The following is a 54,558-nucleotide window of genomic DNA, read 5'->3' as shown; positions in this document are numbered from 1 at the left end:
GGAAATGACGTCGAGCCGGTTCTGCCCGGTCGCTGAGGCGAAGACCTCGTCCAGCGAAGGCACCGCGAGCACGCCATGCACCGCCGGAACGCCCTTGATGTTGGTGATGACGCGGTTGGTGCGCAGGTCAAACACCGTCACCACGCCTGAGCCGAGATGGGCGACGAAGAGCAGCCGATGCCGCGGATCGACTGTCTCATAGTCGAAGCGGTTGGGCTTGCCGCCGAGCGGAACATCGGGATGCGCGATTTGCAGCGGCAGCGGCGCCGCCAGAGCCTGGTGGGAGCCCGCCGCAAGACACATGAAGGTGACCAGCAAAACAGTGACCGCAAAAATCCGACATCTTCTCATTTTTGGAAGCGGCTCCTTGTCTGCTCCCACAGTGTCGGAAAGCATGGTTGCCACGAACTGGGCAGTCAGCAGACTCATCAGATTGATCCAACGGACCAACCCCGGGATGCGCTGCCGGTAACGCATCGCACCATCATTAAGGTATTCCCGCTCCAGATAGCTGATGAACATGGCTTCCTCCGATGGATAAAAGCAGATGACCAGATCATAGAGGAAAATCGGGAACCCGCCGTCGAGGTGTTTTGCCTTAATTCAGGCTGGCACATAAATCTTGATGATGAAGATTTCCCCGTGGGAGAAGGTATGTACAAAAACAATGAGGTGATCACAGTTCCATTCGATACGTTGAAGCTTGCTCTTGCCCTGCGCAATAAGGCTGGCTTGCCCCAAACACAGGCCGAAGGAATGACAAACGTCCTCGCCGATGCGGTTCGGTGTTATCGTGCAGCCAACGGCACCAGTAGCGGCCCGTCATTTGATACCTTGAAACTTGCGCTTGGACTGCGCGAAAAAGCTGGTTTTTCCAGAGAACACGCTGAAGCTGCCGCATATGCAATCGCGGATGCATGCCATGCTGCCACTTGAAATCCTTAGCATCATCGCCGACGACATATCTCGGTAGATAGGCATGGCTTCGCCATCGCAGGCCGTTCTTACCGACGGTTCCATCTGACCCGCCTCCTTCAGTCCATCTCGAACCCAAGATCGCGCTCTGGCTCGGCCTCCCGGCCCCGCTCCGCCTCTGGCCCTACGCCAACCGCGCCGATAGCTTCGACGGAAAGCTCCGCCTCCCGTGCCGCAGCCCGATGTACATCGGCCAGATCAACCGCCTGACCCTCCACCAAAGTGCGGGCCAGCGGCATCATATGTTCGCTGATGTCCTGGACCATCATAAGGTAACCCTGCTGCCAGAGGGCGATATCCGCACCACGTAGCCGCATGGTGCCAACAAACTGCGCCTCGCCCGTATCGCTAGGCTCCAGCCCTCGATAAAAACACATATCGCCCGGTTCCGGCCAGGCGTTCCGATGCGCAGTGAACATCATGATGGTGCTGGCCCGCTTTTCCGGCGCCGTCCACCCCTCCGCCTCGTCGATCGCCCGGATCCGCTGGTCCCGCTCGGCCTCCAGCACCGGATCGACGAACCTGATCTCCATCCGGTTCGTGACCGACGCTTCCAGAAGACTTGACCGGAACCGATCATCCCCGCCGATCTCAAGCGGCGCACCATTGGCCCGGCGATGCGCCAGATCGAGCGTCAGACGCGCCGCCTGCGGGGATGGCGTCAACAACGCCACCCCCTCCTTCGTATCCAGAACCGTACCGCCATCCTCCATGCGCCAGGTCCGATCCCCGTTCCGCCCCACTTTGGCTTTCACCCCAAGGGTTGGTCTCGGCTCGACCGAACGCTCAGGCACCCGGATCATCGAGGCGCCAACCCGTTCCTGGCGCCCCTGCCGTTCAGCTGTTTGCCGCAAGGCTTCGAGCGCGGCCCGATCCCCACTCTCCGCTTCACGGCGCAACCAGTCCGGCCAACCTGGTGCCGGGGGATGCTCTGTCCGGATCCGCTCCCGCGCCGTCATGCTCTCCCGCCGATGCCGATCCAGCAACGCGCGCTGCTCACGTTTCAGCGCGTCATAGCGGATCCGTGGATCGATCCCGATGGTGACCTTCAGCCGTTTAATCTCACCGAATTTCGCGGCGTAGTGCGCGGCAATTCTCGCCCGATATGCCCGCTCCGCCGCAATCTGTGCCGCCAGCGCCGCGCCCCGGCCCGCCCGACCGCCATCCCGCTCAACAACATAACGATCCCATAGACCAGGCTCGCCTCGATGCTCTGGCCGCACCGTCCGCTCATAGATGCTCTCCGGCACAACCGCCGCCACCGTTGCGCCTGCCGGCTGATACACGCCAAGCCGGTCGGTCAGCTTCCTGAAACTCATCGATCGGTCGAGATCGCTCGCCCGCATCATCAACGCCGGCTCGCCGCGCTTGCCGATCACCAGCCCCGCCCCGCGCGGGCGGATGTCCAGACCATGCCGGGCGGCCGCCTCATGCAGCACTGCCCAACCGCCCCGATCATTGCGTCCGGCTTCAAGCAGGTCAGGACCGGCAACCCGTTTCACCCAGTCGATGAACGGCTCTTCGCCTGTATGCGCCCGCATCGCCACCGCTGCATCCGGCACCCGCGCCCGCCCAGGCTCCGGCAAGCCGTGATTTGTCCGGGTCAGCCCATGCTCAACCTCCAGCTCGGCCGCCATCGCAGCCAGGCGCTCATGGTCCCGGAATAAATGCGCGGCTTTGAACGTCTCCGGATGGATTAGATTGATCGCCACATGCAGGTGCAGATGCTCCTTGTCCCCATGCAGCGCTGATATCCGCTGATGCGCCGATAATCCCAGACCAGCCACAAGCCGGTCCTCAATCGCCTCGATCTGTTGCCGCTCCGGGCGCTCCCCCGGCGGGAACGCCACCACCAGATGATAATTCGCGTCCGCCTTCACCCGCCTGTTTATCCCCTGGGTGGCATCCATCACCTTGATCGCCACCTCCAGATCATCCGCCAGCGCGCAATTCGTGATTCGGATCCATGCCACCCGGTCGCCATGCCGAACCTGGTCACCGAGATAGGCGCCAAGTCGGCGCACCCCTTGCGAGCCGCGTCGGCCATCGGCACCAATTTCTGCGCCAGCGCCAGCTCGCCCAGCCTCTCCCTGCCCCGGCACCATCGCCGCCGTCACATACCGGGCCAACTGCTGGAACCCGCTCGCCCGCGTCACCTTCGGCGGCACCCGGCGCACAATCATAGCCGCTTCACCGCCTCGCTCAGCCCGGCCAGACCCTGCCGGATTTCCGCAACAACACGCTCCACCGTCAGTGGCGATAGTTCAGAACCACGGGAGAGCTGGGAACGGATCAGCTCCAGCGGCTCCAGTAACCCGCGCAGCACCGCGCCCTGGCGCTCCAGCGCCACGATCGCCGCCTTCTCCACCGTCGAATTGATCAAGGCATGCACCGCCGCCACACGGACGTAATCCGTGACGCCAAGACCGGCCGCCTCCGCCCGCGCCTCGATCTGCTCCCATTCGCTTGGCGTGTAACGCACCGCCAGCTGCACGCTCCGGCTCTCCCGCGACGCCCGCGGGCGTCTCACACGGCGAGGGCGGCGCCCCATGGAATCCGCCGGAGAAGCCGTGCCCGCTTCGGCGGAACTATCGGTCTCGGCCTCGTTGTCGGCTTCCATTGGCGTTTCCTCTCCACTCACAAAAACGCGCCGGGCACTCCCCCTCCGCTTGCGTCGAGCCACAGGCGAGTAAGCACCACCCCGCCCCCTCACGCGGCACTATAACCCTCCGCATTTGCATCGCAAATGAACATCTTGCCTTCTTTATACTAAGTGTATCAACCGCAACAAGACGCATCATGCCTCATTCAACCTCATTTCATGGGATCGTCGGCTTGAACGCGCTTTCGTGCGGCTAAATGTGACTTATTGCGTCCTTGAGCGCCTTAGTCTGATTAAATGAGATAAAATGCGCTTGTTGCGGAACGGTGACGTTGCTACCTTGCGTTCATGGTAGAAAGCAAAGCTAGGCCGCGCGGAACCGCCCGCATGGCGTTCCGCTCCGTCCGGGAAAAAGTGGCCGCGGAAATCGAAGCCGGCGCCACAATCAAAATGATCTGGCAAAATCACTTCGGGGATCAGTCACCCCCCCTTATCGGCTACAGACATTTCGCCGACTTGGTCTCATGCGAAGTCACCAATTCCGGATCTCGCGGCGAGCGCACACTTGGAGGGAAAAGTCTCGCACCCGCTAGTGGTCAGACCGCCAAGCCACCCCCGGCACAGGCACAACCCAGCCCGACACCATCAAGTGGACAAATGATCACGTCCGGATCTCCAACTGAGATTAAAACCAGAAAATTCATCGACTTTGGAAATCTCGAATCCACCCTCGATCGCTGGTACCCCCCAAAGGAACGCAATCAGTTGCCCGAGCCCGCCTCTTCTTCAGCGCCGGGCTTGCAATCGGCCACTGCCTCGTCGAATCATGCCGCGGCATCGCCCGCCACCGATCAATTGAAGGGATCAGATCAGCCGCATGAACCCAAACACCAGCCCGCAGACGGCCTCATCTTCTCCCTCGATCACCCCGACCACGACACCCTCTTTCAACCCGCCTGCAACAAGCCGCCAGAATGAAATCCATCTGATCCTCCAGGGGAAAGGCGGAACTGGAAAATCGCTCATCGCTCTTCTCCTGGCTGATTACCTGAGTGAGCGGTGCTCCAGCCTCAGGTGCATCGATGCCGATCCCGTCAATCGGAGCCTCGGCGGTTATAAGGCGTTGGACCCTATTGGCCTGGGTCTTCGATCCGATGGCACACCGGACTGCGAGGCGTTAACCGCCACCTTGGCCGAACCCCAAATCAGCTGTCTGGTCGATACCGGCTCGACCATCTTCTTGCCCCTGATGAGCTACTTCGTACAATCCCGCGCCATCGAAACGCTGCAAGCCGCCGGCAAGACGGTTTTTGTGCACATCCCCATCGCGGGGGATATGCTGGCGGAAACCCTGAACGGCTTCCGCCAGATCATGAAACATCTACCCGCCGGCGCCCAGGCCGTCGTCTGGCTGAATGAATATCAGGCCCAAGTCCAACCAAACGGCCAGCCATTCACCGATCTGAATATCTACGCCGAGGTGAAAGACCAGATTCGGGGGATCGTCTCACTTCCAAATCGCAGCGAAATATTTATCCTCACGATCCAGGATTTACGCAAAGAACAGATGACCTTCAGCCAGGGCCTGGCTGGATCGCCGCGCCCAAGCACCGGTGAACCACTCAACATCATGGTTCGACAGCGCCTCAAAATCATACAACAAGAAATCTTCGAACAGCTCGGCACCGCCAATCTCTAACAACCAGCCTCTCGGGCACAGGGTTCGTCCCGGCAAAGGTACGTATCGCGACATAGGATTTCCGATAACCCCTTAAATTATTTAGATAATTAAGAAATTCAGAGCCGCGCCGTTCCAAAACTAAACGGCACTAGGTTTGCTAAATTTTGATTTTGAGATGGCTTATGAAGCGCATTTTGGCTTGGAAACAGGCATGAAAGGGCATGTTACTCATTCCCTCGTTTGCGAAACGCCCCTCCGTTGAACCCTATGTCGCGATACGTACCTTTGCCGGGATGGACCCCAGGCGAGGCTAACCCGAAACGGTGAGCTTCCCGAGACCTTCTTCCCCCTGAGCATCTTGAGATGGTGCCACCCCCATACCGGTGAACGCCAGAGCGAGCGCGGAGCGGAAGCCGCGCTACGCGGCCCGCTATGCGGGCAGTCTGGCGTGGCCCGGCTGCTGGTGACGCGCGAAGCGCGCGAGACTACCACTTCACGCCCATAGGGCGTGTCTGCATGAAGTGCTGAAAAGGGAAAGATTTTATCTGGTCATAGGAGAAATATAACTCTGGGGTGGTTTCTTGCTCAGGCTGAGACGCCGGATAAACTGCCGGCTTGCCTTGCGGTCAGCGCTTGGCCCATGCGCGCCAGCGCCGCTGCCAAGGCATCGCCAGGGTATGCTTTTGTCCCGCTCGTTGTGAACACTTATCCACAGCCGCTGATGCGTTAAAAGAATCTGTTAAAATAGTTAAAACGCGCGCGCGTTGTTAGGCTTTTATAGCTGCTTGAAAAATAACAGGAAAATCCGAGTCTGCGTCCCTAGAGTACCGAACCTCTGCGTCCCTAGAGTACCGAACCAACGTCCCTAGAGTACCGAACCAAACGTCCCTAGAGTCCCGAATCCCCTGCGGACTTATCCACAGATTCGCTTTTAAGTCGCCGTTACCGGTAGCGGCGAGATATAAAATGTTTCCGGAAACATTTGTTTTCCTTCAACTCCCCCCGATACCCAGTTACCCACCAACAATCGATCGATTTTGGAGGTCAAACCAGTATGTTGTGCCTACCTACGATAAAAAAATATAAAGTATTTCAATAGCTTAGACAATAAACGTCCCTAGAGTACCGAATCTTGCTACCGTAAAGTTCGTTTAGCCCGTGGCCGACGTTTCCTTTCGCCCACAGCGCCACCTCTTTCCTTTTCCAGGTCGGTAGTGATTGCCCGCGTCCCAGCCTCGTTTTGGCTGTAAAAAACAACAGCGTCCTCAGCCGGTAGGTACTTCATGTGATAGTCGAGGAGCGGCCCCTCCTCTGCGATCACGATTACGGCCGCCCTGAACTTCCGTAACAGGGCTCGACTCCCAACCTTCTTTTGCAGCAAATCAAGGCTGACCTTCCAGCGCCCTTGGTCTCCGCAGTGTTTGCGGGCCAACTCATAAATCCGCTTTGCAATTGGCTTCCTAAGCCGAAAATACTCACGTGGTATCGTTAAGACTTCCAACGAGAGCACAGCGTTATAGGTCCATTCTGAAAGGGTTATTCGTATGGATTCCATTCGGTCACCTGGCCCTTTGGTAACTGTTTCTGCCCCATCAATTAGGCCAAACCATTTACTCCCTCCCTTGCCAGGTCGGCCGGTTTTTAACGTCGTCTTCATGCGAGTGCCGGCAAGCCTGTCCAGTGCTGCCGCGAGCAAGGTGTAGCTTCTGGCATTCGTATCACTGTTGGTGAACAGCAATAGCTCTCTGGCCGTGATTTCAACTGTTCTAGCGGGCGTCATTCCTTTGTTGATCCCGGCGACCAGCTTTGAGACACAAAATAGGATTACATCTTTGTCGTGCTGGGTGGCCCTCCCCCGGACACTGGGAATGATCTCAATTACATCACCGTTATGCTCATATTTGAGTTCCCGCGTATCGCCGTCTTCGACGGCAAAAATCGGATGCTCCATGCTGGCCATCTCGTCCTTTGGGATAGCCGTGATACCTGCCGTCATGAACAGATCGAGCTGGGGATACCGTTCAGGGATCAAGACCGTTTTTTTGGCCTCACTCACCTTAACTCTCTTTTCTAATTTTTTAAGGGCTCGCTCGATCCCAGCCATGAGAATTCCTTGATAATGGGTCTATATTAATATTAAACCAATATTAAAAACAAACTCAAATCACTTAAAGATGTCGCCTTCAAGCGCACGATACAAAGCCATGTTAATGACGGCAGCACGGGCCTGGCCGGTGCGCTTGGCAACATCATCCACTCGACGCAGCATGTCTGGAGCGATCGTTAAAGAAATCTGACGCTTATGGCCCTTGGCTATGCCCTTCTCGTACACGGCTGTAACGGGGGTTTGGCTATGCCCACCATCTGGGGCGGCCGCTATGAAAGCGTCTTGCTGGGCCTCAGTTTGAGACTTCGGTTTACGTTGTATTGACATCTATTTGGCTCCTATTAGGCTATTGTTTTAATATTAAAAAGCAATGAGCATAGATTATCTAGCTCAGCACAGGCTTTAGGATCGCGCGGCAACATTTCCATAACGGCCAAACCGGCCCCGCCGGCATTGCTGAAGGCTTTCCGCCGTCGGATCGGAGCGTTGAGGTACTGAAACTGCGGTACATCCGCGACCGCCGCTGCAGCATCCGCATTATCTGACGAGGTTTCGCCGGGGTCTGCTAGATTCAAAATAGCCATCGCACGGAGATTGTCCCGAACACTCCTGGCCTCGTCCACGAGAGCGGCCATGTCTTCTAAGGCCCAAACATCATAGGAGCGTGGAGCAAAAGGTACGAGAAGAACATCACTGAGAATTAGCGCCGCCCGAAGTGCGGTGCTGTCCCGACCTCCGGCGTCAATAATGATGTCATCCCACTTGTCACGCTGCTGCTGTACCTGCCCACGCAGACCAGGTCCGTCACAATATTGAGCGCAAGCAATGCCGGGCTTTCGTCCGGCCTCCACACGAGCGGCAATAGCTGCTGCGGCTGTGCCTTGCCGGTCGCCGTCAATTAACCACACATCTCGGCCAAGGAGAGAACGGGCTATCGCGATTTGGACGGCTAACGTCGTCTTACCAACCCCGCCCTTAGTGTTGCCTACCGTAAGGATCATAAAAGCCCCTTATTAAAGAATTGGAGGAGCCTTCTTTTAATATTAAAAGAATGTTCTTTCAAGTTTTTTTAATCTTGACGTAAAATACCTTTAAAAACCTATCATGATGGGTTATAAGGTCGCATGGTCACTGTATTTCGCGCTCTCGGCCTACGCGTAATTATCTTTATCGATGATCACCAACCGGCCCATGTGCATGTCTTTGGTGACGGTCATGCCAAGATCAATCTCCTCGGTGTTGATGGCACACCTGAATTGGTCTGGACGGAAGGTATGACCCGCGCTGAGGTCCGCCGCGCCATGCGGATTGTTCTTGAGCAGCAAGCGCTGCTTCTGGCTCGATGGGAGGATATCCATGGTTGAACTGAATGACGCCCAGATCGATGCCGCCACGGAACGCGGCAAGATCGCGCACCTGAATGAGCCGCGGGCAACAGCGGTTCGCTATAATCGAAAGCTTGGCCGCGTCGTCGTTGATCTGCAAAACGGCTGCACTTTTACCTTCCCGCCACATCTTGCCCAGGGACTGGAAGCAGCGACGGACGACCAGCTGGCCCAAGTCGAGATTCTCGGCGCCGGCTACGGCCTGCATTGGGAAGCCCTTGATGCGGATCTGTCGGTTCCCGGCCTACTGGCCGGCCTGCTCGGCACCAAAGCATTCATGGCACGCCAGGCCGGTAAAGCGAAAAGCCCCGCTAAGGCGGCCGCAGCCCGGACTAACGGCGCTAAAGGCGGGCGCCCCAGAAAGGTTTTTGGGTAGTCGCCAGCGCCCTACAGCCTGATTCGCTCAACCTCATCAAAGCTGATTTCGTCATAAAGCGATCATATGGCGGGGGAGGGGAGGGGGCGTGAAACCAAAACAATTTCTTGTCGCGCAACTCCTAAGTTATGCGACATCCGCAATCGGCCCGATACGGGCGCTTGGCTGCTAATCACGGGATCCCCGAACCGGACATTCAACGCCTTCTGTTGGAAATCGGCGCCGGTCAATTTCGTATTTTCATAGCTCCGTCCCAAGTCTGACGACGGGCAGCCTCTCTGCACCCAGAAGATGTTTGCAGGCGCCCGTCGTCAGACTTGGGCGCTCAAGAGCGGAGCCTTGAAAGCCTAACGTGTAGCGCAGAATTCGCCTGAAAAACCGGACGGAAACTGCCGTGCAAAGCTGACAAATCGTCCTGACTGGCTAATTCGATGGACTTTTCGCGAATATTATGCATAAACGCCATATAAAATAGGAGCATGGCTGTGCTGGTTGAGTTTCGAGTCAAGAATTTCCGGTCCTTTCGAGACGAGGCGATTCTCAATCTCGTGGCCTCACGCGACAAGACCAACGAAGAAACCGCTGTCATGGCTACGGGGAACAAGTCGGTGCCCCGGCTGGTGCGCACGGCCGGTATCTACGGACCCAATGCTGGCGGCAAATCCAACCTCGTGCGCGCAATGCAACTCCTACGCGGCATAGTGAAAGATTCAGCGACTTTGCAGGCAGGCCAGCCGATTAACGTCCAACCCTTCCGCCTCGATCCTGTCGCCACGGAGCAACCTATTGAGTACGAAATCACGTTCCTACTGGACGATGTTCGCTACCAGTTTGGCTTCAGGCTCACGCCGCACAAGATTCTGAGCGAATGGCTTATCGTCTACAAATCGACGCAACCCGCGACGTGGTATGATCGCAATTTCGATCAGCACACTCAGAAGTACGATTACAAGTTCAGCGCTCAGCTGCTTGGCGCCAAGGGTGTATGGTGCGAAGCCACGCGCGAGAACGCGCTGTTCCTGTCGACCGCCGTGCAACTGAACAGCGAGCAGTTGCGCCCCGTATTCGCCTTCTTGACTAACGGACTGGTGATCTTCGAGAACGGAAGCGGCCCCGTCCCGGACTATACGATTTCCCACATTGCGCGAAACAAGGCCGATAGCGTGCGTGAATTTCTGTCGGCAGCAGACACCGGCATCGCTGATATCCGGCTCATAAAGCGGCAAGGCTTCATGGGCACCATGAAAGTCGACTTAGCAACGGGTCAGTTTGAGCCCCTTCCGGCGGAGCCACGAGAGATTACTGTACCAACTTTCGAACACAAAGCGAATTCCGGTTCAGCAGAGTTTGATTTTCACGATGAGTCCGAGGGTACGCAAAAGCTTTTTGCTCTCGCTGGCCCAGTCTTTGAAATCCTCGAACGCGGCCAAGTACTAATCGTCGATGAACTCGACCGAAGCCTTCACGCACTGCTGGTGCGTCAACTGATCGGAATGTTTCAAAACCCAGACCTGAATCAAAAAGGCGCGCAGCTGATCTTCACGACGCACGACACCTCTTTGCTCGACGGCGAGCTGTTGCGCCGTGATCAAATCTGGTTTGCTGAAAAGGACGAGGATCAGGCATCGCATCTGTATCCGCTGTCCGATTTCTCCCCGCGGAAGGGCGAGGCGCTCGAGCGCGGTTATCTAGCGGGACGATATGGTGGGGTGCCGATCCTTCGCACGCTAAGGCTCAACTAATGGTGAAGCATCCTCGTGCAAGAAGCAGCCGAGATCTAAGACGCAAGCCCCCGAAACGTCCTCCCTACCCTCGGGTACTGATCGTCTGCGAGGGTGCCAAGACCGAGGTAAACTATTTCGAAGAGATCCGACAGGAAGCGCGGCTCCCGATGGTGAACCTGCGCGTGATCCATAGTTGATTGAGCAACCTGATGTCTGGAAAATAGGGCGAGCGGGGGTCAGGCATCCTGGTAGTCCCACTTGATGTAGCCCTTGGTGTCGGCGGCCCATTTTTCATCGATTTCGACGAGGACGGCGCTGACGAGGCGTTCGAGGGAGGCTTCGTTGGGGAAGACCCTGATTTTGGTGGTGCGGCGTTTGAGTTCCTGCTGGATGCCGCGTTCCATGGGGTTGGAAGTGCGAAGCCGGCGCTGGTGGGGTTCTGGCAGTGTGAAGACGGTGAGGCCTTCGGGGATATTTCGTTCGAGCCAATCGGCGAGCTTTGGTGCGGTGTCGCGATAGGCATTGACGAGGGTTGTGAGAGCGATCTGGGCAGCGGCGAGGGAATTTGCGTTCCAGACGGTCCGGAGTTCTGCGCCGATGCGTTTGCGGATGGCGTGGTTGGGGGCGTGGTGGATGGCGTTTTGGGCGAGGTGGAACTGGCATCGTTGCCAGTGTGCGGCGCCGAAGACGGCGCGGCGTGCGGCGTGCAATCCGGCATGGTCATCGGAGACGATGAATTCGACGCCTCGCAGGCCACGCTGATGGAGGCTTTCGAGGAAGGCACGCCAATGGACTTCGGCCTCGGAAAGGGCGACCGAGACGCCGAGGACACGGCGGCGTTCATCGGGTCCGATGCCGATGGCCGAGAGCACGGCGGCATCGCGGACGACGCCATTATCGCGCATTTTTTCATATCTGGCGTCGAGGATGAGGTAGCGGATCTCGGCGAGGGGTCGGGTGCGCCAGGCGGCGAGTTCGTCATCGAGCAGCTTGCTGGCGCGGCTGACCTGAGCGGAGGAGAGGCTTTCGATGCCGAATTCGCGCATGACGGCCTCGACGTCGCGGGTGGAGACGCCTTTGATGTACATTTCGGCGACGGCGACCATGACGGCGCGGACCGAGCGTCGGCCGCGTTCGAGGGACTGTGGGTAGAAGGGTTCGCCCACGTGACCGGCGGTTTTGGGGACATCGACGGTGATCGACCCGGCCGGGGTATCGATCCGCTTGGGCTTGTAGCCATTGGCGTAACCCTGACGATCGGGGTTGCGCTCGTAGTGACTGGCGTGGAGGAAGCGTTCGCGCTCGATCTGCATGGCGAGTTCGAAGGTCCTGGCAAATACCGTGGCGATATCGCCTGCGCCGTTTTCGATCAGATGTTCCAAAAGTGCCTCGATAATCGTATCCTTTTTGGCGTCCATTCATCGGTCTCCATGTTGGTGTGAACAACTGCATGGAATACCAGAATGAACAGCCCTTGCCGGGGCATGCCCCGGCAAGGGCACCAACTCCCAACCCAAAATGAATTTCCAGACGTCAGGTTACACCACCCCATAGTTCCTTGGGAACAGAGCCGCAGCAGATAGTGCAAAGCGCGGAGGAGGAGTTTCTTAAGTCAAAAGGCTTTGAGATGGTCTATGCCGTGTTCGACCGCGATGAGCATCGAACCTACGCCACGGCGATTGCAATGGCGGCGGCGCGCGACCGCAAGCTGACGAATGATGAGAAGGTACCCGTGTCCTTCGAAGCTATCGTTAGCGTTCCCTGTTTTGAGCTGTGGCTTTTGCTCCACTTTGTGAACATCATGGCACCGATGCACCGGCACGAAGCATTGGCACAGCTGCAACGGCACCTAGAAGGATACCAAAAGGGCAACAATGGGATTTACGCCGTAACGTTGCCAAACCTCGCGATCGCTACGCAGCGCGCGACTACTCTCAAGGAGGAGTATAGCCGTTTGCCGGGGGAGGACCCTTATACGGATGTCCATGAGCTTGTGAAGGTCCTGCGAAAGCTGAAGAACAGCAAGTCGTGAGATGGGAACTTATCGCGAGCCCGATTGCGTCGTCCATATCGACAGGCATCTGAAAGATGCCCCCCTTGCCCTGAGCAAGTTCGAGCGGAATCGCCATCCCGCTTCTGGCCAGTCTCGGTGCGGGCCGAATGCCCGGTATCTGCCTTTCCTTCGTAACCGGACCGCACGCTCTCAACCCAACCGCGACATGCGGTGTCGCATAACTTGTAAAACCTGCGACATTAGGCAGCATCCCGATCTGTGACCTTCAGAATTAAATGGCGGCGTTTCTTCGGCGTTATTTGGCATCAAATCCCCACCACGAGCGTGCTTCGCGCGGCCTCTACCACGTCGTCGGTGATGACCGACAGCCCGTTGATCTTGAGGATGCGATCGATCTGCACGAACAGCCGGTGAAGGAGCCGAAAATTGCCGCCAGTGATTCGGGCAATCGAGGCAATCGCCTGGGAATCGGTGAAGTCCGCGCCGTCGAGGGAGAGGCCGAGCCTGCGCCAGTGGCGGGTGAGGACGAAGGTGAGTTCATCGCTATGCAACGGGCGATAATGGTGGGCGAAGCCGACCCTGCTATAGAGCTGGGGGTAGCGGGACAGGCGCTTCTCCATTCCTGGCATGCCGATCAGGATGACCCCGATTCCGGTGCGGTCGAATATGTCCCGAACGAATTCGAGGGCCGCCATCGAGAGGCGCTCTGCTTCGTCCAGGATCAGCATTTCGATCCGGCGCTCGTTTTTGCCGCCCAGGCAGTCTTCGTCGTCACCCCACAGATGATTTTCGATGCATATCTCGACCCGCACCATAAGGTCGCCCAACGTCCGGCGCATGTCACGTAGGGCACCGAGCACAGTTGGCGTGTAGAAGACGGCGCGCGAGCCTGCCAATGCGGCGTCGATTTTCTCTTGGTCGGGCCGACGATCCCAATTTTCTATCGCTTCGCCAGCCAAATTCCAGTGAGTGTACCGGCGCGCGGACAGCGTTTTGCCGACTCCCGCCGGCCCATAGCAAAGACCGATATAGCGATGCCGGCGAACGGCTTCGGCAAATTCTGTGAACCGGCGATGCTCCTTGGTCGCGATGAACTGCCCAGCTCGTTCTCCGCATTCCTTTGTGGTCATCAATCGCCCTCCTGGTAGAGCCGGAGCTTGATTCGGGGTTGCGCTCGGGGAGGTTGCGGATCTCCGGATTGAGATTTGCCCCCGGCCGGCAAAAAGTCCGAGACCCGTGCAACCCGCTCGTTGATGGTCTTGCGCAAGGACTGCCGATGCGCCCGCCGGGCAGCTTGGATGTCCTTCAAGGTCAGGACCTCACCGGCGTGTTCCTCGCTAATCGCGCGGCAGAGGAACTGATTGTGATGGAAAACCCTGATTTCGGAGAGGTCGCGCGGGTCATAGCGGATGGTGACCGCCTCGCGGACATAGGCCGCCAGCGTTGCATGGCTGTAGCGGAACCCCTGGAAACGAATGCCATCACGCCGGACAGTGCGTGGCTCGGCATGCATGACGAGCAGCAAATCGAGATCTTCGAGGCTTTCCGGCAAGCGCGGCAAGAATCCCCTGCCGCGCCAGGCGTCCAGCGGCGTTTGTCTGATTTCCTTGTGGATGCGGACATTGTACGTACCGACAATGTAGTCGGTGACCGCCTGGTCCAGATCGGACAGGGATAGGCTTGGCGGCGTTGCCGGTTTGCCGTTGATCAAATGCCCCGGCAATTCCGGCAGCAGCTCCGAATTCAGTGTTCCGAAAAGGCGCTCCACCTTACCGCGCCCCTGCGGTCGGGCGACGGTGGAATAGATGATGCGGAAGCGTAGATCGGCCGCGACCTGATCAAGATGGTTGCTGGTAAAATCACTCCCGTGATCAACGTACAGCACGTCAGGAATTCCGCACACCGGCCAAGCTGGATCGGCCTTGCGCCAAATCGCCTGACGCAGGGCGAGGCTGGTATTGAGGATTGACGGCGCACCGATAAACGCCATGACGCCGGCGAGCGCGCGGGAATGATCATCAATCACGGTCGTCAGCCACGGCCGCGTCGGCCTGCCCGCTTGGTCGAGGATGAGAAGGTCAAGAATCGTGTGATCGGCCTGCCAGACCGCGTTGGGCACGCTTGCCCGGTGCCGGTGGATCATTTCGAACCTGTCGCGGAAGGCGGCTGCGCCTTCGTGCGCCAGTGTCATGGTGGCCGGATCGATCGCGGCAAGGATCGCGTAAATCGTGCTGTACGAGGGAACAGGCCAGCCTTGTTCCGCCGCGATCTTGCCAATGCGGCGGTGAACCGCAGCGGCGGAACTGCGTGGCTTTTTCAGCGCCATGCCTTCGATGAGGGAAACCAACTCGATGGGTGCCCGGCGGACTCCGGCGTCGCCGCGAATTGTGCGGGCCAGGCCGGCAAGCCCACAGTCTCGATACCGGGTCAGCCAGCGCTGCGCCGTCCGAAGCGCAACGCCGGCGTTGTGAGCGGCCCGCGCGAGTGGGATGTCCTCCTCCAAATGGGGTCGCAAGACACCAAAGCGCTGCATCGCCATCTGGCGATGCTCTTCTTTAAGGGTTGCCGCCCTGGGGACTGGGGTCTCCACGCGCGTTATTTCAGCCTCCCTCTTCATATCATCCGCATGCGAAGGTGTCCGATAGAGGATCGTTCAACGGACGCCTGACCGACGCCAGGCCAAACAAGCAAAATCACTATAAGACGAGTCTCATTTGACTGGTACTATTTATTTTGCGGTGAAGGCCCCTCTTACGTTACAGTGTGCGACATGACGAACACGCTGATTGGCTACGCCCGCTGCTCGACCGATAAACAGGATCTCGCCGGCCAGCAGGATGCCCTGCGCAAGCTCGGCGTCCCGCAGGATCGCATCTACACGGACCGGGGATTTACCGGCACGAACCGGACCAGGCCCGGCCTCGATCAAGCACTCGCGGCGGTGCGCCGTGGCGACACACTGGTGGTGCCGAAGCTCGACCGGCTCGCGCGCTCTGTCCCGGATGCCCGAGCCATCGGCGACAACCTTGCCGAACGCGGGGTGAAGCTTCAGCTCGGCCCCAGCCTCCATGATCCATCCGACCCGATGGGCAAGCTGTTCTTCAACATTCTAGCCACTTTCGCGGAATTCGAGGCGGACCTGATCCGAATGCGCACTCGTGAGGGGATGGCGGTCGCTCGTGCCAAAGGAAAGCTACGCGGCAAGAAGCCCAAGCTATCCGATCGGCAGCAAAGTGAGCTGCGGCGGATGCACGAGACCGGCAACTACTCGATCAGCGATCTGGCCGAGCTATTCTCCATCTCACGGCCGACTGTCTATCGCACCCTGGGCCGCACAATGCCTCAACCCGCCAAATAGCGCCGAAGATACGCCGCCATTTACCTCTGAAGGTCACACCGATCCGCATAGTATTTTCTTGTCGCATATCTTTGTCGCGCGTTGTATTTATTGCGCGACATAACTTGCAACAGGAAGCTCATGCCCAAGCCCGCTGCTGGTTCCTTGATCGGCTATGCCCGCGTCTCCACTCAGGGCCAGGACCTCACCCAGCAGCGCGCCGGGCTGCGTGAGGTCGGCTGCACACGGATTTTCGAGGAAAAGATCAGCGGTACAAAGCGCGACCGGCCCGAACTGGGGCGGCTGCTCGACCATCTGCGCACCGGCGACGTGGTGACGGTCACACGCCTGGACCGGCTCGCCCGCTCCACCCGCGATCTGTTAGAAATCTCCGAACGGATCAAGGAGGCGGGCGCTGGTTTACGCTCGCTCGCCGAGCCGTGGGCCGATACCACGACGCCAGCCGGGCGGATGGTGCTGACCGTGTTCGCCGGCATGGCCGACTTCGAGAGGTCCCTGATCGTGGAGCGCACCAGCGCCGGCCGGATCGCGGCTAAGGCCCGTGGTGTTCGCTTTGGGCCGCGCCCCACCCTCGCCGCCGAACAGATTGCGCACGCCCGCCAACTCATCGAGGGGGATGGCAAGCCTGTGGCTGAGGTTGCCCGCTTGCTGGGGGTCCATCGCGCCACGCTCTACCGGGCCTTGGAGGCCAGGCAATAGCATCACTGGTGAGATATCATCCGATTCGCAGAAATCTTCGCTTTGAGAAATAAGTTTTACCGCGACTGCGCCACGTCGGTTTCCAGCAGCATCCGTACATAACGCGTATACGGGATGCCCTTGGCCTTGGCTTTAGCTTTCAGTGCGGCCAGCAGAGATGCTGGCAGGCGCATATTCAGCGCCGCAGCCTTTGCTTCGATCTCGAAGCGCATAGGCTTGAAGCCGGAAAGGTCATATTGCGACAGGTCGGCGTTGGCGACAAACTCTTCAGCTTCTTCGTCGCTGTGTAACGAGGGCAGCGGCCTAGATTTGGTTTTCATAGTGATCGACCTCCTTCTGGTGCATGTAACGAGCACTGATGGGGCGAAGCTTGGTCTGGCTGTCGATCTCCCGGCGCATGAACACCAAAAAGACGTAGCGCCCGGCCGCCGTCTTCCCGATGGCACGCAGGCGCGGCTCATCGGGGTTGGGATCGACCATAACCGCTGGCTCGCCCAGCAACACCTGCTCGATCTCTTCCTGGGATACGCCATGCTTGCCGCATTTCGGCCAGTTGCCGCTATCCCAGTCGAAACCCGCAATCTTCATAAAGAAGCGTATACTCGTTTGTAGATACAAATGCAATGTAAATTAACAGGGCTAGGCATATACCCCAAAACTAGCCGTTTTACCGAAAGTCTTGACTTCTGCATATGGCTTATGTCCGTTATTGGTAACAACCCGATTTTAGAATGCCCCGCACGGGGAGAGAACATATGCCTGGCGACGAGAACAGGCTGACCAACTGTTTGGATTTGAGGTACGGTAAGACTAGCGTAGATGCAGTTCCACTGACAGCAAGCTTCCAACTCATTCGGAGGTCTTCTATCTCATGCCCGCCTTCTGGCTGACCTACGTACCCAAAGAAGAATCAGCCAAACGAGGTTGGCCATTGTCTGACCTACGTGCCCTGATCGATCATGTGGAAGCAGACCCCAATGCGGATGGGTCCATCGAACCGTGGCGCATCGCGGACAGCAGCGCTCAACCCGGTGATCGAGTTTACATTTTCAAACAAAACTCGCGAAGCAACCGGGGAATAATCGGTGTCGGTGAAATCTTCATGGGTGTGGCGCGAAAAGTCTCAGCTAATCTGCGTCAGAAACTGCCCTTGATTGCGCGTCGGGCCGTTCATCATTGCGCGTCGCTACAACTACGTGGTAGCTGCCCAGCGACCGCCAGCTGTTTTCCATAATGGGGGCCGATTCTAGAATCGAGTGCGGCGCAAAAAAGGGATGGCGCCTTTCTGGAAGTCAGGGACGGCACTGTCCCGACAGCTTGAAGGTCAGTGAATATCTCGATAGCGCTGTCGATGAGTAGGCCGACGGCTTCCAAAAATAGATAAACATCGGCAACAAATACATCCTCTCAGGGAGGTCCAATGCCCAGCGAATCCGTAGGCGACGCCCGTTTTTACGCTCGAAGCGGCCCTTATAGCCTCGCTCAAATTGCCGCCGCCGCTGGGAGCGCCGTGTCCAGAGGCGATTGTATGATGACAGGCGTTGCGCCCCTACAAGTAGCCGGTCCAACCGACGTTAGCTTTCTGGACAATAGACGATATGTCTCAGCGCTCGCGGCAACTAACGCCGGCGCTGTCATCGTGCATCCAGACATGGCGAACCGGGTGCCCGCTTCGGCAATCCCAATCGTGACCAAGGCAACGTATGAGGGCTGGGCGCGCGTAATGGCGTTGTTCCACCCGGAAATCCCACCTAATCCGGGCATTCACCCCACGGCGTTCGTAGCACCCGATGCCATCGTGGATTCGACAGCAGAGATCGGGGCCTTCTCTCAGATTGAAGAAGGTGCGCAGATCGGGCCGCGATGCCGTATTGGGGCCTACGCCAGTATTGGCAAAGCAGTCATACTCGGTGCGGACTGCCGGATTGGCACTCATGCCAGCATAAGCCACGCACTGCTGGGCATGCGGGTGTGCCTCCACCCAGGTGCTCGTGTTGGACAGGAAGGGTTCAGTTTCGCGAGGACAAAGGCCGGCTACCTAACAATCCCGCAGCTCGGCAGGGTGGTTATCGAGGATGATGTTGAGATTGGCGCGAACTCGACCATTGACCGAGGGTCTGTCCAGGATACGGTAATTGGCGCAGGTTCGCGTCTCGATAACCTTGTGCAGATTGGTCACAATGTACGGCTCGGCCGCTGTTGTGTAATCGTCGCTCAGGTGGGCATCTCTGGATCAACGATCCTGGAAGATTTTGTTCAGGTCGGTGGTCAGGCAGCGATGGCCGGTCATCTGCACATTGGGCAAGGCGCACAGATTGGTGCTCAGGCTGGCGTGATCTCCGATGTTCCACCAAAAGCCATTCTACTCGGTAGTCCAGCTCAGTCGCGGCACGAATTTTTTCGCCAAGTGGCAACTCTCAAGCGCTTGGTTCGCCGACCCGGTAATCCCCCTGCGATTAAGGGGATTGATACGTAGAATTTTCTCAGCACATTGCACGAGGAGATTTGCATGAAAACCTCGAGATATAGCGAGCCCCAGATCCTTGCGATCTTGCGCCAGGCTGAGGGGTTCGGCGCCTTTGACGCGCTCATCCACTTGTTTGATCTCTGGCCTGCGCTCGCTCGCCGAGCCTTGGGCCGACACCACAACGCCGGCCGGGCGCATGGTTCTGACCGTGTTCGCCGGCATAGCTGACTTCGAGCGGTCCCTGATCGTGGAGCGCACTAGCGCCGGCCGGATCGCGGCCAAGGCGCGCGGTGTGCGCTTTGGGCCGCGACCCACCCTCGCAGCCGAGCAGATCGCTCATGCCCGGCACCTCATCGAGCGGGAGGGCAAGCCCGTGGCCGAAGTTGCTCGCTTGTTGAGGGTCCATCGTGCCACGCTCTACCGAGCCTTGGAGGCACGCTCATAGCCTCATCCAGGATGATGCCGCCCTGATGTGCAGAAGTCTTAATTTTTGCACCGCATGGCGTTGCCAGGCGAGAAGGATATCGGTGTATGGTGGTACTGCATGACATCTTTAGCCACTGACCATCATTTGCGGCGAGTAGTTCGGCTCGTCGCCGTTTTAAACCTGGCCTATTTCGGGATCGAGTTCACCGTTGCCCGGGCTATCGGCTCGGTTTCTCTGTTTGCGGACAGCATCGATTTTCTCGAAGATGCGTCGGTGAACGTCCTCATTCTCGTGGCGCTCGGCTGGACGGCAGGCAATCGCTCCCGCGTCGGTATGATGCTCGCGGGGATCCTGCTCGTGCCGGGCCTGGCCACGTTGTGGATGGCATGGGAAAAATTCAACCTGCCGCTGGCACCGAATCCGGCTCTGCTTTCACTGACCGGCCTGGGGGCGCTGGCTGTTAACCTCTCCTGCGCTTTTATGCTGGCACGGTATCGTCAACACAGCGGCAGCCTGACCAAAGCCGCCTTTCTATCAGCCCGCAACGACGCCATGGCGAACGTTGCCATCATCGCAGCGGGATCGATGACTGCCTTCCTGTGGGTGTCGGCATGGCCGGATTTAATCGTCGGGCTGGGCATCGCCGCTCTGAATGCCGACGCGGCACGGGAGGTCTGGCTGGCCGCACGCAGCGAACACAAGACGGCAGAAGCCTAGCAGTCGTTCCATAAGTCTTGATAGACGCCTGATGGAGGAAAAGTCTGGGCGAATTGGCTATCATGCACCATGCAATCTTGATAGCGCCATTGAGATTTTCGCTTCGGTTGTCGTGGTTTGGCAGCTTAAGGGCGTCGATCAAGGGCGGGAAAGCGTGTCGCTTAAACTCGTCGGCGCTGATTGATCATATCTCGGAAGAGATATGATCAATCTTTAATTGTTCGCCGGTGACCGACCAAGACATGGCTTGCCTCTCGCTGCGATGGCAGTAGTGGCACTGTCTGGCGTGGAAATAGTACCGCGGGAAGATGGCAAAAGCAGACCGCCCACTCATATAGCTCGACGCAGAAAGGTCCAAGCCACCGCTGAACTAACTGATGAAGTACTTTGGTAAAGCGGGTCACTCCTAAAGCGACGATCATGGAGCCGGCCATGTCAAAGGGGTCGTTTGCGGGAGGGGGCGAAATCCTACGCTAAGGTTTTGGCCAGCGATATTCTCCGGTGAGATTGATGTGTTCCCATCCGAGCGGCGAGACATGGGCCAGCAGATCGGGCGACAGCCATTTTCCATCGCGCTTCTGGTCGGCGACGACTTCGCCCAACTTCATGGTGTTCCAGAAGATGATGATGGCGGCGAGCAAGTTCATGCCAGCGATCCGGTAGTGCTGGCCTTCGGCGGAACGGTCGCGGATTTCGCCTCGCCGGTGGAAGCTGATGGCACGTTTAAGCGCGTGATGTGCCTCGCCCTTGTTGAGCCCAATCTGGGCACGGCGTTGCAGATCGGCATCCAGAATCCAGTCGATCATGAACAGGGTCCGCTCGACGCGACCGACCTCGCGCAAGGCTGTGGCCAGTTCGTTCTGCCGTGGATAGGAGGCGAGCTTGCGCAGAATCTGGCTGGGCGCGATGCTCCCGGCCGCGATGGTGGCGGCGATGCGCAGGATATCGGGCCAGTTGCGCTCGATCATGGCCTGATTGATTTTTCCGCCGATCATGGCCCGCAAGTGGGCCGGGGCGGCCGATGGATTGAACGCATAGAGCCGCTTGGACGGCAGATCGCGGATGCGGGGCGCGAACCGGTAGCCGAGAATGGCGCATGCGGCAAAGACGTGATCGGTGAAGCCGCCCGTGTCGGCGAACTGCTCGCGGATATGGCGGCCGGCGTCGTTCATGAGCAGGCCGTCGAGGATGTAAGGGGCTTCGCTCGCCGTCGCGGGGATCACCTGGGTTGCAAACGGCGCGTACTGGTCCGAGACGTGACTGTAGGCTTTCAAGCCGGGGGTATTGCCATATTTTGCGTTGACCAGGTTCATGGCCTCGCCTTGCTCTGTCGCGGCGAAGAACTGGCCGTCGCTCGAAGCCGAGGTGCCCATGCCCCAGAGCTGGGCCATGGGTAACGCCGCCTGCGCCTCGACCACCATGGCCAGTGCCCGGTCGTAGGCTTCGCCTTCGACATGCCACCGTCCAATGCGGATCAACTCCCAGAAGGTGTGGGTGTTTGTGGCGTCAGCCATCTTGCGCAGGCCGAGGTTGATCCCTTCCGCAAGGATGACGTTCATCAGCCCGATCCGGTCGGCGCAGGGCGCTCCCGTGCGCAGATGCGTGAAGGCCTCGCAGAAGCCGATCGCCGCATCCACCTCCAGCAGGAGGTCGGTGATCCGCGTGGGAGGAATCTGCTTGTAGAGATCGAGCACCAGGTCCTCGGAGCCGTCAGGCGCAGCAGCTTCGAGCTTCTCGATATGCAGAACGCCGTTTTCGATCGACCCGCCGGGAATTGTGCCGGTGCGCGCGGCGCGGCCCAGTTCGCGCAACCGGATATCGAGGCGAGCTTGCCGGTCCGTTAGCCATTCTTCCGGCCGCAATGGCACGGCGAGACGACCACCTTCCGCGATAGCCTGTGCAGGAACGAGAGCCTGTTTCAGATCACCATAGCGTCGGGATCTGGCCAGCCAGACATCCCCGGAACGGAACGCATCGCGCAGATGGAACAGCACCGCGATCTCCCAGAGGCGGGCGTCACCAGCCACCTGAGCCCGAAGATGGCGATGCCATTTCGAGCTCGGCCTCAGGAAGCCGGTCAGGGCCGCGTCGTTCAAACCGGTACGCAAAGCCATCACCGCTTCGAGAAGCGGCAGCGCGACAGGCGCAGCCCGTAGATCGAGCAGGCGCAACATGCGCGGAGCGTACCGGCGGAAACGGTGATAACCGTCGAGCACATGATTGAGAGGGTCGTCCGCCATGGTGGCGGTCAGCCTGGTTGCCATTGCAACAAGGGTTTTGAAGCCGTCCCACCCTGATCCGCTCGCGATGACGTCGCCCAGCGGCTGGCCATCATCCTGTGCATCGACCAGGGCACCGCCGATTTCGGCGAAGGATTTCAGGGCGTTGCGCACCGCGTTCGCTTCGTCGGCGACCTTGGCCTGGCAAATCCTTTCCGACGCCCGGTAGAGCCTGCCCACGATCCGGTCGTGGGTTTCCACCACGGCATCGGCAAGCACCGCCCGCCATTCCGACGCACAAACGGCCAGAATCGCAAGCCGCCTGTCTTCCGGGAGATCGCGCATGCCGTCGGCATAATACCGCTCGCCCTGCCTACGTAGACGTGTCACCCGATGGGCGGGAACTCCGGCCAGCAGATCATCGGGAAGATCGACACGTTGCAGGTATTCCAACCGGTCGAGCAGACGGTTGGCCGACGAAGAGTTCGAGCCTGGCTCGAACTGACGCAGCCACACGAAGCGGGTCACCCGATCGTCAGCCGTTTCCTCGAGCAAGGCCAGTAACTGTTCCCGGATCGGCTTGGACAACCGGCCGGCAATCCGCGTCTCGATTTGCCGCTCGGCATCGACCAGAGCCGTGGCGCAAAGCCGCTCGATCGTCGATGTTGCAGGAAGAACCGTGCAGGTGCGTCGACACTCCGCCACGAAGCGACGGGCGACGTCTTCGTTTGATACCGCCATCTCGGCTTCCCGAAGCAACCAGTCCTTCAGCTCGCGCGCTCCGCGTCCGGAGAAGGTGCGGAATCCATAGAGCGCCCGCAACTCGGCAAGATGCTCGTGCCGCGTTTCCTCGCGGGCGGCGTAGTCAACGAGATCATCGGCATGCAGGCCAAGCTGCGCTCCGATAAATTCGACGACCTCCGCCGGGATCAATTCGCCAGGCGCCAGTACGCGGCCGGGATAGCGCAGGACGCACAGTTGCAAGGCGAACCCGAACCTGTTGTGAGCGCGCCGGCGCTGCCTGATATGCCCGAGGTCCTCATCACTCAGTGTATAGTGCTTCAGCAAATCCGTCTGGGAGGTCGGCAGGCGCAGCAGTGCATCCTTCTGCCGATCGGTGAGAGTGACGCGACGCGGCATCCATGTTCCTTTTTCAAAATCCGGTAATGTTCAAGACGCTTTGTTTATGAAGCTGGTTGAGATACATTTCCAGCGAGCAAATCATTCGTGGCCAGCACGCCGCCTCAAACCAACGTTTAAGAAACATGCTGATCGGATACGCCCGCGTCTCCAAAGCCGACGGCTCCCAGTCCCTCGACCTGCAGCACGACGCCCTGCGTGCCGCCGGCGTTGAGCTGAACAACATCTATGAGGATCGCGCTTCCGGCAGCCATGATGATCGGCCTGGTCTGGCCGCCTGCCTGAAATCCTTGCGCTCCGACGATGTGCTGGTGATCTGGAAGCTCGATCGCCTCGGGCGCTCGCTCGCCCACCTGGTCAACACCGTGAAGGATCTGTCAGACCGCAAGATCGGCCTGCGTGTGCTGACCGGAAAGGGCGCTCAGATCGACACCACGACCGCATCCGGGCGCATGGTGTTCGGTATCTTCGCCACCCTGGCCGAGTTCGAGCGTGACCTGATCCGCGAACGGACCATGGCCGGTCTCGCCGCTGCCAGAGCGCGCGGACGAAAGGGCGGACGAAAATTCGCCCTGACCAGAGCACAGGTGCGCCTCGCCCAAGCCGCCATGGCCCAGCGCGACACTTCCGTTTCCGATCTGTGCAAGGAACTCGGGATCGAGCGCGTCACTCTCTACCGATATGTCGGACCGAAGGGCGAACTCAGGGACTATGGGAAGCGCGTTCTCGGCTTAGCGTAGGATTTCGCCCCCTCCCGCAAACAACCCCGACCAGTATCGTCATCCAGCGCCATAAGATTTCCGAGCACCTGACCGAAAGCCCCAGCCTCAGATCGAGGCTGGTTGAGGCAATCAGCCGCGCTTACCACCTGGCACGCAGTGAAGCCGCTATGGAAACTGGCTTGGCAGATCAGACGTTTCGCCCGGTCTGCCCATGGTCTTTCGAGCAGATGATGACCGAGGATTTCTGGCCGGGGGAGGCCTCGTGAATGCCGGTAGTTTTCCGGCATGAGGGATATCGGTTCTATTTCTACAGCCATGAGCCGAACGAACCGCCGCACGTGCATATTGATCGGGCCGAAGCAACGGCGAAGCTTTGGCTCGAACCTGTTGCTCTGGCTTCGAATGCTGGTTTTTCACCACGTGAACTCGGTTTGCTCCTACGAATGACACGCGACCATCAGCAGACACTTTTGGAGAGTTGGTATGGCTTCTTTGGCCGAGACTGAAACTCCGGACATTCGGGTTCGTACTGTTTCTGTGACCGACTATGAGCTGATCGTCGGCTTGATGGATGGTCGGACGATTGCCGTGCCTCTGGCCTGGTTTCCGCGCCTTCTCAATGCATCTCCGGAGCAAAGAAGCCACTGGGAGCTGGCAGGAGCCGGCTACGGCATTCACTGGCCTGACCTGGACGAGGATTTGAACACTGAGGGCTTGCTGCGAGGTGCCCGTGCCCCCCGTGGTTCTGCAACCTGGCGTCCCGGGATGGCATGACGTTTTGGAAGCGGTTTCGTGATCAATAGCCCGCGTTCCGGGTTAATGGCGGCAAAAACACGCCATAATTTATCTGCAAACTGCCATCAGCAGTGCGGGGAATGAAAATCATGAAAGCCAAGCAACTTGGACTCATTGTCGGCCTCTTCACCCTAGCCATCGCTGGTTCTACATGCATCGCGATAGCAGGACCGCCACCATGGGCCGGCGGTCCTCATGGTCCTCCACCTCCAGGCTGGGGCCACCCACCCGGACCACCACCCTGGGCGCACGGCGCACACAGGCCTTGGGGATGGTGGTCTCCAGGGCCACGACCGCCCCCTCCACCGCCTGTTGTGTATTATGCTCCCCCGCCAGTCGTATATGTGCCGCCGCCACCGCCTCCTCCTCCGCCGCCGGTGGTATATGCGCCACCACCTGTATACTTCGGGCCGCCTTCACTATCCTTTGGTGTAACCTTCCCTCTCCATTAGGCTACGGGATTCACGGATTTGATTGAGCTGCGATGATGAAGCCTGTGGCCATGGAAGCGAAGGTTGCCCACCCTGCGCGCATGGTCTTTGGTCCTGGCGGCTTGTAGTAGCAATTCCACCCGCCGAGGCGGGCGATGATCCAGGCGAGCCATGCGAGGGATCGCGGTGGATGGGGGTTTTTTTGCCGCGGTGTCTTGCCTTCGAGAGTGGGGGCAATGGCATCGGCGGCCGGGAGTAATCCGGGATCGATGACGTCGGTTGCCGGCCGGTCGCTGCCGTCGCGGGCATCGACGAGTTGTACGGTGCGGGTCGCTGCGGCGAGGCCGATCAAGGCCAGCTTGAACAGCCGTCCGGCATCTTGCATCTGGGTTTCTTCAAGCCTGAGACCGTCACTTTTCAAAGACCGGAAAACCTCTTCAATCCTCCATCTCAGCCGGTAGAGGCGTACGATTTCGGCGGCACCGTCAGCGTCGATGGTCTCGATCGTGGTGAGCAGGCGCCACAAGAGCGGGGTGCCTTCGCCATTCCAGTCGACCTCGCGCGCCTCCACCATGGTCAGGGTCAGATGCGCTGGTCCGCCCACGTCACCGCCATGGCGCGGACGGCAGATCGTCACCGTTCCAGCACGCAGCGCCACGGTCGCAACCCGTGCGGCAATGCCGGTGCGCGATGGCGCGACGCGCACCTCGCTGCGGACCAGTTCAGGCCACGCTTCGGGGGCGGCAAACAGGCGTCTACCGTCATCCAGAACACGATCCTGAGCAGCACGGACGATCATCTCGATCGACGCCGGACGCCTGGCAAAGCCCGCATAGATGTCACCCTCGCGGTCGGCCACAACCACGACCGAGGCGGCATCGGTCAGGCGGTCAGCGGCGTGTGAAGCGCCCTCCAACCATCGCACACTCTCCTTGTCCTCCAACGCCCGCTCACGCGCAGGTGTCGGATCGAACCCATCAGAACGGGTCCATATTTTCGCGTCGATCAGGCCGAGCACCGCCTCCGTCTCGCTGTCGATCGCAATCACCGGGTGCAGGAAAAACCCCGCCGATACGCCATCTCCGGCCGGACCAAGGCCCCGACGACGCTCCTCGCGGCCGGCAAAATTGATCTCTGTCGTGTCCTGCGCCGCCACAATCCGACGCCCCTTGCAGGCCACTGCCGTGCAATGCGCCAGCGTCTCAACCATCTCGCCACACGTCACCGAGGGGGCCGAAAGGAACCGATGGATCGCAATCTCCCGCGCCCGCGTGCCCCCGAGTTTGCGTATGACCAGAGAGCCAGTTTCCACTACCCGCTCAACCAGTGTGTTGCCGATCGCCGCGCGCCGCGCATCACCAAAATGTCCCAAAGCTCCGCCTCGAACCGCCATCTCGTTCCCCATCACTGCAGAGATCATCGAGAATCAGAGCCCAACTCAAACAGCAAGAAAAATGTGTGAATGCCGTAGCTCCATTAGGAAAGTGGTGGTGTAACCTGACGTCTGGAAATTCATTTTGGGTTGGGAGTTGGTGCCCTTGCCGGGGCATGCCCCGGCAAGGGCTGTTCATTCTGGTATTCCATGCAGTTGTTCACACCAACATGGAGACCGATGAATGGACGCCAAAAAGGATACGATTATCGAGGCACTTTTGGAACATCTGATCGAAAACGGCGCAGGCGATATCGCCACGGTATTTGCCAGGACCTTCGAACTCGCCATGCAGATCGAGCGCGAACGCTTCCTCCACGCCAGTCACTACGAGCGCAACCCCGATCGTCAGGGTTACGCCAATGGCTACAAGCCCAAGCGGATCGATACCCCGGCCGGGTCGATCACCGTCGATGTCCCCAAAACCGCCGGTCACGTGGGCGAACCCTTCTACCCACAGTCCCTCGAACGCGGCCGACGCTCGGTCCGCGCCGTCATGGTCGCCGTCGCCGAAATGTACATCAAAGGCGTCTCCACCCGCGACGTCGAGGCCGTCATGCGCGAATTCGGCATCGAAAGCCTCTCCTCCGCTCAGGTCAGCCGCGCCAGCAAGCTGCTCGATGACGAACTCGCCGCCTGGCGCACCCGACCCCTCGCCGAGATCCGCTACCTCATCCTCGACGCCAGATATGAAAAAATGCGCGATAATGGCGTCGTCCGCGATGCCGCCGTGCTCTCGGCCATCGGCATCGGACCCGATGAACGCCGCCGTGTCCTCGGCGTCTCGGTCGCCCTTTCCGAGGCCGAAGTCCATTGGCGTGCCTTCCTCGAAAGCCTCCATCAGCGTGGCCTGCGAGGCGTCGAATTCATCGTCTCCGATGACCATGCCGGATTGCACGCCGCACGCCGCGCCGTCTTCGGCGCCGCACACTGGCAACGATGCCAGTTCCACCTCGCCCAAAACGCCATCCACCACGCCCCCAACCACGCCATCCGCAAACGCATCGGCGCAGAACTCCGGACCGTCTGGAACGCAAATTCCCTCGCCGCTGCCCAGATCGCTCTCACAACCCTCGTCAATGCCTATCGCGACACCGCACCAAAGCTCGCCGATTGGCTCGAACGAAATATCCCCGAAGGCCTCACCGTCTTCACACTGCCAGAACCCCACCAGCGCCGGCTTCGCACTTCCAACCCCATGGAACGCGGCATCCAGCAGGAACTCAAACGCCGCACCACCAAAATCAGGGTCTTCCCCAACGAAGCCTCCCTCGAACGCCTCGTCAGCGCCGTCCTCGTCGAAATCGATGAAAAATGGGCCGCCGACACCAAGGGCTACATCAAGTGGGACTACCAGGATGCCTGACCCCCGCTCGCCCTATTTTCCAGACATCAGGTTGCTCAATCAGGAAAGTATCGACACAGACAAGATCAGAACATAAAACGAACAAAGGAGTTGCCCCTGAAGTTCCAGGATAGGTGATCACACTATCGTTATGAACCGGACCGTTCCCCAGATCGATCTTGAACTCGAGGCCGAGCGGCGGCTCCTCGAAGCTGCCGTCGCTGAAGCCCGGACCGATCTCCGCCCGGCTGTGCCGCATGAGCAGGTGCGCGCCGATCTCCTGCGCGAGATCAAGCGGCTGAACCTGGCGATCGCCGGTCACTGAGCATGCAGGTCAAATGGCATCAGCTTGCCCTGGAAGATCGTGATGTCATTGTTGCTTATCTCGAACTGCTCAACCCGAATGCAGCCTCAAGCGTTCTGCGTGGACTGGTTCTCGCCGGCGACAGCCTGGCGCTGTTTCCCACCCGGGGCCGCGTGGGCTTGGCCACCGGCACCCGGGAACTGGTGGCAGTGTGGCCGTATCTGATCGTGTATGAGGTCGATATGTCATCCGATACGGTGCGGATTCTCCGTATCTGGCACGAAGCCCAGGACCGACCGTGACGAATGCCAAAAAGAAAATGGCGGCCTTAAAGGCCGCCAAGTTTTAAGATTGGGAGCGAACCTCAGCGGAGATCGGATCCGCTTCACGGCCCGATATGGCCCGGTTCGGCGGGGCCGCAATATGCGTGTTTTGAGATGTGATGTGGCAAGGCAAGGCGGCCATTCTGCCGCCATGACACAAGGGCGTAATCTCGCCTTGAAACCAGGGCTGGAAAACGCACCTCCACGCTCGGACAAGGCTTTCGGGTTGCCTTTCCAATCGTCTCAGCGGTTAGCGATCTTCCACTCGGCGACCCTGGCCCATGGGGTCGCCTTTTTCTTGTCTGCACCACACCAGACGCGACACTCCCCGCGGCGAAAGGCGATCAGGGGCAGCTATCACGCGGCTGGTGAAAGAGCCGTGAGGAAGTATTCGTGTTCGCCTGGCGAGCCCGTGGTGGGATGCTTTGACAGTCCCTGTTACGGGGCTACTATGGGGTTCATCGGCGGCCTGTGCGGCGACTGAGTGACGACTTTGCGGGGACTTGCCGGGAAGTTCTATAATGTGGATTTCTGGAACATCTTCCATCGAGAAATATGAAAATCTATGAAACGGCGTAATATAACTTTTCTGTTCGGCAGCATGTTTTCTGGCTTTCTTGCTCTTTTTGGGCTCAGTTCGAAGCAAGCCGTTGGACAAACGCCGAGTGATGCTCGCTCATCTGGCGATATGATGGGTGGAATGATGGGATCAAATATGTCCAACATGGACATGCAGGGAATGATGTCCCACAGCAATATGATGGGTCCCATGCGGCTCGGCATGGAGTTGTTCGAGCGACATACAGAAATCACCCGCGCGACTGATTACCTGTCCAACGGCATCATCGACACTACGGTTTCGAGTAATCCAGAGACTGCCAAGGCGATTCAGGCACACGTGATCGAGATGTACGCCCGTCTCGCAGACAATCGTCCATTTCCCTACCCGATGAGTAACAGTGTGCCGACCATGTTCGCCAAGAGTACGAAATATAAAAGATCCTATGAGCTCCTACCAACTGGAATTCAGGTCACCGAAACCTCGGACGATCCAGAAATGGTAAAGGTGATTTATGCCCATGCCCGCGAACTCGATCGATTCGTGAAAGAAGGTATGCCGGCGATGATGCGCGGGATGATGAGCAAGGCCGGTTGATCGGAGAAAAAGGCGATGATGCACGGCATGATGAACGGCTGGATGATGGGGGGAATGGCAGTGTTCGGTATCGCCACCCTGCTGCTGATTGTCCTGTCAATCGCCGCATTGCTCAAATATCTGCTCAAATGACGGGCAGAGCGTAGATTTTCCAAAAATCAAGAATTTCGGAAAAGACGGATTGTCATTTCAAAAAGGCGCTCACTCCAAGCGCCCGATAGAATGTAGCTCGTTGGACGCCGAATAACTTGGCGACCTCCGCGACCGACCTAGAGTGTCCTGTTCGACGAGCTGGCGGGCATGGCCCCCACTCCATAAATTGAAAGCAGGCGACGCGCAGTCGTCTGCCCTGGCCGAGCCTATCGCTGCCCAGCAAGGGCCGCGATTGCCGCTTCATCCTGCCTGATCTTCCGGCCATCGACATGGCTGACCGGGCGCAAGCCGAGCGCATTGCCGAGACAGAGCGCGTCCGCCTCGAAAAGCCAATCCGGCTCCAGGGTGGCCTCGCGCACGAGCCCGGCTTCGAGAAGCACCGCGCGGCGAATGCCGGGCAGCGCCCCGTCAGCGACATATGGCGTGAGCCAGCCGCCGTTTCGGCACAGAAACACCGTGGCGGCACTGGATTCCGTCACCATGCCCGCATGGTTGAGCAGGATCGCATCCACAGCACCGCGCTCGTCGGCCTCGATCCGAGCGAGGATGCTCGGGAGATAATTAAGCGATTTGATCCGGCAGAGCGGCGATGCCGCATCGCGGGCGATGCTGCGCGCGATCACCACCCGAATCGGACCTTGAGCGGGCGGCAGGGACGCGGCCGTCACCATCACCGTCGGGCACTGTTCCCCGCTGGGCATGATGCCGCGCGGTCCCGGTCCGCGCGTAACCGTCAGGCGCAGCACGCCATCGACCATCCGGTGCGCGGTAATGACCGCATCGAGCGCATCGCACAGGGTGCCTTCGGCGGGCACGACGAGACGCAGCAGAGCAGCGCCAGCGCGCAGCCGGGCGATATGCCGATCGGCATGGCACGGCACGCCCGCGGCAACACAGATCGTCTCGAACAGCCCGTCGCCGAGCAGCAGGCCGCGATCGGCTGGATCAATCCGCGCCGCGTTCGCGCGCACGAGCGCGCCGTTCAGCCAGACCGGCGCATCAGCCTCCATCGTGCGCCGCCAGCAAGGGGCCCACTTTCAGCAGCATTTCCGCATATTCCGCTCCGGGATCGCTGTCCCAGACAATGCCGCCGCCCGCCTGGGCGAACAGTGTCTCGGTGGTGGCGACGATGGTGCGGATGATGATCGCGCTGCCCATTGCGCCGTCGAAGCCGAGCCAGGCGAGCGTGCCGCAATAGGCGCCGCGCCGGGCGGTTTCGATTTCATCGATGATCTGCATCGCCCGATGTTTTGGCGCGCCGGTTATCGAGCCGCCAGGAAAGCTCGCGCGCAGAAGATCGATCGCGCCGAGGCCGGGGCGCAGCCTGCCCCGGACCACCGAAACGAGGTGATGCGCGCGGGCAAACCTTTCGAGCGCGCAGAGGGCGGTCACGTGCACGCTGCCGATCTCGCAGACGCGGCCGAGATCGTTACGCATCAAATCGGCGATCATCAGGTTTTCGGCCCGGTCCTTCGCCGAGGCGCAGAGTGCGCGACCCAGCCGATCGTCGTCCTCCACCGTCGTGCCACGCGGCGCAGTGCCCTTGATCGGCCGGGTTTCCACCCAACCGTCGGGGTCGAGGCGCAGAAACGATTCCGGTGACGCGCCGATGATCGCCATGCCATCGCCACAAGCCAGATGGGCGGAGAAAGGTGCCGGGCTCTGCCGCCGCAGCGCGCCATATAGCGCTTCCGTGGAGAACCCAGCCGGCCGTGGCGCGCGGAAACGATGGGTCAGATTGACCTGAAAAATATCGCCCGCCGCGATATAGGCGCGCACCTGCTCGACCCGGTCGCAATAGGCCGCTTCGCTCCATTCTGGCTGCCAATCGAGCCGGGGAACGGCGCCAAGGCGCACGAGGCCGTCGAGCCGCCGGCGCAGCGCCTCAAGCCGGACGATGGCGGACGCCCCAGGACGATCGTACGCAATATACCACAGCCGTCTTGTGCGGTGCTCGAAACCGAGCACCGTATCGTAGAGCCCGAACCAGCCATCAGGAAGGCCGGGAATCGGGTCGTGCCGGGTCGGCACGCCGGCAGCCGCGACACCGAGGTCGTAACCGAGAAACCCAACCGCACCACCCGCAAATGGCAAAGGCGGTTTTGCACCCGTGCCGCGCGATGTGCGGTGCCTGTCGAGCCAGGTGGCGAGAGCGGCGAAGGGGTCTCCAACCGTCCCAGAATCGAAGCGCAGGACCGCCAGCGGATCGGGGCAAAGATAGGAGATTTCGGCACGCGGATCGCCCGGAGCGGCACTGTCGAGAAAAGCCAGATGCGGATCGCCGGCGAGAGCCGCGAAACTGTCGAACGGATCGCGCCAAGGCAGTTCAGTGACTAGCATCGGCGTCGTTTCTCACAAGCCAGCATGGTGCGCCACCGCCTCAGCAAATAGCCGCAACAAAAATATCCGCTTTCAGGATCGGCGGCTTTTTCATGCATTTTTCAGCAATGGGTCGTTTTTACTCGGGACGGGCGTTGTCGCCTAACTTAGGAATCACGCGACAAGAGCGCATTAAGACTTTCGGAATTTCCGTAGCCTTGATCGAAACGCTATCGCTGATTTTTAACCTTCTGGAATTTGACGAGATCGAGTGCGAGGGTGGGAGCGTCTGTAGGCAACCGTGTAAAGCCGTGATGAAAGTAGAACGCTTCGGCGGCCGGGGAGATGGCATGGACGATGACGAGGCGCGCGGAGACTTCGGCGGACGCGCGGAGCGAGCGGCTGAGCACATCGGCAAGCATGGCCCGGCCCAACCCCTTCCCCTGCCAGGCGAGGTCAATCGCCAATCTCCCGAGAACAACCGCCGGGATGGCATTTGGCATGTTCCGGCGCATGGAGCCGATGACCTCTTGGGCCAGAATCTGCCCCATGCTGAGGGCATAGTAGCCGATGATTTGCCGTGAGCCAGCCGGACACACGACATAGGTTCGGCTGGCCGCCGCTTGCAGGTTGTTCCAGGCGCGCTGGTGCAGCCAATCATCCAGCGCGGGTTCACCGGAGTTGAACGACGAGCCGTCATGCGCTTCGGTTAAAAGAGCAGGTGGATCGGCTGGCGGCCGCGCATCACTCACTTTGCCACGGTGTTTTGGCTTGCAGGATGCGCTTCATCCCGGCCGTTTCAGAGCGGTTTGCCGGCGAGTCCATCCAATTCATGACCTTCTGAAAGGTCTTGGCGTCGGCATAGATGGTGGATTGATCGAGGAGGATGTTCTTTGCTTCCTTGATGGCGGACGCCAGCATGAATTGCGAGCGGTTCGCGCCAACGAGTTCCGCCGCCTGGTCAATCAGCGTCCTGTCCTGCGTGCGGGCGCGCAGGTGGATGTTGACCTCGGCGATGGCGAGCTGCGTCTTCATATCCGAACAATTGACAAATGTGGTGTCATTGTCAACACAAACATAAAGCATGAATTTTGCACCAGATCCGGCCCATAGGCCACAAGCGGGGTTTTCCGTTGCAGAAGTCCGGTGCATAGTCCTGCCATGATCTACGGCTATGCACGGGTCTCCACCGACGGCCAGAGCGTGGCCGCCCAGCTCACCCAGCTGAAGGCCGCAGGCTGCGGAAAGGTCTTCCAGGAAACCGCCAGCGGTGCCCGCACCGACCGCGTCCAGCTCCGCAAGGCAATCGACAGGCTCGAGGCCGGCGATACCCTGATGGTCACAAGGCTCGACCGTCTCGCCCGCTCAACCCGGGATCTGCTGAACACCCTCGCGACCATCGCCGAGAAAGGTGCCGGGTTCCGATCCCTCGGGGACAGCTGGGCCGACACCACCACCCCGCACGGCCGGCTGATGCTCACCGTCCTCGGCGGCCTGGCGGAATTCGAGCGGGAGCTGATCAGGGCCCGGACCGGAGAAGGAAGAGAACGGGCGAAGGCCCGCGGCGTTCGCATGGGCCGCAAGCCGAAGCTGACCCTGCACCAGCGCCAGGAGGCCCTGCGCCGGCGCGACGCCGGCGAGGCCGTCCGCGAGATCGCCCGCTCCTACAACGTCAGCCACAGCACGATTTCCAGACTCGTGGCCTGACGGCCAGGGCTGTTCAACGCTTTGGGATAGTGAGTGCGAGGAGGTGTTTGAGTCCGGCGAGAGCGGCGCGGTAGCGGTCCTGGCTGAGGGTGCTGGCGCTGGCTTGGCATTGTCAGGTTGACGCGTCGGCCGCAGGATCATAGCGATGTTGGATGCTTCCCGTGTGCTCATACGAAGCCTGAGTTCCTTTTCCGCATGACCCAGCCACATCGCGGTGCAGTCGTCGTCGAACTACTCCTGCGGCTGTTTCAGGAGCAGTCACGCTTTTGGCGGCACCACCACCCGGCGTAGCCAGGCGACCAGCGGCTCAAAGCTGAAGCCGTCCGCTTCATATAGACTGACGATAAAATCGTAAGTCTCATCTGGATCGGCCTGCATCCCAGCGCCATTGATGACCAGGAAGGTATAGGTGGCAGCAAATGCCGTGCGCTTGTTGCCATCAATGAACGGATGATTCTGCGCCAGACTCTCCCACAATGCGGCGGCCTCGTCGATCAGATCGGCATAATATCCCGTCCGCGGGCGATACAGGGCCGCCTCCAGTTGGCCAGGATCACGCACGCCATGGGCGCCACCGTAGCGCTCGATTTGGTCTGCATGGATAGCCAGAACCTCGATGACGGTCAGATAGTCCGTCATTCAGCCAGCTTTTTATAGAGTGTCCCGAATTTTTCGTGGCTCGCCTGATACGCGGCCATCACATTGGCGCGGGGTCGGCCATGCTTGCGCTTTTCAATCAGGTCGGCGAGCGCCTCATCCACCAGCACTTGCAACTGCCGCCCCTCGCTTTGGGCGAGTTGGCGGACGGCGGAGAGAATCTCGGAATTCACCTGGGTCGCAAATTTTTCACGGGTTTGGGCTGCCATGATACATCTCCAATCTTTCCTTGATTTATCATGATACGTCATGAAGTATCAAGAATCCGCACAGTTTTCGTTTCCTCAATATCCCTTGAGGACGCGATACTCGCCGCTATTCCCATATGCACCAGCGCTTTGGTTGATGGCGACGCAGGGGCGCCTGTGATTGAGCAACCTGATGTCTGGAAAATAGGGCGAGCGGGGGTCAGGCATCCTGGTAGTCCCACTTGATGTAGCCCTTGGTGTCGGCGGCCCATTTTTCATCGATTTCGACGAGGACGGCGCTGACGAGGCGTTCGAGGGAGGCTTCGTTGGGGAAGACCCTGATTTTGGTGGTGCGGCGTTTGAGTTCCTGCTGGATGCCGCGTTCCATGGGGTTGGAAGTGCGAAGCCGGCGCTGGTGGGGTTCTGGCAGTGTGAAGACGGTGAGGCCTTCGGGGATATTTCGTTCGAGCCAATCGGCGAGCTTTGGTGCGGTGTCGCGATAGGCATTGACGAGGGTTGTGAGAGCGATCTGGGCAGCGGCGAGGGAATTTGCGTTCCAGACGGTCCGGAGTTCTGCGCCGATGCGTTTGCGGATGGCGTGGTTGGGGGCGTGGTGGATGGCGTTTTGGGCGAGGTGGAACTGGCATCGTTGCCAGTGTGCGGCGCCGAAGACGGCGCGGCGTGCGGCGTGCAATCCGGCATGGTCATCGGAGACGATGAATTCGACGCCTCGCAGGCCACGCTGATGGAGGCTTTCGAGGAAGGCACGCCAATGGACTTCGGCCTCGGAAAGGGCGACCGAGACGCCGAGGACACGGCGGCGTTCATCGGGTCCGATGCCGATGGCCGAGAGCACGGCGGCATCGCGGACGACGCCATTATCGCGCATTTTTTCATATCTGGCGTCGAGGATGAGGTAGCGGATCTCGGCGAGGGGTCGGGTGCGCCAGGCGGCGAGTTCGTCATCGAGCAGCTTGCTGGCGCGGCTGACCTGAGCGGAGGAGAGGCTTTCGATGCCGAATTCGCGCATGACGGCCTCGACGTCGCGGGTGGAGACGCCTTTGATGTACATTTCGGCGACGGCGACCATGACGGCGCGGACCGAGCGTCGGCCGCGTTCGAGGGACTGTGGGTAGAAGGGTTCGCCCACGTGACCGGCGGTTTTGGGGACATCGACGGTGATCGACCCGGCCGGGGTATCGATCCGCTTGGGCTTGTAGCCATTGGCGTAACCCTGACGATCGGGGTTGCGCTCGTAGTGACTGGCGTGGAGGAAGCGTTCGCGCTCGATCTGCATGGCGAGTTCGAAGGTCCTGGCAAATACCGTGGCGATATCGCCTGCGCCGTTTTCGATCAGATGTTCCAAAAGTGCCTCGATAATCGTATCCTTTTTGGCGTCCATTCATCGGTCTCCATGTTGGTGTGAACAACTGCATGGAATACCAGAATGAACAGCCCTTGCCGGGGCATGCCCCGGCAAGGGCACCAACTCCCAACCCAAAATGAATTTCCAGACGTCAGGTTACACCACCGCGCCTGTTTGCCCCGCAATAGATAATCTTGTCGAGCATTCCTGCCTTTACCCAGGCGGCGTGATTGGCCTGCAACATGGCGATTTCGCCCCGCAGCTGGCTGACTGTAGTGCGGTCCCACCAGACAACGGCCGTGCTGCTCAGCCAGCCGAACAGCATCAGCCCGACGGTCAGGGCCACGATCCACCCCAGTAGCCGCCAGCTCGCCCAGGCCACGATCCGGCGCAGCGCCTCCTCGGCAACCGCCATGCCGCCCGCCAGCCCGGCGAGATCCTCCAGCATCGGCTTGGTCGCTTTCCGGACCGTCGCGACACCTTCCTTGCCCACCTGCTCCAGCGCCGTTGTCACCGCGGCACTGACCGCCTCGCGCACCCGCTCTTCGAGGCTCGAGGCTTCTTCCGCCAGTCTCTGCCGCTCCTGCGCCAGCGCCGCCCGCTCCTCTGCCAGTCCGTTCAGCACCCGCTGCACCGCCGCCTGCTGCTGCTCGGCGATCTCCATCAACCCGTAGAGCCGTTCTTCAGCGCCACTCACATCGACATCCCACGACCCCGCGACACGGATCTTTCCTGCTGTTTCCGGACGGCCGCCCGCTCGGCTTCACGCGCCAGATGACCGCGCATCCGCTCCTCAGCACCCGCCATCAGCCGCTCAATGGCCTTCCCGGCGTCCGGCGACGCCAGCACCTGCGCCAGCGCCGATCCCTCCTTCAACCCGAAGTCATGGCCACGCGCCCGCAACCGCTGCGCCGCTTCGGAATGACGATCCAGTGTCCGGGCAAATCCCAGCAACGCCGCCCGCGCCTGCCCGGCCAGAGTAGGATCAGTTTCCAGCCCCGGCAGCGCCTTGGTGTATGCCTCCGATAGCCGCGTCCACTCCCGCACCAGGCCATGCGCTTCCTTGTTGCGCGCCGCCTCGGCCGCCTGGTGTTGCCGATGCGCCTCGAACCGCGCCCGGAACCCGGCACGCCCCGCCTCGATCTCACGCGCCGCCACCACCTCCCGTGACCGCACCTCGACCCCACGCCGCTGGGCATAGGCAGCCTGGTCGTAATCAAGCGTGGTTTCCTTGGCCTGGGATCGGGACAGCCGCGCCGACAGGGCGGCCACGTTGCTGAATTCCTCCCGATCGGCGTAGAGCGTCACCCCGTCCCGGTGCCGCGTCATCGCCACATAGGTCAGATGCCGGTCCATCGTGCCCGAGGCCAGCACATAGGCCCGGTCCACCGTCGCACCCTGCGCCTTATGAATGGTGGTAGCATACCCGTGATCCACGGCAGCATAATCCGCCATCGAGACCGACACGGCCCGACCCCGCCCAGGCCCGGAGGGAGAATCCAGCCGCACCAGAAGGCGGTCGTCCTCGGCCAACTCTACCGTGCCCAGCATCCCGTTCTTCACGCCCAGCTCGCGGTTGTTCTCCCGGAACAGCAGCCTGTCCCCCGGCGCAAAGACCCGCTCGCCCTCGCTCGTGCGATAAACCCGCTCGTCCGCCAGCTCGTCCCGCTCGCGCCGAACCGCCCGGATCGCCTCGTTGAGCTCCCGCACGTCCGCGTTGCGGTGCGCCAGCACCAGGCGAGAGCCATCTGGCCGCGCCTCCATATCGGCCAGCACATCCCGCACGATCGCCGCCCGCGCATCTGCCGCGGTTGCCTCGAACCGGACAGCATCGCGCTCGGCATAGGCGCGCAAGCCCTCCTCTGTCTGGTGCCGCCCGAACGCCACCGACGCCGCCCGCTGCCAGCCCTCGTGCTGCCGGCGGATTTCCGCCAGGTCAACAAAGCCGATCCGCTCAGCCACCGCACGGAACGCCGCCCCCGGCCCGATCGGCTGCAGCTGCTCGGGATCCCCCACCAGCACGATCTTGGCGCCTGCCCGGTCCGCCTCGGTGATGAACCGGGAAAGCTGCTTCGAGCCGACCATGCCGGCCTCGTCGATCACCAGCACATCGCGCGGCCCAAGCCGGTCGAACCCTCGTTCCCAGCCCCGCTCCCATGAGGCCAGCGTGCGCGAGGCAATGCCAGCCGACTCCTCCAGCCCTTCGGCCGCCTTGCCCGCCAGCGCCGCCCCATGCACCCGATAGCCTTGCGCAACCCACGCCTCCCGAGCCGCCGCCAGCATCGTGCTCTTCCCCGCACCGGCAAGCCCCACCACCGCAGAGATGCGCTCCGGCCCGCACACATGCTCGATGGCGACCCGCTGTTCTTCGGCCAGGACGATGCCGCCACGCTCCTGCGCCGCGATCGCCGCTTCCACGCGCCGGCCGGCGACACCGAACCCGCGCCCATCCGCCATGCGATCGGCGCTAATCGCCATATCGCGCTCGATGCCGACCATCTCCCGCGTCGAATAGCGCGCCTGCTCGATCACGCGCCCACGCTCGTCGCGCTGCTCGGCCCGCAATTCCACCAGAGCAGGCGACGCCATCACTGTTGCAAACGCCGCCTGGAACGCATCGGCATCGCCGATATAGCGGTGCAGCGCCCGCGCCACATCTTGACGATCGAATACACTCTTCTCGCCCGTGATGAGCGTCAGCACCTGATCCGGCCGCTGCCGGATCAGCGCGGCGTTGCGCTTCGCGGCCTCCTCATCGATCCGAACCCGCGATACGGCCTTGCCACGCCGCTCCATTTGCGTGGCATGAACGCCCATGTGCTGCGTCGGTTCGATCTCCAGCCCCCGCTCCTGATGTGAACGGTGATCGATCCTCACATCCAGCCCCCCACGCGCCAGATGTTCGTTCGTCCGCTGCTCCCAGCCGGAGCGAATATCCCGAAGCTGCTCATGCGATGTCGGCAGGCCAAGCGCCTGCAACTTCTTGTTCTCAAGCTCGAGTTCGGATTTCTCGCCCAGGGAACCGGCCGGCATGGCCCCGATCCAGCGCCCCGCCTCGCCTCGCCCGGTCATCACCCGTCGCGTGGTCAGCAGGATATGGGCATGGTGGTTGCGGACATCGGTATGACCGTGGGGTGCATGGATCGCAAAATCCACCGCAACCCCATACTGCCGGGCCAGAGCCTGAGCAAAATCCCGCGTCAGTGCCAGCCGCTGCTCCGCCGACAGCTCGTGCGGGAGCGCAACCTCGATTTCGCGGGCGACCCGCGCATCCTTGCGTCTCTCCGCCAATTCCGCAGCATTCCACAACGCTGATCGGTCACGCGCCCATTCAGGTCCCGCACCATGCACAACGGCACCGTCTGCCGCTACGGTGTCATTGGGGAGAATAATCTCTTCGTGCTCAACCCCATGGCGCCGGCCAAAGTCATGCACTATCCCATCGCGCACATTCTCAAGACGATCGGCCGCGCGATACGCAGACGCCGCCACTGCACTGCGACCGGAGCCACGGGCTACAGGCTTCATGCTCAGATGGTAGATCGCCATTCCACACCCACCTTACCCCGCACTGAGTTGCGCAGCAACTCGTAAGTGCGCACTTAAAGCTCTACTTCGTTTCGCTTTTCGTGATGTCTAGCGTCATATTGGCGGAGAATTATATGCCTGATATGTCAAGAATTTCTACGCTTCCATGTCCTATATGGATGACCGGTCAGCTAGATACTGGAAGTTTGAGAAGGAACCGGCGATATTCCGATCGATGCAATCGATTTGTCCACGTTGCCAGGCGCCGATGACATGCCAGAATGATGACAGTTGCTGGTGCACCAAACTGCCGATCGTCACACCGATGCCGGCGGATAACGCCGCACATTGCCTCTGCCCGAATTGCCTGCGGGAGATGCAGGACAAGGCACGCCAGAACGCCACTGCCGCCGATCACGACAGAACCGAGGGAACCCATGGCTCGCAAACCCATTGAACAGCAGATTGCCCAACTTGAAGCCCGTGCCAAGACTCTCAAGGCACGGTTGGCAAAGCAGGATCGTGCCAGAGACACCAGGAGAAAAATCCTCATCGGCGCGCTGGTGCTTGACCGTCTCGAACACAACGGCGATGCCGAATTCTCCGAACGCCTCGCCAACTGGCTCCGACGCGAGCTTCCAGGCTTCCTCACCCGCGAAGACGACAAGGTTCTCTTCGCCGATCTGCTGAACGGTAAAACCGGCGCACCGGCAACAATTCCAGAACCCCGGAAGGCCGAGGCGTAATATCACTCAGTGGTGATCTCTTCTTGCTTCCGACAATTCGTCACCCTCATCCGGGGGGATGTCGGTTTGGATTTCAGTGTTCTTGCTCATGGGGTGGCTCCCATGGATTGAGGAGCGTCACGCCGGTTGTGTGAAAGTCCGCGACGTTGCGGGTGACGATGGTCATGCCATGGGCCAACGCTGTTGCGGCGATGAGTGCATCCCGTTCGGCGTGAGGATCGGGAACATGCAAGGTCGCGCAGCGCCGGGCGACGGCTGTATCCACTGGGAAAATGCGCCCTTCGAACTCGGGTAATACCTGCTTTTCCAGCCAGGCGCGCAGCAAATCCCCTTGGTCGGGGTCTTTCCGCTCGATTTGCAGGATACCGATCTCGATTTCGAGGATAGTGATGGCCGAGATGTAGAGGGTTTTGGCGTCTACGCTGTCGGCCCAGATGGCCACCTGTGGGTGCGCCGTACCCAAGCGCACCTTGCGGAGTTCGGAGACGACATTGGTATCGAGGATGAACATCAGGAGAAATCGGCGGGGCGGAGGCCAATGCTGACGCGAGGTGGGTCAAATTCGATATCGGCAAGGCCCGGCATGGCCAGAGCATCCGCAATGCTGCGGCGTTTGCCTGTGATGCGGCGATATTCCTCGATGCTGAGCAGGACGTGTGCGGGCTTGCCTCGGTCAGTGATGAAAACCGGACCTTCTGAAGCGGCTTTTTTGGCCCGGCTGGTGTCCTGATTGAACTCCCTGCTGGATATGGTGGTGATGGTCATGGGCGGCACTCCTGCTGTTGGCGCCAATCAGCAATAAGTATAAACGTTACTACAAAACCCCTTTCTTTTGTCAATGCCACTTTGCTTTTTCTGGCGGCTCCAAGGCATCAAGGACCGGCCCCGCCTGCCGTCCTCGCCCGTTCGGTGCTCGTCCTGCAGGCTGCGCTCCGCTGCGGCCTCCGGGCGCCTCCTTGACGCCTTGGAGCGGCCTGGAGCCTATCGGATGGGGTGCAGGACAAGGGCGAAGCCCGCTGCCCCTGCGTTGGGCGGATACATCACGCCTATAGGGCGTGACCATTGATCTGAGCGCAGGCGCGAAGCGACGAGCAGGGGGATGCCGGGTGGGAGGCCGCGTAGCGGCCGGGGCGCCCGCAGGGCGCGAGCTGGGGGGCGTAGTCCCCAAGGGGCGGTGCGGACCTTTGGAGGTCAGTTCTGTGGTGGGTAATGGGCAAGAGTTATCCACACTCCGGGACGTTTTAAGGGTTTTATATATTAGTTTTAAGGGTTTTAGCCTTGGAAAATGGCGATTTTGATTTGTAAATCAATGCATTACGAAAGCGTTCGGTCCTTAAAAGACGGACTTTGGTCCTTAATGGACGGGGCTTCGGTCCTTAATGGACGGCTGCAGGTCCTTAAAAGACGGCGTATCCACAGGTCTGAGGCACCTACAGCGCATGCAGCCTATGTATGCGCCCGACTCGGCTGCCAGCTCAGCCCGAAGTCCGTCTTTTAAGGACCTGCTTTCTCGGTGGAGGACGTTGGGAAACTGCCTCGGAAGCGCATAACAAGAATGGGGCCATCTTGGCCTGGTTCCTCCGCAAGATCGTATTCGGGCAGTTCGTTGGCCTTGATGAGTTCGCGTATTGCAGCACTGGATTTCTTGAAAGCATCTGGGCTCCCGCTGCGTTCATGGATCAATCGGAAGGACCACCGGGCCTCACCCTTACCGGCAGCCACACGGGCCAGGCGATAGACAAAGCGGCCGAGACCAGGCGTCATCAGGAAGTAGTTCGGGTGCATCGTCAGCACTTCGGGATGTTCAGCCTCGACGACAGCGGCATAGAGCCATTTCGGCAGCTCTATCTCCACGGACGTGACGCGGCCGGAATCCTCATGCGACACGGCCTTGTAATCGTTGATGAGGCCAGCACCTTCGGTCACCCGGAGCGGGCGTCCATCCTTACCCCGCTGCCGACGCACAATCTCCACGGTGGTTTGCTTGAGCCGCCGTAAGGCGGCTTCCACCGCTTCGTATTGCCGCCCTCCATCTGACTGACGGCAAAATTTTAGGATTTCCGAGACGTGTGGCCGGAACGAACGGCCTGGCTTTTCGCCCAGACCAGCACGATAGCGGTTCATGGCTTCCGTGAGGTGAGAAACACCCATCAGCACGATGTCGTAATCCCATATGGAAGCCATACCATCAGGTCCGCTGGCCACACGCACATGACCGCCATCCGGCAGGTTGTGTGTCATCACCGAGTTGGCGCGCGGGTACTTTTTCGATAGCCGGAACACGGCCACGTCCATGATGCCGCGATTGTCCTTGGCAGCCACGTCCCACACGCCCGGCACGAAAAAATCGGCCTGCGCATCGTCAGGCGGGGGAGTTCGCAACAGCGGTTTGGCCCGTGCCGCAGTGGCTCTCGCTCTCGCCTCCTGGCGTTCTTCCTCAGGAACTTCCTTGAGGGACTGACCACCCATCAAGGAGTCTATGTAGGGCAGCAACATTTCGGACACTTCGCCTAGGACATACCAACGCTTGCGCTCCTTATCCCATCGTGCGCCATGCCGCTTGGCCCAATCCTTGTCGTCGTAGCCAATGGTCAGGTAGGTTCGGGGACGTGGTGTCGCGCGTTTGCCAATGCCGCCTTTCATCAGTCTCGTACCCTTGCCCTTTTCTACCATACATCCGCCAACTTGGCCGACCATATGAATATTCTTTTAATATTCTTTTTCATTTGAAAACATCTCCTTCTATGGCGCGATAAATGGCCATGTTGATGATGCCTGCCCTGCCCTGTCCGGTGCGCTTGGCGATCTCGTCCACGCGGCGCAGCAAATCGGGGGCGATGGTAAGGCTGATCTGCCGCTTGTTCCCTTTCGCCACGCCCTTGTTGTAGGCGCCGGCGGCCGGCGCCGCGTGGGCGGCGTCCGGGGCGCCGGATACAAAAGCATCCACGGCCGCCGCTTGCGCGGCCGGCGTCGTCTTGGGCTTACGTTGGATTACCATGCTATAGGCTCCTTTTAGGAGTGCGTATGGATATTAAAAAGTGATGAAACCAATGCTTCTAGTTCGGCGCAGGCTTTGGGGTCGCGCGGGGCCAGCTCAGCCACGGCCAGGCCAGCACCGCCGGCATTACTGAAAGCCTTGCGGCGCCGGATCGGCACCGGCAGGTAGGCGAACTGCGGAACCTCTGCGACGGCTGCCGCTGCCTCGGCGTTGTCGGCCGAGTGCTCGCCAGGATCGGCCTGGTTCATCACGGCAAAACATCGCAAGCCGTCGCGAACGCTGTTCGCTTCGTCAACCAGTGAGGCCATGTCATCCAGTGCCCACACATCGTAGGAGCGAGGAGCAAAGGGCACCAGCAGCACATCGGACAGAATCAGTGCCGCACGCAAGGCCGTCGAGTCACGGCCGCCGGCATCAATGATGATGTCCTGCCATTTATCGCGCTGTTGCTGCACCTGGCCGCGCAACTCCTTGCCGTCTGCATACTGCGCGCACGCGATGCCTGGCTTTCTGCCGGCTTCGGAGCGGGCGGCAATGGCCGCCGCTGCCGTTCCCTGGCGGTCGCCGTCGATCAGCCACACGTCACGCCCAGCCATCGCGCGGGAGATGGCGAGCTGCACGGCCAACGTGGTCTTGCCGACGCCTCCCTTGGTATTGCCTACGGTTAAAATCATATGGGCTACCTTTGGTAGTTATGTGCATTATATATTAGTACTATTTGGATATTAAAACAATACTAAACGTAAGGGTAGGCAGCGCCTGCCCACAATCTCCCCCGGCCGTCCTGGGGATGGATGGAAGCACCCCAGGACGCCCTATGGATTTGTGGACAGCCAAGCAGGATTTGGCTTGCAAGGGCGGTCGCAAATATTATATTTTAATATAATTACAAGGAGATTGCTATGCACACCACAAATCTGCGCAAGGTCGGCGGGTCTATCATGCTAGCCGTGCCACCCGCACTGCTCGATGTCCTGCACCTGGCACCGGGTGCCAAGGTCGGCCTGGCCGTCGATAACGGCCGCCTGGTCGTCGAGCCGCAAGCCCGGCCGCGCTACACGATGGCCGAACTGCTCGCCGAGGCCGAAGCAGCCGGCGTCTATCCGCTGCCGGCCGAACAACGCGAATGGATCGACACCCCAGCGGTCGGAAAAGAACTGATTTGATGAATCGCGGTGATATCTACCAGGTCGATCTTGAGCCGACGGCAGGACACGAGCCGCGCGGCCATCGGCCGGTGCTGGTCGTGTCCCCGGATGCCTTCAACCGCCTGACGCAATGCCCGGTCATCCTGCCGATAACCAACGGCGGCGATTTCGCCAGGCGTGTCGGGTTCGCTGTTCCAATCAGCGGTATCAAAACAACGGGCGTCGTGCGGTGCGATCAACCGCGCGCGCTCGATCTGAGCGCCCGCAATGCTCGCAAGGTGGACACGCTGCCGGCGGTGATCCTGGATGACGTACTAGCCACGGTCGCCACGCTGTTCGAGTAGGGCAGGGGTAAGCGCGATCGCGCTGGTGCCACGAGGCGTGAATCCGCTGAGGCCCAGATCCCCGGCGGGCGGCACGATCGGGAGTTGATGGAGTTTCCGCCCCTTCCGCGACCACCGAGACGGCAAGCGCGCGGCTGAGCCCGAGCACCGCCAGCACGATCGCCTCTGCCTCGCCGAGCCGAGGATCCTGGCTGATTAAGATTGCGCAGACGGAAGATCGCAAAAATCAGCCATGCAGAATTTCAACTATTCCGCGAGCCTGGACATCGATAAGATCAAAAATGAAAAAACAGTAATATATTGGACAAGAAAGGGTCTTTGGGATGGTGTCGCTGCGGCAACGCTTCATTCGTGTCGTGGATTGCATCAGCGCGAAAAGCGTCATTCTCTATGATCGTCCGATCGCGTCTTTTGCTGTTGTGATGATCAGTGTCATCGCTGTCATGGACATAGCCTTCTATCTTCACGGCCATCACCGTGCCCAGTAGCGAGGAATAGGTAGAATCCTAGCGCCGAAGATGCGGGCCACACTCGAATTCATCAGGCTGGTTGTGATACCCACGTTTGTAGGGCAAGGGGCGTCGGGCCGAGAGGCGGTTTGATGCGGCACGAATGACGGTTGACTAGCTGTAGCTTCCTCGTGCCATGCGCGCCAGCGATTTCAAAGCCAGATGAACAACGCCAGAATAACGGTCCAGGCCGCGATCGAGACAAGAAAAATCAACAGCGCCGCCTTCGGCCAGGCGAGCCGTTCAGCATCCTCGTGGCGTATGTATCTTGCCGCGGCACTCAGACGCGAAATAACTCCGACATCAATTTGCATCAATTGTATCCATACGGCGAAGACCTTGGCGTGATTGGGGGGGGCGGTGTTTCAGCATCCCCTGGGTCCGTTGATCAGGCTGCCTGGGCGACTGTACGTGGATCTTGCTGAGCGATCCAGTTCCATGCGCATCAGTTCCTCGTGTCCGATCCGGCCGTGCGACTGAATGGGACCTTTCGGCACCCGCCGCCGGCGCTCGTCTCCTTGCCCGTAGCGTCCGGCTCCTGCTCCGATCGGCCGCCCTCGGGGTAACGAGTCAGAAAACTTTACACGTCTCTCAGCTCGTGCCGAAAACGCAATGATAAGAGATTGAAAAACAAAAGCTAATAAAATGGCATTATTTTTGCATTCGAAAATTCGCCGGTAAAACGGCGCATTATTAAATTTTACGGCAAACGGCAGCAACCTTCGTGGCCCAAGGCGATTAGGAAATGAGGACGATGAAACGTAAATCACTGAAATCGGCATTGCTCGGCGCAGCGGTATGCGGCGCCATTGCTCTGGTCGGAATGCCGGTCGCCCATGCGACGCCTGTGATCACCATCACCCTGCAGGAGGCCGGCTACGCGAATTATGTCACGCAGTCTCCGGCCCCGGGCGGCCCCTACTACAATGGCTCTTTCGGTACGTTCACAATCAACAAGATCGGTAGCAGCGGCGATCTTCTGCCTGCAGATAACTTTAGCACCAACAGCATCAATACCTCCACGTCTGCGGGTGGCACGCTGTATGTCTACGCGTCGGAAACCGGAATCACGTCGCCGACCGGCATCCAGTCCTTCCTGAGCGGGTTCACGCTGAACCAGCCCTCGGGCGCGCTGTCGAGTGTAACCGAGACCACTTACTACGATGCGAGCAATGCGCTGAACGGAATGGCCACCCAGTTGGGTACGGCGACCTTCCTGGGGCTCAGTTCCGGAATCCAGAATTCCGCGCCCGTGGCGGTCAATCTCAGTTCGACCAACCCGTACTCGATCACCGAAGTGTTCAAGATTATCGCGGACGGCAAGGGGTCGGACAACGCTACCATCACCATGCAGGTCCCCGAACCTGGTTCGCTGGCACTGATGGGCACCGGTCTGCTCGGCCTCGCCGCCATCCTGCGGCGCAAGCGTCGTCGCGCCTGAACACAAAAGCCGGGCGCCAAAACGGCGCCCGGTCGTCGGCGGCTGCAGGAACACGTCACAACATGCCCCGCGCTTCGCGTCATGTCGTGACGACACTACCTTGGCTGCGCCGCAATTGAAGTCGCTGCCCCTTTTCGAGCGCCGCCAAGACGGATGGCCAACTCAGCCGCAGTCTATATCTGATAATGTTCCCTTATCAGATCCTGAATTGCCAACGCATGCCAGGGGACTTTCGACGAAATTCCATGATACGGGTTCTGGCATTGCGGCTATTCGCCCAATTTATACAACCAAAGATGTTTTTCATGAATGACTCGACCAAAAGTAGTGTCAGTATATTTTACATCTCGCTTGTCTAAAATATTTTATTCATTGATTTTACGAACTTATTTAGCTCGGCATGGGAATTGCTTGTTCTATTTTGCGGCCAAAATCGGCGCCTTCCCTGCGTAAAGCAGCCGAACCGAAATGAACCGACCGCGTCAGTCAACGCCAGCCTTTCGAAAGGGACGTTCATGTTGAAGTTTCGCCATGTTGCCAGCGCTGTCGTCATCCTGGGGCTTACAACGGCAGGCGCTCGCGCCAGCCTGATCGCCGATGGCCTCACCTATACGCTGACCGAATCAGCGACAGCCAATGGTGGTGTAACCTGACGTCTGGAAATTCATTTTGGGTTGGGAGTTGGTGCCCTTGCCGGGGCATGCCCCGGCAAGGGCTGTTCATTCTGGTATTCCATGCAGTTGTTCACACCAACATGGAGACCGATGAATGGACGCCAAAAAGGATACGATTATCGAGGCACTTTTGGAACATCTGATCGAAAACGGCGCAGGCGATATCGCCACGGTATTTGCCAGGACCTTCGAACTCGCCATGCAGATCGAGCGCGAACGCTTCCTCCACGCCAGTCACTACGAGCGCAACCCCGATCGTCAGGGTTACGCCAATGGCTACAAGCCCAAGCGGATCGATACCCCGGCCGGGTCGATCACCGTCGATGTCCCCAAAACCGCCGGTCACGTGGGCGAACCCTTCTACCCACAGTCCCTCGAACGCGGCCGACGCTCGGTCCGCGCCGTCATGGTCGCCGTCGCCGAAATGTACATCAAAGGCGTCTCCACCCGCGACGTCGAGGCCGTCATGCGCGAATTCGGCATCGAAAGCCTCTCCTCCGCTCAGGTCAGCCGCGCCAGCAAGCTGCTCGATGACGAACTCGCCGCCTGGCGCACCCGACCCCTCGCCGAGATCCGCTACCTCATCCTCGACGCCAGATATGAAAAAATGCGCGATAATGGCGTCGTCCGCGATGCCGCCGTGCTCTCGGCCATCGGCATCGGACCCGATGAACGCCGCCGTGTCCTCGGCGTCTCGGTCGCCCTTTCCGAGGCCGAAGTCCATTGGCGTGCCTTCCTCGAAAGCCTCCATCAGCGTGGCCTGCGAGGCGTCGAATTCATCGTCTCCGATGACCATGCCGGATTGCACGCCGCACGCCGCGCCGTCTTCGGCGCCGCACACTGGCAACGATGCCAGTTCCACCTCGCCCAAAACGCCATCCACCACGCCCCCAACCACGCCATCCGCAAACGCATCGGCGCAGAACTCCGGACCGTCTGGAACGCAAATTCCCTCGCCGCTGCCCAGATCGCTCTCACAACCCTCGTCAATGCCTATCGCGACACCGCACCAAAGCTCGCCGATTGGCTCGAACGAAATATCCCCGAAGGCCTCACCGTCTTCACACTGCCAGAACCCCACCAGCGCCGGCTTCGCACTTCCAACCCCATGGAACGCGGCATCCAGCAGGAACTCAAACGCCGCACCACCAAAATCAGGGTCTTCCCCAACGAAGCCTCCCTCGAACGCCTCGTCAGCGCCGTCCTCGTCGAAATCGATGAAAAATGGGCCGCCGACACCAAGGGCTACATCAAGTGGGACTACCAGGATGCCTGACCCCCGCTCGCCCTATTTTCCAGACATCAGGTTGCTCAATCACAGCCAATCCCTTAACGGATCAGTTCACCCTTAATATCGCAGGCATAAATGGCCCTTCCGATACAGAAGGTGGGCGCTATGGCGTACAGTCGTTTGCTTTCAACCAGCCCTCAAATTTTGCGAGTGCTCTGGCCCCGTCAGGATTCACAGAATCAATAGGAGGTCTAAACGCAAACGGCTGTAACGGAACTGGAAATTTCTACTGCTTCATGGCCGAAACAGCCCCGACTGGCCCGATATTGCCAGCCAATACAAGCATTAATTATGTATTCAATGTTACGCTATCGTCTGGGACATTTTCTGGATATAGTCCGGATTTTAAGATTAACTGGGATGGGACAAAGAATCATTATGATCTTATATCAGAAACACTGACGCCGACACCCGGTACACCAGTACCCGAACCCGGCTCCCTTCTTCTGCTCGGCACTGGCCTTGTCGGTCTTGGTTTGGTCGGGCGGCGCAAACTCTCCAAACGCTACCTCTGATAGAGGTAGGGGCTATGGCTGAAAATGGGTGATGAGGTCTGAGAAGGCGGCGTATCGTGGCGGGTGTCCAAGCCTGCCAGAACCTCCCTGAGGAGCGATACGCCTATGAACGAGAATAGCACGATCACCTCTTTTCATCAGCCTGGTTCGATCATCGATCCGTTGACGGAGATAGCCCGTGAGGGCGCGCGGCAGATGCTGATGGCGGCCCTGAAGGCCGAGGCGGCCAGTTTCGTTGCCCAGTTCAGCGAGGAACTCTTGCCCGACGGCCGGCAGCGTGTTGTCCGGCACGGCGCCGGCCCGGAACGGGCGATCCAGACCGGGATCGGTCCGATCCCGGTGCAGCGGCCGAAGGTGCGTGACCGCGCGCCGGGCGTGTCGGCGGAGACGAGGATCCGCTTCACCTCGGCGATCCTGCCGCGCTGGGCACGCCGCTCGAAAAGCCTCGATGCCCTGTTGCCCGTGCTGTATCTGCGCGGCGTCTCCACCGGCGATTTCCAGGAGGCGCTGACGGCGTTGCTCGGGGCGGACGCGCCGAACCTGTCGCCGGCGGTGATTTCCCGCCTCACGGCAGGCTGGCAGGAGGAGTATGATCGTTGGCAGCGCCGCGATCTCTCGGCGCGCCGCTATGTCTATGTCTGGGCCGACGGCGTCTACCTGCAGGCCAGGATGGCCCGAAGTAACGGATCGCCCCGCGCTGTAGCATAAGCGGACAAAGTGGGAACATCAGGCTGCGTGGGTGGTCGTGTCGGGGATTGGCCGGAGCGGCCGCAATCCGGCATGGTTTTCCGTCGATTTCTGATTGGCGCTCCAGATGTAGTCGCCGGTCAGGTTCACATGCTCCCAGCCGATCGGCGAGAGATGTCTGAGGAGGGTTCCGGGCACATCCTCGACCTGGCGTAGGGCCTGTATGGCTTGCGCGAGATAGCGTGTGTTCCAGAGGATGATGGCGGTGACCAGGAGATTCAGGCCAGAGGCTCGATGTGTCTGGTTCTCGAAGGTCCGGTCGCGGATTTCGCCGAGCCGGTGAATGAAGACGGCGCGGGCCAGGCTGTTGCGGGCCTCGCCCTTGTTGAGTTCATGACTGCTTTCACGGCGCAGGCCCGGATCTTCCAGCCAGTCGAGGGTGAACAGCGTCCGCTCGAGACGGCCGAGTTCGCGCAGTGCCGCGGCAACGGCGTTCTGTCGTGGGTAGGCGGCGAGTTGTCGCAGGATCACCGACGCGGACACCGTGCCGGTGCGGATCGAGGTGGCGATCCTCAGGAGATCGGGCCAATGGGCGCGGATGAGATCGACGTTGATGCGGCCGGCGATCATCGGCGCGAGCGTCGGATAGGCTGCCGGTCTGGCAAAACTGTAGAGACGCCGGTCTTTCAGGTCAGGAATTCTCGGCGCGAATACGTATCCGAGCAGGGCGCACAGGGCAAAGACATGATCCGACACCCCGCCGCCATCGGTATGGTGCCGGTGCTGACGTGGCGGCGCATCGCCGTGATGATCAAGCAGGCCGTCGAGGACATGCAGGGCTTCGCTGGCGGTTGCGGCGATCACCCTGGTATGGAACGGCGCGTAGCGATCGGAGAGATGGGTGTAGAATTTCAGACCCGGTTCGGGGCCGTAGTGCGCATTGATCCGGCTCGCATCACGGCCAGAACCGCCGGCGCGGAAGAACTGCCCGTCCGAGGATGAGGCGGTTCCCGACCCGAAGAGGGCGGCGAGCGGCTCGCGGCTCTGGTGTTCGACCAGGCGGCGCAGCGCCAGGGCGTAGGTCTCGTCGCGGATGTGCCAGTCAGCGGTCCAGGCGAGCTGGCCCAGACTGGCGATGCTGCAGGCTTCGGCCATCCGGGTCAGGCCGAGATTGAGGCCATCGGCCAGCAGCCCCGCCATCAGCACCCGGGGATCAGCGGCGGCTTCGCCGGTGCGCAAATGGGTGAAGCAGTCCAGGAAGCCGGTCCAGCCGGCCACTTCCGTCAGCAGGTCGGTGATCCGGATGCGGGGCAGCGTGGCATAGAGCTTCGCTGCCAGCGCTTCGGCCTCGGGCGGAGTCGATTTTTCGATCGGCGTGATTCTCAGCACGCCCTTCTCGATCGTCACATCGGGAAGCAGCCCGCCCCGGGCACGGGCGTCGACCTCGGCCAGCCGCGCATCCAGCCAGGTCCGCCTGGTCTCGATAAAGCGATCGAAGTCAGTCTCGATGGCAACCGGAATGCCGGACGCTTTCTGCAGGACCTGCAGCGTCTCCCTGGAGATCAACCGCTCCTCGAAGGCCCGGTATTGCCGGCTGCCGGTAACCCAGACATCGCCGGCAGCAAGGCGCTGGCGCAATTCCGCCAGGACGCAGAGTTCGTAATAACGCCGGTCGATGCCGTGTGCCGTGAGGACATGCCGCGCCCAGCGCGGCCGGACAAAGGCGGTCGGCGCTGACTTGGGCAGCGTCGAGGCTCCCGCGCTGTTCATGGCGCGCAGCATGGCGATCGCGCGCATCAACGACGCCGCGGCGGGAACACCCTGAAACTCGAAAGTGGCCAGAAACGCCGGCGCCCAGCGCCGAATGCCGGCATAATGTTCGCTCAGCACCTCGTAGGGATCGAAATCTTCCGAACGAACCAGAGTTTCCGCTTCCATAACGGTCGAGCAGAACCGGTCCCAGGGTATCACCTTGTCAATCGCCGCGAAGGGATCGCCCTGGCCGGCGCGCGCAGCCATCAGGGCGGCGCCAATCCTCGCATAAAGCCGGACCTTCTCGTTGATCGCCCGGCCTTCGGCCTGGAACGCCCGGGCATGTCGGCCTTCCGCCTTGCGGAACATCGCGCCGATCAGCCGCTCGAACAGAGTGATCGCCTGATCCGTCAGGCGGGCCGACAGATCGAGATCGATCGCGGTGAGCACGGCATGCCGGCGCCGGCGCTCGTAGCCGGCAACATGCTGCACCGTGGTCCGGCCGGCCTCGCGAACAAGCTGGGCGAGCCGGGATTGATTGATCCGGTGACCGCGCGCCGGATCGATATCGATTGCCCGGATGTGCTCCAACCGCTCGATCACCCCGAGCATGGACGCCGGCTTTGCCGATTCCGGGATCTGGCGAAGCCAGGCCAGCCAGCTCTGGCTGGTGTCCAGGCGCCGCTCCGTCAACGCATCCAGCCGACGCCGCTGATCGGCGGACAGACCCTCGGTCAGCCGACGCTCGATTTCCCGGCGCGCGCGGTATCGAACCTCGATGCAGAGCCGCTCGAGGCGCGCCGGGGGCGGTAGAAGAATCCCGCGACCGCGGCACTCTTCCAGCACCAAAGCCGCCAGATCGACCAACCGGTCGGCTTCCAGTGCATGCGCCAGCAGCCAGTCGGCAAGGTCTGCCGCCACGCGCGGCCCCCATGGCCGCAACCCGAGGCGATCCTGCAATGCCGCCGAATGCCGGCGTCGATTTTGATCCACCCTCAGATAAGCACCGAGGGAATCCGGCAAGACGTCGATCTGTGTGGCGACGAACGAGACCAGGGCAGGATCGGGTATCTCGCCGGCATGGAGCGGCCGGCCGGGATACCGCAGGTAACAGAGCATGAGAGCCAGACCGAGACGGTGATGATCGCCCCGCCCGCGCCGGATCATTGCAAGATCCGCAGCAGACAGCGTGTAGTGACGAATTATGCCGCGTCGATCAGTCAGCGGGTCGAACAGCTGTGCGATCTGTTCCCCGGTCAATATCCGTCGATGACCCACTGGTCCCTCCCTCCTGCCTGTTGAGGGCAGGAGACCAGCCGATCCGTGCCAGAGAGTCGACCAGCGTACTCCGCGAAATGCCGAAAGTGCGGCAGACCGACGCTTTCGTGGCACCAGCGTCCAGCGCCGCGATCACCGCCGCCAGCTTCTCGGCATCGATCGCCATCGGTCGGCCACCACGCCTGCCCCGCCGACGGGCGGCCGCCAGACCTGCCTGCACACGCTCCTGGATCAGCGAACGCTCGAACTGCGCCAGAGCGCCAAAGACATGAAACAGGAATTCCCCCTGCGGCGTCGTGGTGTCCATCTGCTCGGTCAGCGACCGGAAGCCGACGCCACGCGCCCTAAGGCTGTTCACCGTCTCCAGAAGATGCGGCAGCGACCGGCCGAGCCGGTCCAGCTTCCAGACCACGAGGCAATCGCCGGATTTCAGATAGGCCAGTGCCGCAGCGAGGCCCGGCCGGTCGCGCCGGCTGCCCCCGGCACGATCCTCGAACAGATGCCGCTCATCGACCCCGGCTCCGAGCAGGGCGTCGCGTTGCAGGTCGAGCACCTGTCGGTCATTGTCGGTCGAGACGCGCATGTAGCCGATCAGCATGTACGGAAATCCCCTTCGAGACGGTTTCCGTATATCATGCCATTCCGACTATGTTTTCCGTACATGATTCGGCACAAAATCTGGGACTTTTCGGCAGGTCTCGGACCACCGACGGAAAACAGGTGTTTTCCGTCATCGCGCGGTTCCGGCCTCAGAACCGCGCTCTCCGCTCAAACCCGCAGAAAACCTCCATCCCAACCAGTCAACGTTCCCACTTTGTCCGCTTATGCTACAGCGCAGGGCGTTTCGTTACTTCGGGC

60 protein-coding genes and 1 pseudogene (1 of these 61 only partly in view) are annotated in these 54,558 nt (G+C 60.2%); 30 read left to right on the top strand and 31 right to left on the bottom strand.

Going from position 1 to position 54,558, the window contains the following annotated elements; all coding sequences use genetic code 11:
• Nucleotides 1–522, bottom strand: partial view of a YncE family protein gene (locus SIL87_RS01215; RefSeq protein WP_319612472.1) — the 5' portion only. It extends 663 nt beyond the left edge of the window; 522 of the gene's 1,185 nt are visible here — the first part of the coding sequence; it begins with the start codon at nt 520–522; its stop codon lies beyond the left edge, outside the window.
• A 132-nt stretch (nt 523–654) separates the two neighbouring features.
• On the opposite strand from SIL87_RS01215, the gene SIL87_RS01210 reads away from it, so the two are divergent.
• On the top strand, nt 655–936 hold the full coding sequence (locus SIL87_RS01210; protein ID WP_319612471.1) for a hypothetical protein: 282 nt from the start codon (nt 655–657) through the stop codon (nt 934–936).
• Between the two features lie 98 nt (nt 937–1,034).
• On the opposite strand, the gene traI is transcribed toward SIL87_RS01210, so the two are convergent.
• Together traI and SIL87_RS01200 are read right to left on the bottom strand one after the other, a co-directional pair.
• Nucleotides 1,035–3,158: a TraI/MobA(P) family conjugative relaxase gene (gene traI / locus SIL87_RS01205; protein ID WP_319612470.1), complete on the bottom strand. Its 2,124-nt coding sequence runs from the start codon at nt 3,156–3,158 to the stop codon at nt 1,035–1,037.
• A complete protein-coding gene (locus tag SIL87_RS01200) occupies nt 3,155–3,616 on the bottom strand; it encodes a plasmid mobilization protein (protein ID WP_319612469.1) in 462 nt (153 codons plus the stop codon). Before SIL87_RS01200 ends, traI begins: the two co-directional genes overlap by 4 nt.
• A 348-nt stretch (nt 3,617–3,964) precedes the next feature.
• On the opposite strand from SIL87_RS01200, the gene SIL87_RS01195 reads away from it, so the two are divergent.
• Nucleotides 3,965–4,555: a hypothetical protein gene (locus tag SIL87_RS01195; protein WP_319612468.1), complete on the top strand. Its 591-nt coding sequence runs from the start codon at nt 3,965–3,967 to the stop codon at nt 4,553–4,555.
• Nucleotides 4,455–5,276, top strand: a complete 822-nt coding sequence (locus SIL87_RS01190; protein ID WP_319612467.1) for a P-loop NTPase family protein — start codon at nt 4,455–4,457, stop codon at nt 5,274–5,276. Before SIL87_RS01195 ends, SIL87_RS01190 begins: the two co-directional genes overlap by 101 nt.
• Before the next feature lie 1,117 nt (nt 5,277–6,393).
• Here SIL87_RS01190 and SIL87_RS01185 read toward each other — a convergent pair.
• The 3 genes from SIL87_RS01185 to SIL87_RS01175 are packed head-to-tail and all read right to left on the bottom strand — an operon-like array spanning nt 6,394 to nt 8,366.
• Nucleotides 6,394–7,362 (bottom strand): replication initiator protein A, encoded by a 969-nt coding sequence (locus SIL87_RS01185; RefSeq protein WP_319612466.1) that lies wholly within the window; start codon nt 7,360–7,362, stop codon nt 6,394–6,396.
• Nucleotides 7,363–7,422: 60 nt separating this feature from the next.
• Complete coding sequence (locus tag SIL87_RS01180; protein ID WP_319612465.1) at nt 7,423–7,692, bottom strand: CopG family transcriptional regulator; 270 nt, start codon at nt 7,690–7,692, stop codon at nt 7,423–7,425.
• Nucleotides 7,693–7,706: 14 nt separating this feature from the next.
• Entirely contained in the window at nt 7,707–8,366 is a 660-nt protein-coding gene (locus SIL87_RS01175; RefSeq protein ID WP_319612464.1) for an AAA family ATPase, read from the bottom strand.
• Nucleotides 8,367–8,489: 123 nt separating this feature from the next.
• Between SIL87_RS01175 and SIL87_RS01170 the strand changes: the two genes are divergently transcribed.
• The 3 genes from SIL87_RS01170 (at nt 8,490) to SIL87_RS01160 (ending at nt 10,868) form a co-directional block, all read left to right on the top strand.
• Nucleotides 8,490–8,729, top strand: a complete 240-nt coding sequence (locus tag SIL87_RS01170; RefSeq protein WP_319612463.1) for a DUF4160 domain-containing protein — start codon at nt 8,490–8,492, stop codon at nt 8,727–8,729.
• Nucleotides 8,722–9,126: a DUF2442 domain-containing protein gene (locus SIL87_RS01165; protein WP_319612462.1), complete on the top strand. Its 405-nt coding sequence runs from the start codon at nt 8,722–8,724 to the stop codon at nt 9,124–9,126. The genes SIL87_RS01170 and SIL87_RS01165 overlap by 8 nt, the downstream gene beginning before the upstream one ends.
• A 479-nt stretch (nt 9,127–9,605) precedes the next feature.
• Nucleotides 9,606–10,868, top strand: coding sequence for an AAA family ATPase (locus SIL87_RS01160; RefSeq protein WP_319612461.1), 1,263 nt, complete (start codon nt 9,606–9,608; stop codon nt 10,866–10,868).
• 218 nt (nt 10,869–11,086) lie between these two features.
• Here the strand turns inward: SIL87_RS01160 and SIL87_RS01155 are convergent, their stop codons facing one another.
• The gene (locus SIL87_RS01155; RefSeq protein WP_319612316.1) at nt 11,087–12,268 is read right to left on the bottom strand and encodes an IS256 family transposase; all 1,182 of its coding nucleotides are present in this window, start codon (nt 12,266–12,268) and stop codon (nt 11,087–11,089) included.
• A gap of 140 nt (nt 12,269–12,408) precedes the next feature.
• Between SIL87_RS01155 and SIL87_RS01150 the strand changes: the two genes are divergently transcribed.
• A complete protein-coding gene (locus SIL87_RS01150) occupies nt 12,409–12,882 on the top strand; it encodes an RloB family protein (RefSeq protein ID WP_319612460.1) in 474 nt (157 codons plus the stop codon).
• A 287-nt stretch (nt 12,883–13,169) separates the two neighbouring features.
• Here SIL87_RS01150 and SIL87_RS01145 read toward each other — a convergent pair whose 3' ends face one another.
• Together SIL87_RS01145 and SIL87_RS01140 are read right to left on the bottom strand one after the other, a co-directional pair.
• Nucleotides 13,170–13,994 carry an AAA family ATPase gene (locus tag SIL87_RS01145; protein ID WP_319612459.1) on the bottom strand — a complete coding sequence of 275 codons (825 nt, stop codon included), beginning with the start codon at nt 13,992–13,994 and terminating at the stop codon, nt 13,170–13,172.
• Entirely contained in the window at nt 13,994–15,481 is a 1,488-nt protein-coding gene (locus SIL87_RS01140; protein ID WP_319612458.1) for a Mu transposase C-terminal domain-containing protein, read from the bottom strand. Before SIL87_RS01140 ends, SIL87_RS01145 begins: the two co-directional genes overlap by 1 nt.
• A gap of 153 nt (nt 15,482–15,634) precedes the next feature.
• Here SIL87_RS01140 and SIL87_RS01135 point away from each other — a divergent pair, with 153 nt between their 5' ends.
• Nucleotides 15,635–16,222, top strand: coding sequence for a recombinase family protein (locus SIL87_RS01135; RefSeq protein ID WP_319612457.1), 588 nt, complete (start codon nt 15,635–15,637; stop codon nt 16,220–16,222).
• A 120-nt stretch (nt 16,223–16,342) separates the two neighbouring features.
• Nucleotides 16,343–16,921: a recombinase family protein gene (locus SIL87_RS01130; protein WP_319612456.1), complete on the top strand. Its 579-nt coding sequence runs from the start codon at nt 16,343–16,345 to the stop codon at nt 16,919–16,921.
• 56 nt (nt 16,922–16,977) lie between these two features.
• Here SIL87_RS01130 and SIL87_RS01125 read toward each other — a convergent pair whose 3' ends face one another.
• Both SIL87_RS01125 and SIL87_RS01120 read right to left on the bottom strand, forming a co-directional pair.
• On the bottom strand, nt 16,978–17,241 hold the full coding sequence (locus SIL87_RS01125) for a CopG family antitoxin (protein ID WP_319612455.1): 264 nt from the start codon (nt 17,239–17,241) through the stop codon (nt 16,978–16,980).
• On the bottom strand, nt 17,225–17,509 hold the full coding sequence (locus SIL87_RS01120; protein WP_319612454.1) for a BrnT family toxin: 285 nt from the start codon (nt 17,507–17,509) through the stop codon (nt 17,225–17,227). The genes SIL87_RS01125 and SIL87_RS01120 overlap by 17 nt, the downstream gene beginning before the upstream one ends.
• 832 nt (nt 17,510–18,341) lie before the next feature.
• On the opposite strand from SIL87_RS01120, the gene lpxD reads away from it, so the two are divergent.
• The 3 genes from lpxD to SIL87_RS01105 all read left to right on the top strand — a co-directional run bounded on the left by lpxD (nt 18,342) and on the right by SIL87_RS01105 (nt 20,532).
• The gene (lpxD, locus tag SIL87_RS01115) at nt 18,342–19,397 is read left to right on the top strand and encodes a UDP-3-O-(3-hydroxymyristoyl)glucosamine N-acyltransferase (protein ID WP_319612453.1); all 1,056 of its coding nucleotides are present in this window, start codon (nt 18,342–18,344) and stop codon (nt 19,395–19,397) included.
• Between the two features lie 187 nt (nt 19,398–19,584).
• Nucleotides 19,585–19,833 (top strand): recombinase family protein, encoded by a 249-nt coding sequence (locus tag SIL87_RS01110; RefSeq protein WP_319612452.1) that lies wholly within the window; start codon nt 19,585–19,587, stop codon nt 19,831–19,833.
• 99 nt (nt 19,834–19,932) lie between these two features.
• Nucleotides 19,933–20,532, top strand: a complete 600-nt coding sequence (locus SIL87_RS01105; RefSeq protein ID WP_319612451.1) for a cation transporter — start codon at nt 19,933–19,935, stop codon at nt 20,530–20,532.
• Between the two features lie 473 nt (nt 20,533–21,005).
• Here SIL87_RS01105 and SIL87_RS01100 read toward each other — a convergent pair whose 3' ends face one another.
• On the bottom strand, nt 21,006–23,891 hold the full coding sequence (locus SIL87_RS01100; RefSeq protein WP_319612450.1) for a Tn3 family transposase: 2,886 nt from the start codon (nt 23,889–23,891) through the stop codon (nt 21,006–21,008).
• Nucleotides 23,892–24,016: 125 nt separating this feature from the next.
• Between SIL87_RS01100 and SIL87_RS01095 the strand changes: the two genes are divergently transcribed.
• The 4 genes from SIL87_RS01095 to SIL87_RS01080 are packed head-to-tail and all read left to right on the top strand — an operon-like array spanning nt 24,017 to nt 25,387.
• Complete coding sequence (locus tag SIL87_RS01095; RefSeq protein ID WP_319612449.1) at nt 24,017–24,631, top strand: recombinase family protein; 615 nt, start codon at nt 24,017–24,019, stop codon at nt 24,629–24,631.
• A complete protein-coding gene (locus SIL87_RS01090) occupies nt 24,532–24,879 on the top strand; it encodes a DUF29 domain-containing protein (protein ID WP_319612448.1) in 348 nt (115 codons plus the stop codon). The genes SIL87_RS01095 and SIL87_RS01090 overlap by 100 nt, the downstream gene beginning before the upstream one ends.
• Entirely contained in the window at nt 24,880–25,119 is a 240-nt protein-coding gene (locus SIL87_RS01085; protein ID WP_011930878.1) for a DUF4160 domain-containing protein, read from the top strand.
• Complete coding sequence (locus SIL87_RS01080) at nt 25,097–25,387, top strand: DUF2442 domain-containing protein (RefSeq protein ID WP_152982850.1); 291 nt, start codon at nt 25,097–25,099, stop codon at nt 25,385–25,387. The genes SIL87_RS01085 and SIL87_RS01080 overlap by 23 nt, the downstream gene beginning before the upstream one ends.
• A 168-nt stretch (nt 25,388–25,555) precedes the next feature.
• Here SIL87_RS01080 and SIL87_RS01075 read toward each other — a convergent pair whose 3' ends face one another.
• Nucleotides 25,556–25,801 carry a hypothetical protein gene (locus tag SIL87_RS01075; protein WP_319612447.1) on the bottom strand — a complete coding sequence of 82 codons (246 nt, stop codon included), beginning with the start codon at nt 25,799–25,801 and terminating at the stop codon, nt 25,556–25,558.
• 69 nt (nt 25,802–25,870) lie between these two features.
• Nucleotides 25,871–27,232 (bottom strand): IS4 family transposase, encoded by a 1,362-nt coding sequence (locus tag SIL87_RS01070; protein WP_319612484.1) that lies wholly within the window; start codon nt 27,230–27,232, stop codon nt 25,871–25,873.
• A gap of 223 nt (nt 27,233–27,455) precedes the next feature.
• On the opposite strand from SIL87_RS01070, the gene SIL87_RS01065 reads away from it, so the two are divergent.
• The 4 genes from SIL87_RS01065 to SIL87_RS01050 all read left to right on the top strand — a co-directional run bounded on the left by SIL87_RS01065 (nt 27,456) and on the right by SIL87_RS01050 (nt 30,399).
• Nucleotides 27,456–28,637: an IS256 family transposase gene (locus SIL87_RS01065; protein ID WP_319612316.1), complete on the top strand. Its 1,182-nt coding sequence runs from the start codon at nt 27,456–27,458 to the stop codon at nt 28,635–28,637.
• A gap of 130 nt (nt 28,638–28,767) precedes the next feature.
• On the top strand, nt 28,768–28,941 hold the full coding sequence (locus SIL87_RS01060; protein WP_155856281.1) for a hypothetical protein: 174 nt from the start codon (nt 28,768–28,770) through the stop codon (nt 28,939–28,941).
• 2 nt (nt 28,942–28,943) lie between these two features.
• Nucleotides 28,944–29,222 (top strand): type II toxin-antitoxin system RelE/ParE family toxin, encoded by a 279-nt coding sequence (locus SIL87_RS01055; protein ID WP_035188342.1) that lies wholly within the window; start codon nt 28,944–28,946, stop codon nt 29,220–29,222.
• A 586-nt stretch (nt 29,223–29,808) separates the two neighbouring features.
• Nucleotides 29,809–30,399, top strand: coding sequence for a hypothetical protein (locus SIL87_RS01050; RefSeq protein ID WP_035188340.1), 591 nt, complete (start codon nt 29,809–29,811; stop codon nt 30,397–30,399).
• A gap of 359 nt (nt 30,400–30,758) precedes the next feature.
• Here SIL87_RS01050 and SIL87_RS01045 read toward each other — a convergent pair whose 3' ends face one another.
• The 4 genes from SIL87_RS01045 to SIL87_RS01030 all read right to left on the bottom strand — a co-directional run bounded on the left by SIL87_RS01045 (nt 30,759) and on the right by SIL87_RS01030 (nt 33,906).
• Nucleotides 30,759–31,562, bottom strand: a complete 804-nt coding sequence (locus SIL87_RS01045) for an aminotransferase class IV (protein WP_035188338.1) — start codon at nt 31,560–31,562, stop codon at nt 30,759–30,761.
• Nucleotides 31,552–32,892, bottom strand: coding sequence for an aminodeoxychorismate synthase component I (gene pabB / locus SIL87_RS01040; RefSeq protein ID WP_035188335.1), 1,341 nt, complete (start codon nt 32,890–32,892; stop codon nt 31,552–31,554). The genes SIL87_RS01045 and pabB overlap by 11 nt, the downstream gene beginning before the upstream one ends.
• Before the next feature lie 209 nt (nt 32,893–33,101).
• Nucleotides 33,102–33,623: a GNAT family N-acetyltransferase gene (locus tag SIL87_RS01035; RefSeq protein ID WP_035188333.1), complete on the bottom strand. Its 522-nt coding sequence runs from the start codon at nt 33,621–33,623 to the stop codon at nt 33,102–33,104.
• Nucleotides 33,616–33,906, bottom strand: coding sequence for a type II toxin-antitoxin system TacA family antitoxin (locus tag SIL87_RS01030; RefSeq protein ID WP_035188331.1), 291 nt, complete (start codon nt 33,904–33,906; stop codon nt 33,616–33,618). The genes SIL87_RS01035 and SIL87_RS01030 overlap by 8 nt, the downstream gene beginning before the upstream one ends.
• Nucleotides 33,907–34,032: 126 nt before the next feature.
• Here SIL87_RS01030 and SIL87_RS01025 point away from each other — a divergent pair, with 126 nt between their 5' ends.
• Nucleotides 34,033–34,578 carry a recombinase family protein gene (locus SIL87_RS01025; RefSeq protein ID WP_035188329.1) on the top strand — a complete coding sequence of 182 codons (546 nt, stop codon included), beginning with the start codon at nt 34,033–34,035 and terminating at the stop codon, nt 34,576–34,578.
• Between the two features lie 258 nt (nt 34,579–34,836).
• On the opposite strand, the gene SIL87_RS01020 is transcribed toward SIL87_RS01025, so the two are convergent.
• From SIL87_RS01020 to traA, 5 genes are all read right to left on the bottom strand, one after another.
• Nucleotides 34,837–35,217: a type II toxin-antitoxin system death-on-curing family toxin gene (locus SIL87_RS01020; protein ID WP_035188327.1), complete on the bottom strand. Its 381-nt coding sequence runs from the start codon at nt 35,215–35,217 to the stop codon at nt 34,837–34,839.
• Nucleotides 35,214–35,444, bottom strand: a complete 231-nt coding sequence (locus tag SIL87_RS01015) for a hypothetical protein (protein ID WP_035188326.1) — start codon at nt 35,442–35,444, stop codon at nt 35,214–35,216. Before SIL87_RS01015 ends, SIL87_RS01020 begins: the two co-directional genes overlap by 4 nt.
• 199 nt (nt 35,445–35,643) lie before the next feature.
• On the bottom strand, nt 35,644–36,825 hold the full coding sequence (locus tag SIL87_RS01010) for an IS256 family transposase (protein ID WP_319612316.1): 1,182 nt from the start codon (nt 36,823–36,825) through the stop codon (nt 35,644–35,646).
• 115 nt (nt 36,826–36,940) lie between these two features.
• Nucleotides 36,941–37,486 carry a hypothetical protein gene (locus SIL87_RS01005; protein WP_319612446.1) on the bottom strand — a complete coding sequence of 182 codons (546 nt, stop codon included), beginning with the start codon at nt 37,484–37,486 and terminating at the stop codon, nt 36,941–36,943.
• Nucleotides 37,483–40,338, bottom strand: coding sequence for a Ti-type conjugative transfer relaxase TraA (traA, locus tag SIL87_RS01000; RefSeq protein WP_035188323.1), 2,856 nt, complete (start codon nt 40,336–40,338; stop codon nt 37,483–37,485). Before traA ends, SIL87_RS01005 begins: the two co-directional genes overlap by 4 nt.
• 247 nt (nt 40,339–40,585) lie before the next feature.
• Here traA and SIL87_RS00995 point away from each other — a divergent pair, with 247 nt between their 5' ends.
• The gene (locus SIL87_RS00995; RefSeq protein ID WP_319612445.1) at nt 40,586–40,774 is read left to right on the top strand and encodes a hypothetical protein; all 189 of its coding nucleotides are present in this window, start codon (nt 40,586–40,588) and stop codon (nt 40,772–40,774) included.
• Complete coding sequence (locus SIL87_RS00990; RefSeq protein WP_035188320.1) at nt 40,755–41,063, top strand: hypothetical protein; 309 nt, start codon at nt 40,755–40,757, stop codon at nt 41,061–41,063. Before SIL87_RS00995 ends, SIL87_RS00990 begins: the two co-directional genes overlap by 20 nt.
• 73 nt (nt 41,064–41,136) lie before the next feature.
• Here SIL87_RS00990 and SIL87_RS00985 read toward each other — a convergent pair whose 3' ends face one another.
• From SIL87_RS00985 to SIL87_RS00965, 5 genes are all read right to left on the bottom strand, one after another.
• A complete protein-coding gene (locus SIL87_RS00985) occupies nt 41,137–41,574 on the bottom strand; it encodes a type II toxin-antitoxin system VapC family toxin (RefSeq protein ID WP_035188316.1) in 438 nt (145 codons plus the stop codon).
• The gene (locus tag SIL87_RS00980) at nt 41,574–41,828 is read right to left on the bottom strand and encodes a type II toxin-antitoxin system Phd/YefM family antitoxin (RefSeq protein WP_035188313.1); all 255 of its coding nucleotides are present in this window, start codon (nt 41,826–41,828) and stop codon (nt 41,574–41,576) included. The genes SIL87_RS00985 and SIL87_RS00980 overlap by 1 nt, the downstream gene beginning before the upstream one ends.
• A 729-nt stretch (nt 41,829–42,557) precedes the next feature.
• On the bottom strand, nt 42,558–43,706 hold the full coding sequence (locus SIL87_RS00975; RefSeq protein ID WP_319612444.1) for a replication initiator protein A: 1,149 nt from the start codon (nt 43,704–43,706) through the stop codon (nt 42,558–42,560).
• A 79-nt stretch (nt 43,707–43,785) separates the two neighbouring features.
• Nucleotides 43,786–44,061: a ribbon-helix-helix domain-containing protein gene (locus SIL87_RS00970; RefSeq protein WP_211477237.1), complete on the bottom strand. Its 276-nt coding sequence runs from the start codon at nt 44,059–44,061 to the stop codon at nt 43,786–43,788.
• A 14-nt stretch (nt 44,062–44,075) separates the two neighbouring features.
• The gene (locus SIL87_RS00965; protein ID WP_211477238.1) at nt 44,076–44,735 is read right to left on the bottom strand and encodes an AAA family ATPase; all 660 of its coding nucleotides are present in this window, start codon (nt 44,733–44,735) and stop codon (nt 44,076–44,078) included.
• A 228-nt stretch (nt 44,736–44,963) separates the two neighbouring features.
• On the opposite strand from SIL87_RS00965, the gene SIL87_RS00960 reads away from it, so the two are divergent.
• Both SIL87_RS00960 and SIL87_RS00955 read left to right on the top strand, forming a co-directional pair.
• Nucleotides 44,964–45,227 (top strand): AbrB/MazE/SpoVT family DNA-binding domain-containing protein, encoded by a 264-nt coding sequence (locus SIL87_RS00960; protein WP_319612443.1) that lies wholly within the window; start codon nt 44,964–44,966, stop codon nt 45,225–45,227.
• Nucleotides 45,227–45,553 (top strand): type II toxin-antitoxin system PemK/MazF family toxin, encoded by a 327-nt coding sequence (locus tag SIL87_RS00955; protein ID WP_319612441.1) that lies wholly within the window; start codon nt 45,227–45,229, stop codon nt 45,551–45,553. Before SIL87_RS00960 ends, SIL87_RS00955 begins: the two co-directional genes overlap by 1 nt.
• Before the next feature lie 661 nt (nt 45,554–46,214).
• On the opposite strand, the gene SIL87_RS00950 is transcribed toward SIL87_RS00955, so the two are convergent.
• Entirely contained in the window at nt 46,215–46,376 is a 162-nt protein-coding gene (locus tag SIL87_RS00950; RefSeq protein WP_319612439.1) for a hypothetical protein, read from the bottom strand.
• Between the two features lie 440 nt (nt 46,377–46,816).
• Between SIL87_RS00950 and SIL87_RS00945 the strand changes: the two genes are divergently transcribed.
• The 5 genes and pseudogenes from SIL87_RS00945 to SIL87_RS00925 form a co-directional block, all read left to right on the top strand.
• Nucleotides 46,817–47,503 carry a PEP-CTERM sorting domain-containing protein gene (locus SIL87_RS00945; RefSeq protein WP_319612438.1) on the top strand — a complete coding sequence of 229 codons (687 nt, stop codon included), beginning with the start codon at nt 46,817–46,819 and terminating at the stop codon, nt 47,501–47,503.
• A gap of 515 nt (nt 47,504–48,018) precedes the next feature.
• Complete coding sequence (locus SIL87_RS00940) at nt 48,019–48,156, top strand: hypothetical protein (protein WP_319612437.1); 138 nt, start codon at nt 48,019–48,021, stop codon at nt 48,154–48,156.
• A 115-nt stretch (nt 48,157–48,271) separates the two neighbouring features.
• Nucleotides 48,272–49,453, top strand: coding sequence for an IS256 family transposase (locus SIL87_RS00935; protein ID WP_319612316.1), 1,182 nt, complete (start codon nt 48,272–48,274; stop codon nt 49,451–49,453).
• A complete protein-coding gene (locus SIL87_RS00930; protein WP_405055199.1) occupies nt 49,402–49,983 on the top strand; it encodes a PEP-CTERM sorting domain-containing protein in 582 nt (193 codons plus the stop codon). Before SIL87_RS00935 ends, SIL87_RS00930 begins: the two co-directional genes overlap by 52 nt.
• 105 nt (nt 49,984–50,088) lie before the next feature.
• Nucleotides 50,089–50,658 (top strand): annotated as a pseudogene (locus tag SIL87_RS00925) (transposase); the annotation flags it as partial.
• 51 nt (nt 50,659–50,709) lie between these two features.
• Here the strand turns inward: SIL87_RS00925 and SIL87_RS00920 are convergent.
• Nucleotides 50,710–53,700: a Tn3 family transposase gene (locus tag SIL87_RS00920; RefSeq protein ID WP_035189577.1), complete on the bottom strand. Its 2,991-nt coding sequence runs from the start codon at nt 53,698–53,700 to the stop codon at nt 50,710–50,712.
• A complete protein-coding gene (locus SIL87_RS00915; protein ID WP_035189579.1) occupies nt 53,639–54,298 on the bottom strand; it encodes a recombinase family protein in 660 nt (219 codons plus the stop codon). The genes SIL87_RS00920 and SIL87_RS00915 overlap by 62 nt, the downstream gene beginning before the upstream one ends.
• Between the last annotated feature and the right edge of the window lie 260 nt (nt 54,299–54,558).

Origin of the sequence: Acidiphilium acidophilum (genome assembly GCF_033842475.1) — a bacterium.
Classification (GTDB): Bacteria; Pseudomonadota; Alphaproteobacteria; order Acetobacterales; family Acetobacteraceae; genus Acidiphilium; species Acidiphilium acidophilum.
The sequence above is the reverse complement of the archived record's forward strand: the minus strand, read 5'-3'. Positions and strand labels throughout refer to the sequence as shown.

Excerpts from the sequence above, each read along its gene's own strand:
- SIL87_RS01185 (WP_319612466.1), bottom strand. The coding sequence starts at position 7,362 with ATGGCTGGGATCGAGCGAGCCCTTAAAAAATTAGAAAAGAGAGTTAAG.
- SIL87_RS00970 (WP_211477237.1), bottom strand. The coding sequence starts at position 44,061 with ATGGTAATCCAACGTAAGCCCAAGACGACGCCGGCCGCGCAAGCGGCG.
- pabB (WP_035188335.1), bottom strand. The coding sequence starts at position 32,892 with ATGCTAGTCACTGAACTGCCTTGGCGCGATCCGTTCGACAGTTTCGCG.
- SIL87_RS01045 (WP_035188338.1), bottom strand. The coding sequence starts at position 31,562 with ATGGAGGCTGATGCGCCGGTCTGGCTGAACGGCGCGCTCGTGCGCGCG.
- SIL87_RS00960 (WP_319612443.1), top strand. The coding sequence starts at position 44,964 with ATGCACACCACAAATCTGCGCAAGGTCGGCGGGTCTATCATGCTAGCC.
- SIL87_RS01175 (WP_319612464.1), bottom strand. The coding sequence starts at position 8,366 with ATGATCCTTACGGTAGGCAACACTAAGGGCGGGGTTGGTAAGACGACG.
- SIL87_RS00915 (WP_035189579.1), bottom strand. The coding sequence starts at position 54,298 with ATGCTGATCGGCTACATGCGCGTCTCGACCGACAATGACCGACAGGTG.
- SIL87_RS01070 (WP_319612484.1), bottom strand. The coding sequence starts at position 27,232 with ATGGCGGTTCGAGGCGGAGCTTTGGGACATTTTGGTGATGCGCGGCGC.
- SIL87_RS00975 (WP_319612444.1), bottom strand. The coding sequence starts at position 43,706 with ATGAAAGGCGGCATTGGCAAACGCGCGACACCACGTCCCCGAACCTAC.
- SIL87_RS01210 (WP_319612471.1), top strand. The coding sequence starts at position 655 with ATGTACAAAAACAATGAGGTGATCACAGTTCCATTCGATACGTTGAAG.
- SIL87_RS01170 (WP_319612463.1), top strand. The coding sequence starts at position 8,490 with ATGGTCACTGTATTTCGCGCTCTCGGCCTACGCGTAATTATCTTTATC.
- SIL87_RS00990 (WP_035188320.1), top strand. The coding sequence starts at position 40,755 with ATGGCTCGCAAACCCATTGAACAGCAGATTGCCCAACTTGAAGCCCGT.
- SIL87_RS00950 (WP_319612439.1), bottom strand. The coding sequence starts at position 46,376 with ATGCAAATTGATGTCGGAGTTATTTCGCGTCTGAGTGCCGCGGCAAGA.
- SIL87_RS01050 (WP_035188340.1), top strand. The coding sequence starts at position 29,809 with ATGAAACGGCGTAATATAACTTTTCTGTTCGGCAGCATGTTTTCTGGC.
- SIL87_RS00930 (WP_405055199.1), top strand. The coding sequence starts at position 49,402 with ATGGGCCGCCGACACCAAGGGCTACATCAAGTGGGACTACCAGGATGC.
- SIL87_RS01060 (WP_155856281.1), top strand. The coding sequence starts at position 28,768 with ATGAACCGGACCGTTCCCCAGATCGATCTTGAACTCGAGGCCGAGCGG.
- SIL87_RS01030 (WP_035188331.1), bottom strand. The coding sequence starts at position 33,906 with ATGAAGACGCAGCTCGCCATCGCCGAGGTCAACATCCACCTGCGCGCC.
- SIL87_RS01130 (WP_319612456.1), top strand. The coding sequence starts at position 16,343 with ATGCCCAAGCCCGCTGCTGGTTCCTTGATCGGCTATGCCCGCGTCTCC.
- SIL87_RS01020 (WP_035188327.1), bottom strand. The coding sequence starts at position 35,217 with ATGACGGACTATCTGACCGTCATCGAGGTTCTGGCTATCCATGCAGAC.
- SIL87_RS01120 (WP_319612454.1), bottom strand. The coding sequence starts at position 17,509 with ATGAAGATTGCGGGTTTCGACTGGGATAGCGGCAACTGGCCGAAATGC.
- SIL87_RS00935 (WP_319612316.1), top strand. The coding sequence starts at position 48,272 with ATGGACGCCAAAAAGGATACGATTATCGAGGCACTTTTGGAACATCTG.
- SIL87_RS01105 (WP_319612451.1), top strand. The coding sequence starts at position 19,933 with ATGACATCTTTAGCCACTGACCATCATTTGCGGCGAGTAGTTCGGCTC.
- SIL87_RS00965 (WP_211477238.1), bottom strand. The coding sequence starts at position 44,735 with ATGATTTTAACCGTAGGCAATACCAAGGGAGGCGTCGGCAAGACCACG.
- SIL87_RS01160 (WP_319612461.1), top strand. The coding sequence starts at position 9,606 with ATGGCTGTGCTGGTTGAGTTTCGAGTCAAGAATTTCCGGTCCTTTCGA.
- SIL87_RS01095 (WP_319612449.1), top strand. The coding sequence starts at position 24,017 with ATGCTGATCGGATACGCCCGCGTCTCCAAAGCCGACGGCTCCCAGTCC.
- traA (WP_035188323.1), bottom strand. The coding sequence starts at position 40,338 with ATGGCGATCTACCATCTGAGCATGAAGCCTGTAGCCCGTGGCTCCGGT.
- SIL87_RS01015 (WP_035188326.1), bottom strand. The coding sequence starts at position 35,444 with ATGGCAGCCCAAACCCGTGAAAAATTTGCGACCCAGGTGAATTCCGAG.
- SIL87_RS01180 (WP_319612465.1), bottom strand. The coding sequence starts at position 7,692 with ATGTCAATACAACGTAAACCGAAGTCTCAAACTGAGGCCCAGCAAGAC.
- SIL87_RS00945 (WP_319612438.1), top strand. The coding sequence starts at position 46,817 with ATGAAACGTAAATCACTGAAATCGGCATTGCTCGGCGCAGCGGTATGC.
- SIL87_RS00980 (WP_035188313.1), bottom strand. The coding sequence starts at position 41,828 with ATGACCATCACCACCATATCCAGCAGGGAGTTCAATCAGGACACCAGC.
- SIL87_RS01155 (WP_319612316.1), bottom strand. The coding sequence starts at position 12,268 with ATGGACGCCAAAAAGGATACGATTATCGAGGCACTTTTGGAACATCTG.
- SIL87_RS01085 (WP_011930878.1), top strand. The coding sequence starts at position 24,880 with ATGCCGGTAGTTTTCCGGCATGAGGGATATCGGTTCTATTTCTACAGC.
- SIL87_RS01145 (WP_319612459.1), bottom strand. The coding sequence starts at position 13,994 with ATGACCACAAAGGAATGCGGAGAACGAGCTGGGCAGTTCATCGCGACC.
- SIL87_RS01065 (WP_319612316.1), top strand. The coding sequence starts at position 27,456 with ATGGACGCCAAAAAGGATACGATTATCGAGGCACTTTTGGAACATCTG.
- SIL87_RS00940 (WP_319612437.1), top strand. The coding sequence starts at position 48,019 with ATGTTGAAGTTTCGCCATGTTGCCAGCGCTGTCGTCATCCTGGGGCTT.
- SIL87_RS01125 (WP_319612455.1), bottom strand. The coding sequence starts at position 17,241 with ATGAAAACCAAATCTAGGCCGCTGCCCTCGTTACACAGCGACGAAGAA.
- SIL87_RS01110 (WP_319612452.1), top strand. The coding sequence starts at position 19,585 with ATGGTTCTGACCGTGTTCGCCGGCATAGCTGACTTCGAGCGGTCCCTG.
- SIL87_RS01165 (WP_319612462.1), top strand. The coding sequence starts at position 8,722 with ATGGTTGAACTGAATGACGCCCAGATCGATGCCGCCACGGAACGCGGC.
- traI (WP_319612470.1), bottom strand. The coding sequence starts at position 3,158 with ATGATTGTGCGCCGGGTGCCGCCGAAGGTGACGCGGGCGAGCGGGTTC.
- SIL87_RS01195 (WP_319612468.1), top strand. The coding sequence starts at position 3,965 with ATGGCGTTCCGCTCCGTCCGGGAAAAAGTGGCCGCGGAAATCGAAGCC.
- SIL87_RS01055 (WP_035188342.1), top strand. The coding sequence starts at position 28,944 with ATGCAGGTCAAATGGCATCAGCTTGCCCTGGAAGATCGTGATGTCATT.
- SIL87_RS00995 (WP_319612445.1), top strand. The coding sequence starts at position 40,586 with ATGACATGCCAGAATGATGACAGTTGCTGGTGCACCAAACTGCCGATC.
- SIL87_RS01025 (WP_035188329.1), top strand. The coding sequence starts at position 34,033 with ATGATCTACGGCTATGCACGGGTCTCCACCGACGGCCAGAGCGTGGCC.
- SIL87_RS01080 (WP_152982850.1), top strand. The coding sequence starts at position 25,097 with ATGGCTTCTTTGGCCGAGACTGAAACTCCGGACATTCGGGTTCGTACT.
- lpxD (WP_319612453.1), top strand. The coding sequence starts at position 18,342 with ATGCCCAGCGAATCCGTAGGCGACGCCCGTTTTTACGCTCGAAGCGGC.
- SIL87_RS00985 (WP_035188316.1), bottom strand. The coding sequence starts at position 41,574 with ATGTTCATCCTCGATACCAATGTCGTCTCCGAACTCCGCAAGGTGCGC.
- SIL87_RS01010 (WP_319612316.1), bottom strand. The coding sequence starts at position 36,825 with ATGGACGCCAAAAAGGATACGATTATCGAGGCACTTTTGGAACATCTG.
- SIL87_RS00955 (WP_319612441.1), top strand. The coding sequence starts at position 45,227 with ATGAATCGCGGTGATATCTACCAGGTCGATCTTGAGCCGACGGCAGGA.
- SIL87_RS01135 (WP_319612457.1), top strand. The coding sequence starts at position 15,635 with ATGACGAACACGCTGATTGGCTACGCCCGCTGCTCGACCGATAAACAG.
- SIL87_RS01190 (WP_319612467.1), top strand. The coding sequence starts at position 4,455 with ATGAACCCAAACACCAGCCCGCAGACGGCCTCATCTTCTCCCTCGATC.
- SIL87_RS01140 (WP_319612458.1), bottom strand. The coding sequence starts at position 15,481 with ATGAAGAGGGAGGCTGAAATAACGCGCGTGGAGACCCCAGTCCCCAGG.
- SIL87_RS01100 (WP_319612450.1), bottom strand. The coding sequence starts at position 23,891 with ATGCCGCGTCGCGTCACTCTCACCGATCGGCAGAAGGATGCACTGCTG.